At 65.8% G+C, this 57,671-nt stretch carries 48 protein-coding genes (2 of these 48 running past the window's edge); 31 read left to right on the top strand and 17 right to left on the bottom strand.

Annotated features, from left to right (window positions below; genetic code table 11):
- Window positions 1–1,240, bottom strand: the 5' portion of a protein-coding gene (locus ACFC2Y_RS03230) for a pyruvate carboxylase (protein WP_375173612.1). It extends 2,201 nt beyond the left edge of the window; 1,240 of the gene's 3,441 nt are visible here — the first part of the coding sequence; it begins with the start codon at window positions 1,238–1,240; its stop codon lies beyond the left edge, outside the window.
- A gap of 209 nt (window positions 1,241–1,449) precedes the next feature.
- On the bottom strand, window positions 1,450–2,598 hold the full coding sequence (locus tag ACFC2Y_RS03225) for an alpha-hydroxy acid oxidase (RefSeq protein WP_375173611.1): 1,149 nt from the start codon (window positions 2,596–2,598) through the stop codon (window positions 1,450–1,452).
- 257 nt (window positions 2,599–2,855) lie between these two features.
- On the opposite strand from ACFC2Y_RS03225, the gene ACFC2Y_RS03220 reads away from it, so the two are divergent.
- On the top strand, window positions 2,856–5,222 hold the full coding sequence (locus tag ACFC2Y_RS03220; protein WP_375173610.1) for an ATP-dependent helicase: 2,367 nt from the start codon (window positions 2,856–2,858) through the stop codon (window positions 5,220–5,222).
- A 440-nt stretch (window positions 5,223–5,662) separates the two neighbouring features.
- On the opposite strand, the gene ACFC2Y_RS03215 is transcribed toward ACFC2Y_RS03220, so the two are convergent.
- Entirely contained in the window at window positions 5,663–5,884 is a 222-nt protein-coding gene (locus ACFC2Y_RS03215) for a DUF1127 domain-containing protein (protein WP_375186399.1), read from the bottom strand.
- A 309-nt stretch (window positions 5,885–6,193) separates the two neighbouring features.
- Between ACFC2Y_RS03215 and ACFC2Y_RS03210 the strand changes: the two genes are divergently transcribed.
- The 10 genes from ACFC2Y_RS03210 (at window position 6,194) to murD (ending at window position 17,616) form a co-directional block, all read left to right on the top strand.
- The gene (locus ACFC2Y_RS03210) at window positions 6,194–7,267 is read left to right on the top strand and encodes an Mrp/NBP35 family ATP-binding protein (RefSeq protein ID WP_375173608.1); all 1,074 of its coding nucleotides are present in this window, start codon (window positions 6,194–6,196) and stop codon (window positions 7,265–7,267) included.
- The gene (locus ACFC2Y_RS03205; protein ID WP_375173607.1) at window positions 7,251–7,724 is read left to right on the top strand and encodes a GNAT family N-acetyltransferase; all 474 of its coding nucleotides are present in this window, start codon (window positions 7,251–7,253) and stop codon (window positions 7,722–7,724) included. Before ACFC2Y_RS03210 ends, ACFC2Y_RS03205 begins: the two co-directional genes overlap by 17 nt.
- Window positions 7,725–8,414: 690 nt before the next feature.
- Window positions 8,415–8,939 (top strand): division/cell wall cluster transcriptional repressor MraZ, encoded by a 525-nt coding sequence (locus ACFC2Y_RS03200; RefSeq protein WP_375173606.1) that lies wholly within the window; start codon window positions 8,415–8,417, stop codon window positions 8,937–8,939.
- A 3-nt stretch (window positions 8,940–8,942) separates the two neighbouring features.
- Complete coding sequence (gene rsmH / locus ACFC2Y_RS03195) at window positions 8,943–9,938, top strand: 16S rRNA (cytosine(1402)-N(4))-methyltransferase RsmH (RefSeq protein WP_375173605.1); 996 nt, start codon at window positions 8,943–8,945, stop codon at window positions 9,936–9,938.
- Window positions 9,935–10,294 (top strand): cell division protein FtsL, encoded by a 360-nt coding sequence (locus ACFC2Y_RS03190; protein WP_375173604.1) that lies wholly within the window; start codon window positions 9,935–9,937, stop codon window positions 10,292–10,294. The genes rsmH and ACFC2Y_RS03190 overlap by 4 nt, the downstream gene beginning before the upstream one ends.
- Window positions 10,291–12,087 (top strand): peptidoglycan D,D-transpeptidase FtsI family protein, encoded by a 1,797-nt coding sequence (locus ACFC2Y_RS03185; RefSeq protein ID WP_375173603.1) that lies wholly within the window; start codon window positions 10,291–10,293, stop codon window positions 12,085–12,087. Before ACFC2Y_RS03190 ends, ACFC2Y_RS03185 begins: the two co-directional genes overlap by 4 nt.
- 19 nt (window positions 12,088–12,106) lie before the next feature.
- Window positions 12,107–13,591 (top strand): UDP-N-acetylmuramoyl-L-alanyl-D-glutamate--2,6-diaminopimelate ligase, encoded by a 1,485-nt coding sequence (locus ACFC2Y_RS03180; RefSeq protein WP_375173602.1) that lies wholly within the window; start codon window positions 12,107–12,109, stop codon window positions 13,589–13,591.
- Complete coding sequence (gene murF, locus ACFC2Y_RS03175) at window positions 13,588–15,018, top strand: UDP-N-acetylmuramoyl-tripeptide--D-alanyl-D-alanine ligase (protein WP_375173601.1); 1,431 nt, start codon at window positions 13,588–13,590, stop codon at window positions 15,016–15,018. The genes ACFC2Y_RS03180 and murF overlap by 4 nt, the downstream gene beginning before the upstream one ends.
- Before the next feature lie 39 nt (window positions 15,019–15,057).
- On the top strand, window positions 15,058–16,140 hold the full coding sequence (gene mraY, locus ACFC2Y_RS03170) for a phospho-N-acetylmuramoyl-pentapeptide-transferase (RefSeq protein ID WP_375173600.1): 1,083 nt from the start codon (window positions 15,058–15,060) through the stop codon (window positions 16,138–16,140).
- 69 nt (window positions 16,141–16,209) lie between these two features.
- Entirely contained in the window at window positions 16,210–17,616 is a 1,407-nt protein-coding gene (gene murD, locus ACFC2Y_RS03165; RefSeq protein ID WP_375173599.1) for a UDP-N-acetylmuramoyl-L-alanine--D-glutamate ligase, read from the top strand.
- Window positions 17,617–18,014: 398 nt separating this feature from the next.
- Here murD and ACFC2Y_RS03160 read toward each other — a convergent pair whose 3' ends face one another.
- Window positions 18,015–19,193 (bottom strand): NAD(P)/FAD-dependent oxidoreductase, encoded by a 1,179-nt coding sequence (locus ACFC2Y_RS03160; protein ID WP_375173598.1) that lies wholly within the window; start codon window positions 19,191–19,193, stop codon window positions 18,015–18,017.
- A 146-nt stretch (window positions 19,194–19,339) separates the two neighbouring features.
- Here ACFC2Y_RS03160 and ACFC2Y_RS03155 point away from each other — a divergent pair, with 146 nt between their 5' ends.
- From ACFC2Y_RS03155 to recN, 13 genes are all read left to right on the top strand, one after another.
- Window positions 19,340–20,506, top strand: a complete 1,167-nt coding sequence (locus ACFC2Y_RS03155) for a putative peptidoglycan glycosyltransferase FtsW (protein WP_375173597.1) — start codon at window positions 19,340–19,342, stop codon at window positions 20,504–20,506.
- Window positions 20,503–21,600, top strand: a complete 1,098-nt coding sequence (gene murG / locus ACFC2Y_RS03150) for an undecaprenyldiphospho-muramoylpentapeptide beta-N-acetylglucosaminyltransferase (RefSeq protein ID WP_375173596.1) — start codon at window positions 20,503–20,505, stop codon at window positions 21,598–21,600. The genes ACFC2Y_RS03155 and murG overlap by 4 nt, the downstream gene beginning before the upstream one ends.
- Before the next feature lie 36 nt (window positions 21,601–21,636).
- Window positions 21,637–23,034 (top strand): UDP-N-acetylmuramate--L-alanine ligase, encoded by a 1,398-nt coding sequence (gene murC / locus ACFC2Y_RS03145; RefSeq protein ID WP_375173595.1) that lies wholly within the window; start codon window positions 21,637–21,639, stop codon window positions 23,032–23,034.
- 108 nt (window positions 23,035–23,142) lie between these two features.
- Window positions 23,143–24,333, top strand: coding sequence for an APC family permease (locus ACFC2Y_RS03140; RefSeq protein WP_375173594.1), 1,191 nt, complete (start codon window positions 23,143–23,145; stop codon window positions 24,331–24,333).
- Window positions 24,334–24,432: 99 nt separating this feature from the next.
- Window positions 24,433–24,723, top strand: coding sequence for a hypothetical protein (locus ACFC2Y_RS03135; protein ID WP_375173593.1), 291 nt, complete (start codon window positions 24,433–24,435; stop codon window positions 24,721–24,723).
- Window positions 24,724–24,813: 90 nt separating this feature from the next.
- A complete protein-coding gene (gene murB / locus ACFC2Y_RS03130) occupies window positions 24,814–25,755 on the top strand; it encodes a UDP-N-acetylmuramate dehydrogenase (RefSeq protein ID WP_375173592.1) in 942 nt (313 codons plus the stop codon).
- Window positions 25,756–25,873: 118 nt separating this feature from the next.
- Window positions 25,874–26,767: a D-alanine--D-alanine ligase gene (locus tag ACFC2Y_RS03125; RefSeq protein ID WP_375173752.1), complete on the top strand. Its 894-nt coding sequence runs from the start codon at window positions 25,874–25,876 to the stop codon at window positions 26,765–26,767.
- On the top strand, window positions 26,755–27,678 hold the full coding sequence (locus ACFC2Y_RS03120; protein WP_375173591.1) for a cell division protein FtsQ/DivIB: 924 nt from the start codon (window positions 26,755–26,757) through the stop codon (window positions 27,676–27,678). The genes ACFC2Y_RS03125 and ACFC2Y_RS03120 overlap by 13 nt, the downstream gene beginning before the upstream one ends.
- Entirely contained in the window at window positions 27,675–29,009 is a 1,335-nt protein-coding gene (gene ftsA / locus ACFC2Y_RS03115) for a cell division protein FtsA (RefSeq protein WP_375173590.1), read from the top strand. The genes ACFC2Y_RS03120 and ftsA overlap by 4 nt, the downstream gene beginning before the upstream one ends.
- Before the next feature lie 472 nt (window positions 29,010–29,481).
- A complete protein-coding gene (gene ftsZ / locus ACFC2Y_RS03110) occupies window positions 29,482–31,134 on the top strand; it encodes a cell division protein FtsZ (protein WP_375173751.1) in 1,653 nt (550 codons plus the stop codon).
- A gap of 247 nt (window positions 31,135–31,381) precedes the next feature.
- Window positions 31,382–32,305, top strand: coding sequence for a UDP-3-O-acyl-N-acetylglucosamine deacetylase (lpxC, locus tag ACFC2Y_RS03105; protein WP_375173589.1), 924 nt, complete (start codon window positions 31,382–31,384; stop codon window positions 32,303–32,305).
- A gap of 149 nt (window positions 32,306–32,454) precedes the next feature.
- Window positions 32,455–33,339: an outer membrane protein assembly factor BamD gene (locus ACFC2Y_RS03100; RefSeq protein ID WP_375186398.1), complete on the top strand. Its 885-nt coding sequence runs from the start codon at window positions 32,455–32,457 to the stop codon at window positions 33,337–33,339.
- Window positions 33,340–33,375: 36 nt separating this feature from the next.
- Entirely contained in the window at window positions 33,376–35,034 is a 1,659-nt protein-coding gene (recN, locus tag ACFC2Y_RS03095; protein WP_375173587.1) for a DNA repair protein RecN, read from the top strand.
- Between the two features lie 137 nt (window positions 35,035–35,171).
- Here recN and ACFC2Y_RS03090 read toward each other — a convergent pair whose 3' ends face one another.
- Both ACFC2Y_RS03090 and ACFC2Y_RS03085 read right to left on the bottom strand, forming a co-directional pair.
- Window positions 35,172–36,974, bottom strand: a complete 1,803-nt coding sequence (locus tag ACFC2Y_RS03090) for a hypothetical protein (RefSeq protein ID WP_375173586.1) — start codon at window positions 36,972–36,974, stop codon at window positions 35,172–35,174.
- Window positions 36,975–37,102: 128 nt separating this feature from the next.
- The gene (locus ACFC2Y_RS03085; protein WP_375173750.1) at window positions 37,103–38,479 is read right to left on the bottom strand and encodes an FAD-binding oxidoreductase; all 1,377 of its coding nucleotides are present in this window, start codon (window positions 38,477–38,479) and stop codon (window positions 37,103–37,105) included.
- 105 nt (window positions 38,480–38,584) lie between these two features.
- Between ACFC2Y_RS03085 and ACFC2Y_RS03080 the strand changes: the two genes are divergently transcribed.
- Complete coding sequence (locus tag ACFC2Y_RS03080; protein WP_375173585.1) at window positions 38,585–40,273, top strand: chloride channel protein; 1,689 nt, start codon at window positions 38,585–38,587, stop codon at window positions 40,271–40,273.
- A gap of 146 nt (window positions 40,274–40,419) precedes the next feature.
- Here the strand turns inward: ACFC2Y_RS03080 and ACFC2Y_RS03075 are convergent, their stop codons facing one another.
- The 7 genes from ACFC2Y_RS03075 to ACFC2Y_RS03045 all read right to left on the bottom strand — a co-directional run bounded on the left by ACFC2Y_RS03075 (window position 40,420) and on the right by ACFC2Y_RS03045 (window position 50,125).
- Window positions 40,420–43,527 carry an efflux RND transporter permease subunit gene (locus tag ACFC2Y_RS03075; RefSeq protein ID WP_375173584.1) on the bottom strand — a complete coding sequence of 1,036 codons (3,108 nt, stop codon included), beginning with the start codon at window positions 43,525–43,527 and terminating at the stop codon, window positions 40,420–40,422.
- Window positions 43,528–43,530: 3 nt separating this feature from the next.
- Window positions 43,531–44,784, bottom strand: a complete 1,254-nt coding sequence (locus ACFC2Y_RS03070; RefSeq protein WP_375173583.1) for an efflux RND transporter periplasmic adaptor subunit — start codon at window positions 44,782–44,784, stop codon at window positions 43,531–43,533.
- Between the two features lie 9 nt (window positions 44,785–44,793).
- A complete protein-coding gene (locus ACFC2Y_RS03065; RefSeq protein ID WP_375173582.1) occupies window positions 44,794–45,270 on the bottom strand; it encodes a GbsR/MarR family transcriptional regulator in 477 nt (158 codons plus the stop codon).
- 144 nt (window positions 45,271–45,414) lie between these two features.
- The gene (locus ACFC2Y_RS03060; protein ID WP_375173581.1) at window positions 45,415–45,756 is read right to left on the bottom strand and encodes a DUF427 domain-containing protein; all 342 of its coding nucleotides are present in this window, start codon (window positions 45,754–45,756) and stop codon (window positions 45,415–45,417) included.
- A gap of 72 nt (window positions 45,757–45,828) precedes the next feature.
- Window positions 45,829–47,619, bottom strand: a complete 1,791-nt coding sequence (locus ACFC2Y_RS03055) for an aminopeptidase P family protein (protein WP_375173580.1) — start codon at window positions 47,617–47,619, stop codon at window positions 45,829–45,831.
- Window positions 47,620–47,700: 81 nt separating this feature from the next.
- Complete coding sequence (cobT, locus tag ACFC2Y_RS03050; RefSeq protein ID WP_375173749.1) at window positions 47,701–49,575, bottom strand: cobaltochelatase subunit CobT; 1,875 nt, start codon at window positions 49,573–49,575, stop codon at window positions 47,701–47,703.
- Between the two features lie 160 nt (window positions 49,576–49,735).
- Window positions 49,736–50,125 (bottom strand): hypothetical protein, encoded by a 390-nt coding sequence (locus ACFC2Y_RS03045; protein ID WP_375173579.1) that lies wholly within the window; start codon window positions 50,123–50,125, stop codon window positions 49,736–49,738.
- A 213-nt stretch (window positions 50,126–50,338) separates the two neighbouring features.
- On the opposite strand from ACFC2Y_RS03045, the gene ACFC2Y_RS03040 reads away from it, so the two are divergent.
- A complete protein-coding gene (locus tag ACFC2Y_RS03040; RefSeq protein WP_375173578.1) occupies window positions 50,339–50,947 on the top strand; it encodes an NADPH-dependent FMN reductase in 609 nt (202 codons plus the stop codon).
- Window positions 50,948–51,223: 276 nt separating this feature from the next.
- Here the strand turns inward: ACFC2Y_RS03040 and cobS are convergent, their stop codons facing one another.
- The gene (gene cobS / locus ACFC2Y_RS03035) at window positions 51,224–52,207 is read right to left on the bottom strand and encodes a cobaltochelatase subunit CobS (RefSeq protein ID WP_375173577.1); all 984 of its coding nucleotides are present in this window, start codon (window positions 52,205–52,207) and stop codon (window positions 51,224–51,226) included.
- 132 nt (window positions 52,208–52,339) lie between these two features.
- Between cobS and ACFC2Y_RS03030 the strand changes: the two genes are divergently transcribed.
- The 4 genes from ACFC2Y_RS03030 to ACFC2Y_RS03015 all read left to right on the top strand — a co-directional run bounded on the left by ACFC2Y_RS03030 (window position 52,340) and on the right by ACFC2Y_RS03015 (window position 55,925).
- Window positions 52,340–52,882 carry a sigma-70 family RNA polymerase sigma factor gene (locus ACFC2Y_RS03030; protein ID WP_375173748.1) on the top strand — a complete coding sequence of 181 codons (543 nt, stop codon included), beginning with the start codon at window positions 52,340–52,342 and terminating at the stop codon, window positions 52,880–52,882.
- Window positions 52,879–53,571, top strand: a complete 693-nt coding sequence (locus ACFC2Y_RS03025; RefSeq protein WP_375173576.1) for an anti-sigma factor domain-containing protein — start codon at window positions 52,879–52,881, stop codon at window positions 53,569–53,571. The genes ACFC2Y_RS03030 and ACFC2Y_RS03025 overlap by 4 nt, the downstream gene beginning before the upstream one ends.
- 24 nt (window positions 53,572–53,595) lie before the next feature.
- Window positions 53,596–54,408, top strand: coding sequence for a hypothetical protein (locus ACFC2Y_RS03020; RefSeq protein WP_375173575.1), 813 nt, complete (start codon window positions 53,596–53,598; stop codon window positions 54,406–54,408).
- A gap of 362 nt (window positions 54,409–54,770) precedes the next feature.
- Window positions 54,771–55,925, top strand: a complete 1,155-nt coding sequence (locus ACFC2Y_RS03015) for an HPP family protein (protein ID WP_375173574.1) — start codon at window positions 54,771–54,773, stop codon at window positions 55,923–55,925.
- 18 nt (window positions 55,926–55,943) lie between these two features.
- Here ACFC2Y_RS03015 and ACFC2Y_RS03010 read toward each other — a convergent pair whose 3' ends face one another.
- Window positions 55,944–56,573 (bottom strand): DnaJ domain-containing protein, encoded by a 630-nt coding sequence (locus ACFC2Y_RS03010; protein WP_375173573.1) that lies wholly within the window; start codon window positions 56,571–56,573, stop codon window positions 55,944–55,946.
- A 74-nt stretch (window positions 56,574–56,647) separates the two neighbouring features.
- Between ACFC2Y_RS03010 and ACFC2Y_RS03005 the strand changes: the two genes are divergently transcribed.
- Window positions 56,648–56,905, top strand: a complete 258-nt coding sequence (locus ACFC2Y_RS03005; protein ID WP_375173572.1) for a BolA family protein — start codon at window positions 56,648–56,650, stop codon at window positions 56,903–56,905.
- An 18-nt stretch (window positions 56,906–56,923) separates the two neighbouring features.
- Here ACFC2Y_RS03005 and ACFC2Y_RS03000 read toward each other — a convergent pair whose 3' ends face one another.
- Together ACFC2Y_RS03000 and ACFC2Y_RS02995 are read right to left on the bottom strand one after the other, a co-directional pair.
- Window positions 56,924–57,457: a DUF4177 domain-containing protein gene (locus tag ACFC2Y_RS03000; protein WP_375173571.1), complete on the bottom strand. Its 534-nt coding sequence runs from the start codon at window positions 57,455–57,457 to the stop codon at window positions 56,924–56,926.
- A gap of 144 nt (window positions 57,458–57,601) precedes the next feature.
- Window positions 57,602–57,671, bottom strand: partial view of a thioesterase family protein gene (locus ACFC2Y_RS02995; protein WP_375173570.1) — the 3' end only. It continues 401 nt past the right edge of the window; only the last 70 of its 471 coding nucleotides appear in the window; its start codon lies off the right edge, out of view — the gene reads right to left on this strand; its stop codon occupies window positions 57,602–57,604.

Genomic DNA, 57,671 nt, shown 5'->3' with positions numbered 1-57,671 from the left:
CCATTCGGCGGATCGCCTGTTCCGGCGTCGCCGCCTTGGCCGTCACCTTCACCAGCAGCGAGTCGTAGTAGCGCGTGATCACGCCCCCCGCATAAGCCGTGCCGCCGTCGAGCCGGATGCCCATGCCAGTGGCCGACCGGTAGGCGCTGATCCGGCCGTAGTCAGGGATGAAGTTGTTCGTGGGATCTTCCGTGGTGATCCGGGTTTGCAAAGCGTGCCCGGTGAGTTTGACATCATATTGCGACGCCTTGCCGGTCGCCTCCGCCAGCGACTTGCCCTCGGCGATCATGATCTGGGCCTGCACGATGTCGATGCCGGTGACCTCTTCGGTCACGGTGTGTTCGACCTGCACGCGGGGGTTCACCTCGATGAAGTAGAAGGCGCCGGTTTCCATATCCATCAGGAACTCGACCGTGCCCGCGCATTCGTAGTTCACGTGGGCGCAGATCTTGCGGCCCAGTTCGCACAGCTCCTCGCGCTGCGCTTCGCTCAGGTAGGGCGCGGGGGCGCGTTCGACGACCTTCTGGTTGCGGCGCTGCACCGAACAGTCGCGCTCATAAAGGTGGTAGATATTGCCCTGCGTGTCGCCCAGGATCTGCACCTCGACATGCCGCGCGCGGGTGATCATCTTTTCCAGATAGCCCTCGCCATTACCAAAGGCGGCCTCGGCCTCGCGCCGCCCCTCCAACACCTTTTCCTTCAGCTCTTTCGAGTTCTCGACCGGCCGCATCCCGCGCCCGCCACCACCCCAGGAGGCCTTGAGCATCAGGGGGTAGCCGATTTCCTCCGCCTCCTTGATGATGGCGTCGAAATCATCGCCCAGCACTTCGGTGGCAGGGATGACCGGCACACCGGCCTCGACCGCGACCTTGCGCGCACTGGCCTTGTCGCCAAGAGCGCGCATTGTCGCCGCCTTCGGCCCGATGAAGGTGATCCCGGCCGCGTCGCAGGCATCCACGAAATCGGGATTTTCCGACAGCAGGCCATAACCCGGATGGATCGCATCCGCGCCGGACATCTTGGCCACGCGGATGATCTCCTCGATGCTCAGATAGGCCGCAACCGGGCCCAGACCTTCGCCGATCTTGTAGGCCTCATCCGCCTTGAAGCGATGGAGGCCCAGCTTGTCCTCCTCCGCGTAGACGGCGACGGTTTTCTTCCCCATCTCGTTGGCGGCCCGCATGATGCGGATGGCGATTTCACCGCGGTTAGCGATCAGGATCTTCTGGAAGTCGGCCATGGGGTCTTCTCCATGAGAGGGAATTTCCGCAGAGCAAACAATATGCCGCGACGCGGCGCAAGTGCGGAATTTGCTAAGTGCAAACCTGTTCGATTGTGGATTGCAAAACCTGCAAATCGTTAGCGGTAACGCTTATTTGCCAGCATGTCTGATGACTGTGGTGTGGGCCCGCCGGGTGTCTCCGGCGGTCCTGCAGTGCAGCACGGGGATCATTGAGGCGCGATCACATCCGTCCACAGCCGCCCGCGCACCTCCTCCGGCCGGGTGATCCCCATCTGGATCATGCCGGAGTTCATGTCCTCCGTCAGGATATGGCTGACATGCGCCGCGCCGCGCGCCCCGAAGGCGGCCACACCCCAGAGCCAGGGCCGCCCCAGCATGACGAAATCCGCGCCAAGCGCGATGGCCCGCAGAACGTCCAGCCCCGAGGAGACCGTGCCGTCGAAGATCAGCGGATAGTCCGGCCCCACAGCCTGCCGCACCAGAGGCAACGCCTCGGCGGAGCCGGGGCAGCCGTCGAACTGCCGCCCGCCGTGGTTCGACACCCAGACCGCATCGACGCCCATATCCCGCAGCATCACCGCATCCGAGGGCACCAGCACGCCCTTGGCTACGATCGGCCCGTCCCAAAGATCGCGCAGACGTTTCAGCAGATCCGCATCCGGCGCCGCATGGGGCGCCAGCCCGACATGGCGCGCGGGCTCATGCGGAGAGGCATATTTGGCCAGCCCCCGCACCGAAGGCACGCCCGCCCTGGCCACCGCCAGCGCCCAGTGCGGGCGCATCATGGAGTGCAGGAAGAGCCGCGGCGTGATCCGGGGCGGCGTCTGCAACCCGCCGCGCCGCTGGCGTTCGCGCCGCGACGGGCCCGGCACGTCGACCGTGAGGACAAGCGTATGAAACCCCGCATCTTTCGCGCGCTTCAGCAAATCCTCGCAATGCTCCGGCACGCGCGGGGGATAGAGCTGAAACCACCCGCGATCCCCGATATGCGGCGCCAGATCCTCGACCGAGGCCGCCGCGACCGTCGACAACCCGAAGGGCAGGCCCAGCTCGACGCAATGCTGCGCCAGCGTCACCTCCGCCCCCGGCCAGAAGAGCCCGGTCATGCCGACCGGCGACACGCCCCAGGGCCGGGCATAGTCGCGCCCGAGGAAAGTGGTGGAAAGGTCCGGCACCGTGCGCCCCTTGAGAACCGCGGGCGCCAGGGCCACCGCATCCAATGCCGCCCGCGAACGGCGGATTGCGGCATCCTCGCCCGTGCCGCTGTCGAGGTATTCCCAGGCGAAATGCGGCAGGCGCCGTTTCGCGCGGGCACGCAGGTCGGGGAGGGTGGGGTGCGAAAGATCCAGATCCATGACGGGCGAGAGTGTCCGGTCACCGGGGGTTTGACAAGTCCCAATAGGGCGGAAAGCCGCCCCACGCCCCGGCCTTACGCAACCCCATGCCCCGGCCTTGCGCCGGGGCCTCACCAGTGGCCGAGCGCGCCGAAACCGTAGCTCTCTGAGGTGCGAGGCCCCGGCGCGGGGCCGGGGCACGGTAGTGCTGATTTTGATGTGAACAAGTCGTGAACACACTCTTCCGTTTTGCGCCCTGACGCGCTATCCTTGCGCGCATGAGCAGCTATGACGAACAAGACGCCTTCGAGGGTGCCTCGCTTTCCGCCCGTGCCATGGCCGCGCGCACATCTGTCCGTGCGGCGCCCTATCTCGATGATCTGAACCCCGCGCAGCGCGAGGCGGTCGAGGCGCTGGATGGCCCTGTCCTGATGCTGGCCGGCGCCGGTACCGGCAAGACCAAGGCGCTGACCGCGCGCATTGTCCATCTGCTCAACACCGGCCGCGCCGCGCCGAACGAGATTCTTTCCGTGACCTTCACCAACAAGGCCGCGAAGGAGATGAAGACCCGCGTCGGCCGCATGCTGGGCCAAGATATCGAGGGCATGCACTGGCTGGGCACCTTCCACGCGATCTGCGTCAAGCTGCTGCGTCGGCATGCGGAGCTGGTGGACCTCAAATCCAACTTCACCATTCTCGACACCGACGACCAGATCCGCCTACTGAAACAGCTGATCAACGCCAACAACATTGACGAAAAGCGATGGCCCGCCCGGCAGCTCTCCGGCATCATCGACCACTGGAAGAACCGGGCCTGGACGCCGGAAAACGTCCCCTCCGCCGAATCCTCCGCCTTCAACAACCGGGGCACCGAGCTCTACGATCAATACCAGCGCCGCCTGCTGGAATTGAACGCGGTGGATTTCGGTGACCTGCTTCTGCATATCGTCACGATCTTTCAAAAGCATGAAGATGTGCTGGCCCAATACCAGCGCTGGTTCAAATACATCCTCGTCGACGAATACCAGGACACCAACGTCGCCCAGTACCTCTGGCTGCGCCTGCTGGCGGGCGGGCACAAGAACATCTGCTGCGTCGGCGACGACGACCAGTCGATTTACGGCTGGCGCGGGGCAGAAGTGGGCAATATCCTGCGGTTCGAAAAGGATTTTCCCGGCGCGAAGGTCGTCCGGCTGGAACAGAACTATCGCTCCACCGAGCATATCCTCGCCGCCGCCGGGGGCGTCATCCGCGGCAATGAGGGGCGGCTGGGCAAGGAGCTCTGGACCGAGGCGCAGGGCGGCGAAAAGGTCCGCCTGATCGGTCACTGGGACGGCGAGGAAGAGGCCCGCTGGATCGGCGAGGAAATCGAGGCCATGCAAAGCGGCACCCGCGGTATGCGCCCGATTTCACTGGACGAAATGGCCATCCTCGTCCGCGCCAGCCACCAGATGCGCGCCTTCGAGGATCGTTTCCTGACCATCGGTTTGCCCTACCGCGTCATCGGCGGGCCGCGCTTCTACGAACGGCTCGAGATTCGCGATGCCATGGCCTATTTCCGCCTGATCGTCTCGCCCTCCGATGACCTGGCCTTTGAGCGCATCGTCAATACCCCCAAACGTGGCCTGGGCGACAAGGCGCAGCAGAAGATTCAGGTGACCGCGCGCCAGAACGGCGTCCCACTGGTCGAGGGCGCGCGCATCCTGCTGGCCGAAGGCGGGATCACCGGCAAGGGTGCGGGGCAGTTGCGCGCGCTGGTCGACAACCTCGAACGATGGGGCCGGATGACGGGCCATGCGGACCTCAGCCATATCGAACTGGCCGAGATGGTGCTGGACGAAAGCGGCTACACCGCGATGTGGCAGAATGACAAGACGCCCGAGGCCCCCGGTCGTCTGGAGAACCTCAAGGAACTGGTCAAAGCGCTTGAGAACTTTGACAATCTACAGGGCTTCCTCGAACACGTCAGCCTGATCATGGACAATGAAACCGACGATCAGGGTGCGAAAGTGTCAATCATGACGTTGCATGCGGCCAAGGGGTTGGAGTTTCCGGCGGTCTTCCTGCCGGGGTGGGAGGACGGTCTCTTCCCCTCGCAACGCTCCATGGACGAGAGCGGCCTCAAGGGCCTCGAAGAGGAGCGCCGCCTGGCCTATGTCGGCATCACCCGGGCAGAGGAGATCTGCACGATCTCTTTCGCCGGCAACCGCCGCGTCTTTGGCCAGTGGCAGAGCCAGCTCCCCTCCCGCTTCATCGACGAACTGCCCTCGGAGCATGTCGAGGTGCTGACGCCCCCCGGCCTTTACGGCGGCGGATTTGGCGCAGCCGCCGGGCAGCCCCAGGTCGAATCGACGATCCACCAGCGCGCCAGCGAGGCCAATGTCTACAACTCCCCCGGCTGGAAACGCATGCAGGCCCGGGCCAACCAGCGCCCGGTCAGCCAGCCGCGCGAGACGCGGTCGCAGGTGATCGACCTCGAAGCGGTCAGCCGCTACACCATCGGCGACCGCGTCTTTCACCAGAAGTTCGGCTATGGCGCCGTGACCGGGATCGAGGGCGACAAGCTGGACATTGATTTCGAAAAGGCCGGGCCGAAAAAGGTCGTCGCGAAATTCGTCATGTCCAGTGACGACATCCCCTTCTGATCCCCTTCATCTTTCCAAAAATACTCCGGGGGAATTGAGCCCCTCAGGGCTCAAGGGGGCAGCGCCCCCAAGCCATCCGTGCCGCCAATGGCATCGGATGCCTCCGGCGGGAGTATTTGCGGAAAGATGAAGCCCCCTGAAAAGAGAAAACCGCGACGCCAGGGAGGAGGAGAGGCGCCGCGGTTCCATTTCACGATGACCCAGGGAGGAGGAGAGGGCCACCGATGCTGTTGTGCAGTGTCCGGCGACCCCAGGGAGGAGGAGAGGGGCCGCCGGTCTTGCTATCACCGGTCCAGGGAGGAGGAGAGGACCGGTGCATCTCGTGCGGAGCGTCTTACCCGGCTCCGGGGATAGGGCGCGACGACATCAGGGAGGAGGAGAGATGTCGCCGCTGTTTTCGACCGGCCCAGGGAGGAGGAGAGGGCCGTCCGAACTCTGAATTACATGCTCCGGTAGGCTTCTTCGTGCGCCAGGGAGCGGATCATGGAGCGGTGCAGACCCAGGTCGCGCAGCTCACGGTCGTTCAGGGCGGAGAGCTCTTCGACGCATTTGCGGTAGGCCGCATATTGCGTGTAGCGCTCCGTCAGACCGGCCACGAGGCGCGAGAAGAAGCCACCATGGGAGGGAGCTGCGACGCTGCGGGTTTCGGTCATCATTGCCATCGGTTCGTACCTTTCGTCAGTGTCGCGTCGGAAGCGTTTGCCCCGTCAGCGACTTGTTGCATTCAATCTACCCCTTTTCTGCGATTGCACAATGGATGATGCTGCAACGCAGCTATGCAAAAGATGCATAGTCAACAACGTTTTTCAAATTGCTGATATAAATGGATAAAAAATGGTCACGCATAGAAACTATGCAGCGCCGAAGCGTTTGGATTCGAGGTGACGCAACGTCCTGAATGGCGTTTTCGGCGGGTGGAACTCGGCTTCCATGCGCGTTAGACAGGCCTTTGACAGCTCAGGAGGCGCTAAATGGCCGTATCGAAAGACGACGTTCTTGCTGCACTGCAGCGAATTGAGCTTCCCGATGGCGGGACTTTGGTGAGTCGCGACATGATCCGCGCGCTGACGGTCGAGGGCGGTCAGGTGCGGTTCGTGATCGAGGCTCCGTCCCCCGAAATCGCCCGCCAGATGTCGGGACTGACCCGCGCCGCCGAGGAAGTGGTGCGCGCCGTGCCGGGTGTGTCGGACGTCAGCCTCGTGCTGACGGCACATGAGGGCGCGCCGAAACCGACCCAGGCCCCGCAGCTCAAGGTCGGGGGGCATCCCAAGCCCCAGGCCGGGCCGACGCGGCCTGCCGGTGTGGACCGCATTATCGCGGTCGCCTCCGGCAAGGGCGGGGTGGGCAAATCTACAGTCTCCTCCAACCTCGCCGTGGCTTTGGCGCGGCAGGGGCGCCGGGTCGGGCTGCTGGATGCCGATATATACGGTCCGTCGCAGCCACGGATGATGGGGGCCAAGGGTCGACCCGCCTCGCCCGATGGTGAAACGATCGAGCCGTTGCATGCCCATGGCGTCACGCTGATGTCCATCGGGTTCATGATAGAAGAAGACAAAGCCGTGGTCTGGCGTGGACCCATGTTGATGGGGGCGCTGCAGCAGATGCTGGGGCAGGTGGCCTGGGGCGAGCTGGATGTGCTGATCGTCGATCTGCCGCCCGGCACCGGGGATGTACAGCTGACCCTATGCCAGCGCAGCGACGTGTCGGGGGCGCTGGTTGTCTCCACCCCGCAGGACGTGGCGCTGCTGGATGCGCGCAAGGCGATCGACATGTTCAAGACGCTCAAGACGCCGGTCCTGGGGCTGATCGAGAACATGTCTACTTATATATGTCCCAATTGCGGGCATGAGGCGCATATCTTCGGCCATGGCGGTGTCGCGGCGGAGGCCGAGAAGATGGGCGTGCCGCTTCTGGGTCAGTTGCCGATCGATCTCGACACCCGCCTGGCGGGGGATGCGGGCACGCCGATTGCCGCGGGCGATGGCCCGATGGCGGAGGCCTACGCGCAGCTGGCGCAGGGGCTGATCCGTGGCGGGATCGCCTGATCCCGTCGCCTACCGTGACGTGCGCCCGGCGGATTGCCCGGCGCTGTCGGAGCTCTGCCTGCAGTCCAAAGCGGTCTGGGGCTATGACGCCGCCTTTCTGGAGGCCTGCCGCGCGGAACTGACCCTCCACCCGGGCGATCTGACCGCCATGCCCACTCATATGGCGGAGGCGGCAGGAGGTCCCCTGGGTGTCGCGCAGATCAGCGTCGAGGGACTGGAGGCGGAGTTGGAGAAGCTCTTTATCCATCCCGGGGCCATGCGGCGCGGCATTGGGCGTCGTCTTCTCGCTTGGGCTATTGGGGCGGCGCGAGCGGCGGGCGCGCAGAGGCTGACCATCGTCGCCGATCCCGGGGCGGAGGCCTTCTATCTGTCATGTGGGGCTGAGAGAGTGGGGCAGAGCCCTTCGGAAAGCATTCCCGGACGTTGGCTGCCATTGCTGCATCTCCCTTTGACCTGAACCTGCCCTAGGGACCCGGCTGGGATGCCATGGGTCGGTTGGGATTTCATGGGCGGGCCGTGGGGCAGTGCGACCCATGTCGTCCCATGGGGGCAGAGTCAGCGGGGAGATCTGTCGGAGTCGCAGGGATCTCGCCCCGAATCCTGCCGCGATTCGTGAATAATTCGGTCTGTTTGTTAAGAAATGACCGTCCCTCCCGGTGCAATTGTGGGCGATTTTCGCCTCTGTATAACTTTTCTTTGGATATTGTGGGATGAACCGGGCGGCACGCAGTCTGAGCTATATATAGTGTAGGTTTTCGTCACGACACATATATAGGCCAAAAATTGCCGATGAATTACCCCACTATCCTTCGCAAGTCCTTGTGGATAAGCCTGTCATTAACCATTTTTAAGCAATTTTTCCGTTGCGTCCCATGATCACCCATGGCATCCATAGTTCATCAGATGAGACGGGAACGGGGCACCAAGACCCCAAACAAAAAACCCAAGGCAGTGATCATACAGGCACCCGCTTTCATCGAACCAAGAGATCCGGCGCGCGGGCGAGCAGACATCCCCCCCAGGTGGCGCGCGCAGTCGGACATACCCGGAAACGGGACGAGGGCGGCGGATAGGGCAGTGGCAGCAGCTCCTATCCGCCGTTTCCGTTTCAGGGGCCAGAAACTGAACGGGGCACAGGACGAGGGACGTGGGCTACACGCAGCGGTTCCAGGGCAGCGAGGACATGAAGGTGGACGCAAAGTTCCGCCTGTCGATCCCGTCTGACTTCCGCCGTGTCCTCGAAAGCCAGGATCCCGAATGGCAGCCCGGCGACCAGCCGAAACTGGTGCTCCTGACCTCCCGCCGCCTTGACGGCTTTGTCGAGGGCTACTCCATCCAGTCCATCGCCGAAGTGCAGGATGCTCTGGCCCGTCAGCCGAAGGCTGACCGCCGGTCCAAGGCGCTGCGCGAACACTTCATCGGCTCCGCCGTGCAGGTCTCCGTTGACGAGACAGGCCGTATCGTCGTGCCCGCCAAGGTGCGCGAGAAGCTGGGGCTGGGTAAGGACGAATACGTGACATTTGTCGGGGATCTTAAGACCTTCCAGCTATGGAAGCGCGACGATTACAAGGCGATGATGGCCGAGTACGAAGACGATCTGGGCGACGATTTCGACCCCGATGCAGAGCTGGACACGCTGATGTTCGCCGCATCACAAGACGGGGTGGAGTAAGCAATGGCGGCCAGCGCCCAGACCCCGGACGCGCCCCATATCCCGGTCCTGTTGCGTCCGCTCCTCGACCTTGTTTCCCCGATCTCCGGTGTCTGGCTGGACGGCACCTTTGGTGCCGGTGGCTATGCCCGTGGTCTGCTGGAGGCCGGGGCCGACCGCGTCATCGGCGTGGATCAGGACCCCCTGGCGCTGGAGATGGCCGAGAGCTGGAAGGGCCAATACGACGGGCGGCTCGACATCCGTCTCGGCAACTTCGCCAATCTGGACGAGATCGCGGGCGAGCCGCTGGATGGCGTGGTGCTGGACCTCGGGGTGAGCTCCATGCAGCTGGACATGGCGGAGCGCGGATTTTCCTTCATGAAGGACGGGCCGCTGGACATGCGCATGTCGCAGGAGGGGCCAAGCGCCGCCGATCTGGTGAACGGCATGGACGAGGGCGACCTGGCCGATGTGATCTACCTCTACGGGGAGGAACGCGCCAGCCGCCGTATCGCCCGCACCATCGTGCGCGAACGGGCGGCGGAGCCGATCACCTCCACACTGCGCCTGGCCACGATCGTGGAGGGCTGCCTGCCGCGGGCCAAGCCGGGCCAGTCCCATCCGGCGACTCGCACCTTTCAGGCGCTGCGGATCGCGGTGAACGATGAATATGGCGCCCTGGCCGAGGGGCTGATGGCCGCCGAACGCGCGCTGAAAGAGGGCGGACGCCTGGCCGTGGTGACCTTCCACTCGGTCGAGGATCGCATGGTCAAACGCTTTCTCCAGCTGCGCTCGGGCGGCGGTGGCCGTGCCAACCGCTATGCCCCCGAGGCGCCGGAGGAGGCTCCGGGTTTTGCCGTTCTGACCAAGAAGGCGGTCGGCCCCGATGAGGCGGAGCTGGAAGCCAACCCGCGGGCGCGGTCTGCCCGCCTGCGCGTGGCCCGCCGCACCGGCGCACCGGCGCAACCCGTTGATCGCAAAGCTCTGGGAATGCCCGTATTTCAGGGGAAACTGCAATGAAGCCACTGCTCTATGTCATGTCCTTCGCCATCCTGATCGGCCTGGGATTCTGGGCCTATGACGAGAATTATCAGACCAAGGAAATCGTCAACCAGGCAGAGCGGATGCAACAGGACATCGCCCACGCGCGGGCCCGGCTTGGCGTACTGCGCGCGGAATGGGCCTATCTTAACCGGCCTGACCGGTTGCGCGAACTGGCGGAGCTGAACTTTGATAGTCTGGCGCTGCTGCCGATCACCCCGGATCAGTTCGGTCGGATGGATCAGATCGAATATCCCGCCGTGACCAAGACCCCGCTGGAGCTGAACAACCCGATCGACGTGTCGACCATGTCCATGCCGGAGGCCCAGGAATGAGCGACGCCGCCCCCCTCCGCATTCCGCTGCGCCCGCTGGCGCGAATCCTCCATGCCCGCGAAAAGGGCGAGAACCCCGATGCCATCGAACGCGAGAACCTGCGTCTGCGGCATGAGGAAATGCGCGACCGCGCCCGCGTGCGGGCCGAGGGGCGCATTCTGGTACTGGGGGCGGTCTTCACCCTGGCCTTCCTGACCATCGGCGTGAAGATGTGGATGGTGGCCGAATCCGAACCGGCAGAGCCGCGCACCTCCTTTGCCGGTGCCGGGATCGTCGCGCAGCGTGGCGATATCGTGGACCGGCAGGGCAGGGTGCTGGCAACCAACCTGGACACCTACGCCCTGTATGCCCATCCGCATCAGATGGTGGAGCCCGAACGCGCTGCCGAAGAGCTGGTCGAGATCTTCCCCGACCTGGATCAGGAGCGTCTGCTGAAGGACTTCACCGGGTCGCGCCGGTTCGTCTGGATACGCCGCAAGATCAGCCCGGAACAACGCCAGGCCGTGCACGACATGGGCGAACCCGGTCTGCTGTTCGGGCCGCGCGAGATGCGGCTTTATCCCAACGGGGCCATCGCCGCGCATGTTCTGGGCGGCGCCGGCTACGGCGAGGAAGGGGTCGCCGCGGCCGAGATCAAGGGAACGGCGGGGGTTGAACGTGCCTTCGACGATTACCTCACCGACCCAGCCAATGGCGGGAAGCCGCTGGAGCTGTCGCTGGACCTGACCGTGCAGGCGGCGGCGGAAGAGGTGCTTTACGGCGGCATGCGGCTGATGAACGCCAAGGGCGCGACCTCCATCCTGATGGATGCGCATACAGGCGAGATCATATCGCTCGTCTCGTTGCCCGATTTCGATCCGAACGACCGGCCCAACCCGCCGACCGAAGGCCACCCCGACGACAGCCCGCTGTTCAATCGCGCGGTGCAGGGCGTCTATGAGCTTGGCTCCACCCTCAAGATTTTCGCCGCCGCCCAGGCGCTGGACCTGGGTATCGTCGGCACCGACACCATGGTCGACATCCGCGGCCCGATCAGATGGGGGCGCCATACGATCAAGGATTTCCACTGGTACGGCAAGGAGTTGTCGGTCGCGGACATCATCATCAAATCCTCCAATATCGGCACCGCCCGACTGGCCGAGGGGATCGGGATCAACCTGCAGAAACAGTTCCTGGCCAATCTGGGATTGTTCGAGGCCACCCCGGTGGAACTGTCCGAAGCCCCCAGTGGCGCGCCGCTGATCCAGAAGAACTGGTCGGAGCTGACGACGATGACCGTCTCCTTCGGGCACGGCATGTCGATCAGCCCGCTGCACCTGGCCGCTGCCTATGCCACCATCGCCAATGACGGCAAGCGCGTGCGCCCGACGCTGCTGCGCCAGACCGGCCCGCAGGACGGCCCGCAGGTCATCTCCGCCGCCGCCGCCCGTCAGTCGCAGCGCCTGCTGCGTCAGGTCGTGACCGAGGGCACGGCCTCCTTCGCCGACATTGATTTCTACTCCATCGCGGGCAAGACCGGCACCGCCGACAAGCCCAAGCCGACGGGGGGATACTACAACGACAAGACGATCTCGACCTTTGCCTCGATGTTCCCGGCGCATGATCCGCAATATGTGCTGATCGTAACACTGGACGAGGCCGTCGAGACCTCCGGCGACGAACCGCGCCGCACCGCGGGCTGGACCGCCGTGCCCGTCGCGGCAGAGCTGGTCACCCGCATCGGTCCCCTGCTTGGCCTCCGGCCCGAGATTGCACCTGTTCCCCTCGCTGATATAACGCTGACATCCAACTAAGCCGGAAAGGCGACAGGCGATGACAGCCCCGACCCAGACACTCGGTCAGCTCGGTCTCTCCGCCCAGGGAGGGCGGGATGCAACGATCACGGGAATCGCGGTGGACAGCCGCGAGGTGAAAGAGGGGTATCTCTTCGCCGCCATGCCCGGGACCCGGATGCATGGGGGTGAATTCATCACCTACGCCCTGCGCATGGGGGCCGCCGCCGTGCTGACCGATGCCGAAGGCGCTCGCATCGCCGCGGAGGACCTGGCGCAGAGCGACGCCGCCCTGATCATTGCCGAGGACCCGCGCCAGGCGCTGGCCTATACCGCCGCCCTCTGGTTCCAGAAGCAGCCGCGCGTGATGACCGCCGTCACCGGCACCAACGGCAAGACCTCTGTCGCGACCTTCCTGCGTCAGCTGTGGATGCTGGTCGGGCGCGAGGCGGTCAATCTGGGCACGACCGGGGTCGAGGGGTCCTATTCCGCGCCGCTGATGCACACCACGCCGGAGCCGATCACCCTGCACCGGATGCTGGCGGAACTGGCCGACGCGGGCGTGACCCATGCGGCGATGGAGGCGTCGTCCCACGGGCTGCGCCAACGGCGGCTGGACGGCGTTGTGCTCAAGGTCGGGGGGTTCACGAACCTGACGCAGGATCACCTCGATTACCACAAGGACTTCGACGATTATTTCCATGCCAAGGCGGGGCTCTTCACCCGGGTCCTTCCGCCCGATGCCGCCGCGGTCATCAATATCGACAGCGAGCGGGGCGAAGCCATGGCGGATGTCGCCGCCGACCGCGGGCTGGACGTGCTGACCGTCGGCTCCTCGGAGGAGGCGGAGCTGCGCATCCTGGGCCGCCGCTACGACGCCGACAGCCAGACCATCCGCTTCAGCTTTGACGGCGAAACCCATCAGGCGACCATGAACCTCATCGGCGGTTTCCAGGCGGAAAACGTGCTGGTGGCGGCGGGCATGGCGATCCTGTCGGGCGACGACCCGGACGAGATCTTCGCCGCACTGCCCGCCCTGGCCACCGTGCACGGCCGGATGGAACTGGCCGCGCGCCGCGCCAACGGCTCCGCCATCTTTGTCGATTACGCCCATACCCCTGATGCGGTGGCCACGGCGCTGCAGGCGCTGCGCCCGCATGTGCTGGGACGGCTGATCGTCATCATCGGCGCAGGCGGCGACCGCGACCGCACCAAACGCCCCCTGATGGGCGAGGCGGCGGCAAAATACGCCGATGTCGTCTTTGTCACCGACGACAACCCGCGCAGCGAAGATCCCGCCGCCATCCGTCAGGCGGTTCTGCTGGGCTGTCCCGAGGCGACGGAGGTCGCCGACCGGGCCGAAGCGATCCTGCGGGCGGTCGATGCCCTGGGGCCGGGGGATGCGCTGCTGATTGCCGGAAAGGGACATGAGACGGGGCAGATTGTCGGGGAAACCACCTATCCCTTTGACGATTGCGAACAGGCGAGCGTCGCGGTCTCGGCGCTCGACGGGCGCCTGCCATGACACTCTGGACGGCGCAGGAGGCCGCGCAGGCCACGGGCGGCACCACCCCCTGCGCCTGGCAGGCCAACGGCGTCTCCATCGACACGCGGACCCTGCAACCCGGCGATCTGTTCGTTGCGCTCTCGGCGGCGCGGGACGGCCATGATTTTGTCGCGCAGGCGCTGGACAACGGGGCCGCTGCCGCGCTCGTGTCCCGCGTGCCCGAAGGGGTCGCCCAGGATGCGCCCCTGTTGATCGTGCCCGACGTGCTGCGCGGGCTGGAGGCATTGGGTCGTGCCGCCCGCGCCCGCATGCAGGGCAAGGTCGTGGGGGTCACCGGATCTGTCGGCAAGACCTCCACCAAGGAGATGCTGCGCACGGTCATCGGCGGCCAACGCCGAGTCCATGCCGCAGAGGCATCGTACAACAACCACTGGGGCGTGCCGCTGACCCTGGCCCGGATGCCGCAGGACACCGAGGTCGCGGTGATCGAGATCGGCATGAACCACCCCGGAGAGATCGCGCCGCTGGCCGATCTGGCCCGCCCCCATGTCGCGATGATCACCACCGTCGGCACCGCGCATCTGGAGGCCTTCGACAATATCGAAGGCATCGCCCGGGAAAAGGCCAGTATTTTCAGCGGCCTGATGCCTGGTGGCCAGGCGGTGGTCAACGGCGACCTCGAAACGACCCCGATCCTGATCGAGGCGGCAGAGGCCGCAGGTGCGCAGCTCCTGACCTTTGGCGAAAAGCCCGCGAACCACCACCGGCTGATGAGTGTCGAGATCGTCGATGACACCACAGTGGCCGAGGCGCGCATCTGGCGCACCCCGGCGATCTACAAGGTCCTCGCTGCCGGGCGTCACTATGCGCTGAACGCCCTCGGGGTCCTGGCCGTTATCCATGCCCTGAAGCTGGACCGCGCGCTGGCCTGTGCCGACCTGGCGCAATGGGCGCCGCCCGCGGGCCGGGGCATGCGCGAGCGGCTGATCCTCGATCCCGTGGACGACCGCCTGTCGTTCGAACTGATCGACGACGCCTTCAATGCCAACCCCGTCTCCATGGCTGCCTCGCTGGAGGTCATCGCCGCCGCCCGCCCGCAGGACAACCTGGGCCGCAAGGCCCGTGGCCGCCGCATCGTCATTCTGGGCGAGATGCTGGAACTGGGCCCGGACGAAATCGCCATGCATGCGGGCCTCGCCGACCTTCCGGCCATGGCGCGACTGGACGTGGTGCATTGTGTCGGGCGACGGATGAAGGCGCTCTACGACGCCTTGCCGCCGGAGAAACGGGGGCGCTATGAAAAGGCGGCAGAAGACCTGGCCGCACAGGCGCCCCGTCTGATTGACGCGGGGGACGTCGTGTTGGTCAAGGGATCAAAGGGATCGAAGGTCAGCCTCGTTGTTGACGCGCTCAGGAAACTGGGGCATCCCGCGCCGGACAGTTGAGGCCGGGATTATCGAGGCAGGCGCCCAGGAGGACGCAAGATGTTGTATTGGCTAACCGCGCTCTCGGACGGGGGCGACATCTTCAACCTCTTTCGCTACATCACCTTCCGCGCCGGAGGGGCCTTCATGACGGCCCTGATCTTCGGCTTCATTTTCGGACAGCCCCTGATCAACGTGCTGCGCCGCCGCCAGGGCAAGGGGCAGCCGATCCGCAATGACGGACCGGAGGGGCATTTCGTCAAGGCCGGCACGCCGACCATGGGTGGACTGCTAATCGTCGGCGCGCTGCTGACCTCCACCCTGCTCTGGGCGCGGCTCGACAATGGCTATGTCTGGATTGTCCTTTTCGTCACCCTCGCCTTCGGGCTGATCGGTTTTGCGGATGACTATTCCAAGATTTCCAAACAGAACACCAAGGGCGTGCCGGGCAGGGTGCGTCTGCTTCTGGGCTTCCTGATCGCGCTCGTCGCCTCCTACTGGGCATCGCTGCTGCATCCCGAAGAGCTGCAGTTCCGCCTGGCCCTGCCTGTCTTCAAGGATGTGCTGATCGACATGGGCCTGCTGTTCCTGCCCTTTGCGATGTTCGTCATCGTCGGCGCCGCCAATGCGGTGAACCTGACCGACGGGCTGGACGGTCTGGCCATCATGCCCTCGATGATCGCGGCCGGCACGCTTGGCGTGATTGCCTATACGGTCGGGCGGGTCGACTTCACCGAGTATCTTGATGTGCATTACGTCCCCGGCACGGGGGAAATCCTGATCTTTGTCGCCGGGCTGATCGGCGGCGGGTTAGGCTTCCTGTGGTACAACGCGCCGCCTGCGGCCGTCTTCATGGGCGACACCGGGTCGCTGGCCCTGGGCGGCGCCATCGGGGCCATCGGCGTGGTCACCAAGCACGAGATCGTGCTGGGCATCGTCGGCGGTATCTTCGTGGTCGAGGCCCTGTCGGTGATCATCCAGGTGGCCTATTTCAAACGCACGGGGAAGCGGGTCTTCCTCATGGCGCCGATCCACCATCACTATGAAAAGAAGGGCTGGGCCGAGCCGACCATCGTCATCCGATTCTGGATCATTTCGCTGATCCTGGCGCTGATCGGCCTCGCCACGCTGAAACTGCGGTAAGACGCGGGGATTTTGCATCCCCGCACCCCTGCAGGATATTTGCGGCAAAAAGAAACTGGGGAGTTTCGCATGATACCGGTGCGCGGCGTTGAGGGGCAGAAGATTGCGGTGCTGGGGCTGGGCCGCTCCGGCCTGATCGCGGCGCGCGCCCTGCGGGAGGGCGGGGCGGAGCCGATCTGCTGGGACGACAACCCCGCCGCGCGCGAGGCGGCGGAGAGCGAGGGCTTTGTCTGCGCCGACCTGACCCGCCGCGATACGCTGGAGCAGGTCGTATCGCTGATCGTCAGCCCCGGCATCCCCCACCTCTACCCGGAGCCCAACCCCGTGGTCGCCCTGGCGCTGGATCTGGGCGTGCCGGTGGACAATGACATCGGGCTTTTCTTCCGCTCGCTCGGCGGGTCGGACTGGGATGAGTTCGACAGCCAGCCCAAGGTGGTGGCGGTGACCGGATCGAACGGGAAATCCACCACCTCGGCCCTGATCCATCATATCTGCACCAGCGCCGGGCGGCCTGCGCAGCTGGCCGGGAATATCGGGCGTGGCGTGCTGGACATCGACCCGCCCGAAGAGGGCGGCGTCGTGGTGCTGGAGCTGTCCAGCTACCAGACCGACCTGGCCCGCGCCCTGACGCCGGACATTGCCGTCTTCACCAACCTCACGCCCGACCACCTGGACCGCCACGGCGGGCTGGGCGGCTATTTCGCGGCCAAGCGGCGGCTTTTCGCCGAGGGTGGGCCGGACCGCGCGGTGGTCGGTGTGGACGAGGCGGAGGGGCAATATCTGGCCAACCAGCTGTCCCAGGGGCCGGTGGATGACCGGGTGATCCGGGTCTCCTCGGGGCGCAAGCTCTCCGGTCCCGGTTGGCTGGTCTATGCGCGCAAGGGGTTCCTGACGGAATGGCGCAAGGGCAAGCAGGTGGCCTCCATCGACCTGCGCGAGATCACCGGCCTGCCCGGGGCGCACAACCATCAGAACGCCTGTGCGGCCTATGCGGCCTGTCGGGCGCTTGGCCTTGCGCCGCGGGTGATCGAAGCGGCCTTTCACAGCTTTGCGGGCCTGCCACACCGCAGCCAGACCGTGCTGGAGGCCGGGGGCGTCCGCTATGTCAACGACAGCAAGGCGACGAATGTCGATGCCGCCGCCAAGGCGCTGGCCGCGTTTGACCGTATCCGCTGGATCTGCGGCGGGCTGGAGAAGGAGGGCGGGCTGGACGCGCTGCTGCCCGCGACCGGGTCGGTTCTCAAGGCCTATGTGATCGGGCGCGAGGCGGCGCAGTTCGCCATGCAGCTGCGCGGGGTGGAGGCGGAAGTCTGCACCGATATGGCCAACGCGGTCGCCCGCGCCGTGGCCGAGGCGGAGCCGGGGGATACGGTGCTTCTGGCGCCCGCGGCGGCCTCTTTTGATCAGTACGACAATTTCGAAAAACGGGGCGAAGATTTTGCCGCCTGTGTGAGGGCCGAAACGGGCGGGGAATAGTGGATTTCGGTGGTGATGGTTCTTGATCAATGCGGATGTTATTGCCGCGACATGATCGCAAAATTTAAATTATCTTTAATCTTTTCGGATATTGCAGGGACCAGCCACGAACGGGCGAATGATGAGCTAAAGACTTTGTCAGGGGCAGGAGTGTTGGTGTGATGTCGGGGTGCTGATTTACGTCAAAGTAGGCCTGCAACTGACTGTCAAATTTAAGTAAAAACGCGATCTCTACTTTGCATGCGGAGTTGGGCTTTTTTCGGCATAAGGTTGAAGTGACGGACGTTGGGGCCGCAAAGCCGCGCCCTAGGCCGAATTGTCCCATCGCCGACGACCGAACGAACATGAGCTTCGCAGCGCAACCTGAGGCGTTGCATCGGAAAACTTGATGAGCGCACTCACCCCCGCAAGGCCTGCGCTGCCGCCATGGCCGAGGCCCAGGCCCACTGAAAGTTGTAGCCGCCCAGCCATCCCGTCACATCCACGCATTCGCCGATGAAATAGAGGCCGGGTTGGTTCTTGGCCTCCATCGTCTGGCTGGACAGCGCCTCGGTCGACACGCCGCCAAGGGTCACTTCGGCGGTGCGATAGCCCTCGGTTCCGGAGGGCGTGACCTGCCAGTGATGCAGCCGGTCGGCCACGTGGCGCAGCACCCGGTCCGGCATGTCCGCCAGGTTGCCCGTCAGGCCCAGCTCCTCGCTCACAGCCTCCGCCAGCCGCGCCGGGATCAGGGTGGAGAGCACGCGGGACAGCCCGCGCCGTCCGGCCTCGGCGCGGGCGGCGCGCAGGGCTTCGAAGGCATCCATGCCGGGCAGCAGGTCGATCGTGACCGGCTCCCCCTCGCGCCAGTAAGAGCTGACCTGAAGCATCGCCGGGCCGGAGAGGCCGCGATGCGTGAACAGCAACGCCTCCTCGAACGTCGGTCCCCGCAGGGCCTGAGCCCGCACGGGCAGCGAGACGCCGGACAGCGCGGCAAACCGGCCCTCTGGAAAGGTGAAAGGCACCAGACCGGCCCGGACTTCCGTCACCGACAGGCCGAATTGTTTCGCGATATCATAGGCCAGCCCGGTCGCGCCCATCTTGGGGATCGACTTGCCGCCGGTCGCCACCACGACGGCCCGCGCCGTCACCTCCGACCGTGCCCCGCCGCTTTCCAGCACCACGCGAAAGCCGCCGTCAACCGCCGCCACTGAAATCACCGAGGTCGACAGCCACAGCTCCGCCCCCGCCTTGGCGAGCATATCCGTCAGCATCCGCACGATCTGCATCGCGCTCTCGTCGCAGAAGAGCTGGCCTAGCGTCTTTTCATGCCAGGCGATCCCGTGCTCCGACACCAGCGAGACGAAATCCCAGGCCCCGTAGCGCGCCAGGGCTGATTTACAGAAATGCGGGTTTTCAGAGAGGAAATTCGACGGCGCGCAATCCGTGTTGGTGAAATTGCACCGCCCGCCGCCGGAAATCCGGATCTTCTCGCCCGGCTTGCGGGCGTGATCGACGACCAGAACCCGCCCGCCGCAATGCGCGCCGCACATCAGGCCGGCCGCCCCGGCGCCAAGAATGATCGTGTCGAGTTCCATCCCCCGCCCATGCCGCAAACCGGCGTGCGGCGCAATCAGGGCAGGGCGGGAGGATGCATTCAGGCTGGTCAGAGGCGTCAATTTTGGCTAAACTGCGGCATCAGACCCCGAAAAACGGGGCGGACAGAGGCAGAAGGCAGTGTCCAATGACAGAAATGGTGTATGGCGCGCTCCCCGTTCCGGACGGTGAGCCGATCCTTCCCAAATGGTGGCGGACGATCGACAGATGGTCGCTCACCACGATCATTATCCTGTTTGCAATCGGCCTTCTCCTGGGCCTCGCGGCCTCCCCGCCGCTGGCCGAGCGCAACGGCTACGCCCCCTTCCACTACGTGACGCGACAGGCGGTCTTCGGCTCGCTGGCCATGATCGCGATGATCGTCACCTCGATCATGACGCCGCAATCGGTGCGGCGCCTGGCCGTCATGGGCTTCATCGTCGCCTTTGCGGCGCTGGCGCTGTTGCCGGTTTTCGGCACCGATTTCGGCAAGGGGGCGACGCGGTGGTATTCGCTCGGCTTTGCATCCTTCCAGCCGTCAGAGTTCCTCAAGCCGCTCTTCGTCGTGGTCACCGCCTGGCTGCTGGCGGCGGCGCAGGATCTGAACGGGCCGCCGGGGCGGCTCTGGTCCTTCCTGCTGATGATCATCATCGTCGGCTTCCTCGCCGCGCAGCCCGACTTCGGACAGGCGAGCCTGGTGCTCTTTGGCTGGGGTGTGATGTATTTCGTGGCCGGCGCGCCGCTCAAATTGCTGATGGCCATGGCCGGTGGCGTCGTCGCCTTCGGGGTGATGGCCTACAACAGTTCCGAACATTTCGCCCGCAGGATCGACGGCTTTCTGACCTCAGAAATCGACCCGACGACGCAGATCGGCTATGCCACCAATGCGATCCGCGAGGGTGGGCTCTTTGGTGTCGGTGTGGGGCAGGGCGAGGTGAAGATGTCGCTGCCGGATGCTCATACCGATTTCATCATCGCCGTCGCGGCCGAGGAATATGGCCTCGTCCTGGTGGCGGTCATCATCCTGCTCTACCTCAGCCTCGTGCTGCGCTCGCTCCTGCGTCTGACGCGCGAGCGTGATCCCTTCATCCGGCTTGCGGGTGTCGGGCTGGCGGCGACCTTTGGCGTGCAGGCGATGATCAACCTCGGCGTGGCCGTGCGGCTGCTGCCCTCCAAGGGGATGACGCTGCCGTTCATCTCCTACGGGGGCTCGTCGGTCATCGCGTCGGGCATCGCGGTCGGCATGCTGCTGGCGCTGACCCGGACACGCCCGCAGGGCGAGATCACCGAGCTTCTGTCCGGGAGGAACAGATGAACCTCTCCGCGCCGCTTCTCGTCATCGCGGCGGGTGGCACGGGCGGGCATATGTTCCCCGCCCAGGCACTTGCCGAAACCATGCTGGCCCGCGGCTGGCGGGTGAAACTCTCGACCGATGCGCGCGGCAGCCGCTACACCGGCGGCTTCCCCCCGGGGGTCGAGATCGAAGTGCTCTCCTCCGCCACCTTCGCCCGTGGCGGGCTGGCGGCCAAGGCCCTGGTGCCGCTGCGCATTCTGGGCGGCGTCTTCGGCGCGGTCTGGAAGATGCTGCGCGACCGCCCCTCGGTCGTCGTGGGCTTTGGCGGCTATCCGGCGATCCCGGCCATGGCCGCCGCCACCCTCCTGCGCCGCCCGCGCATGATCCACGAACAGAACGGGGTACTGGGCCGGGTCAATCAGCTGTTTGCCAAGCGCGTCGATGCGGTGGCCTGCGGCACCTGGCCGACCACGCTGCCCGAGGGGGTCGAAGGCGTCCATACCGGCAATCCGGTCCGCTCCGCCGTGCACGACCGGGCGGGCGCGGGCTATATCCCGCCGGGCGACTACCCGATGTCGATCCTGGTGATCGGCGGCTCGCAGGGCGCGCGCATCCTGTCGGATGTGGTGCCCCCCGCCATCGCTGCCCTCCCGACCGAGCGTCTGCGCCACATCCGCGTCAGCCATCAGGCCCGCGAGGAGGATCAGGCGCGCGTCGCGGCCTATTATGCCGACAACGGCATCGACGCGGATGTCGAACCTTTTTTCCACGACGTGCCCAACCGGCTGAGCGAGGCGCAGCTGGTCATCAGCCGCGCCGGCGCTTCCACCGTGGCGGACCTGACGGTGATTGGCCGCCCCTCCATCCTGGTGCCGCTGGCCGCCGCGATCCGCGACGAACAGACGGCCAACGCCCGCGGGCTGGTGCAGGCGGAGGCCGCGATCCTCATGCCGGAAAGCCAGTTCCAGGTGCAGACTCTTGCCGATCAGATCGACAGCATCTTGTCGAACCCCCAGGCGGCGGAGCATATGGCCCAGGCCGCCCTGTCGGTCGGCCGCCCGGATGCGGCCCAGAGCCTGGCAGAGATGGTTGAAGCCCTCGCCGCCAAGGGCTAAGTCCGCCTTCCGGTGGCGCAGCAAAAGGACAGTGACGTGAACGCAGCAACCAAACTCCCCGGTGACGTGGGCCCGATCCATTTTGTCGGCATCGGGGGCATCGGCATGTCGGGGATCGCCGAGGTGCTGCTGAACCACGGCTATACCGTGCAGGGGTCCGATCTGAAGACCTCCAAGATCACCGACCGCCTCGCCGGGCTGGGGGCGAAGATCTTCGAAGGTCAGCGGGCCGAGAACCTCTCCGATGCGCAGGTCGTCGTCATTTCCACCGCGATCAAGCCGGGCAATCCGGAACTGGACGAGGCCCGGCGTCGTGGTCTGCCTGTCGTGCGACGGGCGGAGATGCTTGCCGAACTGATGCGCCTGAAATCCAACGTCGCCATCGCCGGCACCCATGGCAAGACCACGACGACCACCATGGTGGCCACCCTGCTGGATGCAGGCGGCGTCGACCCCACGGTGATCAACGGCGGCATCATCCACGCCTATGGCTCCAACGCTCGCGTCGGACTGGGCGAATGGATGGTGGTCGAGGCGGACGAGAGCGACGGCACCTTCAACCGCCTGCCCGCCACCATCGCCATCGTCACCAATATCGACCCCGAGCATATGGACCACTGGGGCGATTTCGACCGGCTGCGTCAGGGCTTCCTCGATTTCGTGTCGAACATCCCCTTCTACGGGCTGGCCGTTTGCTGCACCGACCATCCGGAGGTTCAGAACCTCGTCGGCAAGATCACCGACCGCCGCGTGACCACCTATGGGTTCAACGCCCAGGCCGATATTCGCGCTGTCAATCTGACCTACAAGGCAGGCGTGGCGCATTTCGACATCCTGCTGCAGGTCGAGGGCGACCGGATCGACGGCTGCACCCTGCCGATGCCCGGCGATCACAACGTTTCCAACGCGCTGTCGGCCGTGGCCGTGGCCCGGCACCTCGGGATGAAAAAGGACCAGATCCGTGAGGCCCTGGCAAATTTCGCCGGTGTGAACCGCCGATTTACCAAGGTCGGCGAGGTCAACGGCGTGACCGTGATCGACGACTACGGCCACCACCCGGTGGAGATCGCCGCCGTGCTCAAGGCCGCCCGCCAGGCCTGCGAGGGCCGCGTGATCGCCGTGCACCAGCCGCACCGCTATTCCCGCCTGCATTCGCTCTTTGACGACTTCTGCGCCTGCTTCAACGAGGCCGATGTCGTCGCCATCGCCGAGGTCTACGCCGCCGGCGAAGAACCGATCGAGGGCGCCAGCCGCGACGACCTCGTCGCTGGGCTGATCCGCCACGGGCACCGCCATGCGCGTGCAATCTCGACCGAGGACGACCTCGTGGCGCTGGTCGCCGAACAGGCACAGGAGGGGGATATGGTGGTCTGCCTCGGCGCCGGGACGATCTCGGCCTGGGCGAACAACCTGCCGAAACGGTTGGCGAAGTAGGCAGTTCATGGCGCCCTCCGGGCTATCCCCGCCAAAAAAACCTGACCTCAATCAATTCGCCCCGGCCGAATCCCCGCTAGACCGTCTCCGACCCAATCGGAGCGCCCCATGTCCTCAGACACCCTCAAACGCCGCATCGGCCCCGGCCTGCTGACCGCCTATGGCGTCGGCGTCATGGTGGGTGCAGGCATCTATGTTCTGGTCGGGGCCGTTGCGGCGGAGGCCGGGCTTTACGCCCCGATGGCCTTCCTGCTGGCCGGGCTGGTCGCGGCGCCAACCGCGCTGTCTTATGCCGAATTCTCCACCCGGTTCCCCGAAGCGGCGGGGGAGGCGGTCTATGTCGCCCGGGGCTTTGCACGAAACTGGCTGGCGGTGCTTGTCGGGCTGGCCATTGTCGTCACCGGCACGATTTCCGCCGCCGCCGTGCTGCGCGGCGGGGTGGGTTACCTGCGACTGATCGTCGATGTGCCGCCGGGCTGGGCCACGCTGATTATCGGCGGGGCATTGATCACCGTGGCCGCCATTGGCGTGCTGGAGAGCCTGGCGCTGGCCGGGATCTTCACGGTGATCGAGGTCGCGGGCCTGGCGCTGGTGATCTGGGCGGGCGCGGAGGCCGCGCCGCAAGCCGCCAGCCTGCCGCCCCTCGACCCTGCCATACTGACAGGCGTTGCGGCGGCAGCAGGTCTAGCTTTCTTCGCTTTTATCGGGTTCGAGGATATCGTCAACATGGCTGAAGAGGTGCGTGAGCCCTCCCGCACCATGCCCCGCGCGATCCTCTATTCGCTGGCGATCACCGCGCTGCTCTATGCCGCGGTCGCCTGGGCCGCGGTTCGCGCCGTGCCACTGGACGTGCTGGCGGGCAGCGAACGCCCCCTGGCGCTGGTCTGGCAGGCCGCGCAGGGCGGGGAGGGGCGGTTTCTCTCGGCCATCGCGGTCATCGCGGCGCTGAATGGTGTGCTGGCACAGATCGTCATGGCCTCCCGCGTGCTTTTCGGTCTGGGGGCGCGGATGCAGGCGCTGGCGATCTTTCACCGCGCGCATCCCCGCTTTGGCACGCCATTACTCGCCACCGTTTTGGTCGGGGCGCTGGTTGTCGTGACGGCGAATTTCCTGCCGGTTGCCATCCTGGCCCGCGCGACCTCCTCGGTTCTGCTGGCGGTGTTCATGACCGTCAACCTCGCCCTCATCCTGATGAAGCGGCGTGATCCGATGGCCCCGTTCCAGGTACCCATGGCCGTCCCAGTCCTGGGCTTGGTCCTCTCGACGCTCGCCTGGGGCGTGACGGTGTTGCAATTCTGACTCGCTTTACAGGCGAGTTTCCGCCGACCAGGGTTTGGGTTTGCCGGATAGATATAGATGGCCGACCATCCATCCCATCAATGGATGGGGGCCACTCACATGTTCTTCCTTCAAACCTACTACTTCTTCATCGTCACGTTTCTGGCGTTCCTGACCGGTCTGTCGATCTGTTTCGCATTCACCGGCCACCGCATCTGGCCCAAGGGCCTGATCCTGCCGATCGTCGGTCTCGGGCTGACGCTGCAGACGGTCTATGCGCCGATCCCCGGCTCCGACCTCCTGCTGATCGGGGGCATCGGCGTGATGCTGCTGATCGGCAGCCTGCTGGGTCTGGGGGCCCGGGTGGTCCTGCGAGGGCATCGCCGCCGCCGGGCCGAACGGCTGGTCTGACCGACCCGGACCACGCCAGCCGACGCCCCGCCGCTTGCCGCTGCGGGGCGCGGTTGCTATCTCCTCGGGACCAGCCGGACAGGAGAGACCATGCCCGCCCCCGACGAGATCGAGATCCGAGGCCGCCTGACCCCGAACCGCGCCCTGTCCGAGCTGACCTGGCTGCGCGTCGGCGGACCGGCGGAATGGTTCTTTCAGCCCGCCGATGCCGAAGACCTCGCCACATTCCTTGCTGCGCTGGATCCCGAGATCCCGGTCTTTCCCATGGGCGTCGGCTCCAACCTCATCGTCCGGGACGGCGGGTTGCGCGGCGTGGTGATCCGCCTCGGGCGCGGCTTTAACGGGATCGAAGCGCAGGGGCAGCGCGTCACCGCCGGGGCCGCCGCGCTGGATGCCCATGTCGCGAAACGGGCGGCCGAAGCCGGGATCGACCTGACCTTTCTGCGCACCATCCCCGGCTCCATCGGCGGGGCCTTGCGCATGAATGCCGGCTGCTACGGCAGTTATACCGCCGATCATGTCCTCTCTGTCCGCGCCGTCACCCGCGACGGCAGGCAGGTCGAACTCGCTGCGCAGGACATCACATTCGCCTATCGCCAGACCGATCTGCCAGCCGACATGGTCGTCACCGAGGTGACATTCGAAGGCCCCCCGGGCGATCCGCAGGCCCTGACCGACCGCATGGAAACGCAGCTGCGAAAACGCGACGAAACCCAGCCCACCAAGGACCGGACCGCCGGGTCGACCTTCCGGAACCCGGCCGGCTTCTCCTCCACTGGGCGGGCGGATGACGTGCATGACCTGAAGGCCTGGAAGGTGATCGACGATGCGGGCATGCGGGGCGCGCGCCGCGGCGGCGCGCAGATGAGTGAAAAGCACTCCAATTTCCTCATCAACACCGGGGATGCAACGGCCGCCGATCTGGAAGGATTGGGCGAAGATGTGAGAAAAAAGGTCTTACAATCTTCGGGATTAACGCTAGAATGGGAGATCATGCGCATCGGTGAATTCGCCCCGCAAGAGGGTGGCTGACGCGCAGGGCAGAATACAGGACCAATCCGGTTCAAAAGCACGAACAAGGGCAAGAAGCCCGGAACTGAGGCGCTAAGTGGGTGTGTCGAGCAGCACGACCCTCAAAGTGGCGGTACTGATGGGTGGCCCCTCGGCCGAACGCGAGGTGTCGCTGTCCACGGGGCGCGAATGCGCAGCCGCTCTGCGGGGTGAGGGATATGAGGTGATCGAGGTCGACGCGGGCCCCGACCTTGCCGCGCGTCTGTCCGAAATCTCCCCCGATGTGGTCTTCAACGCCCTCCATGGTCCCTATGGCGAGGATGGCTGTGTCCAGGGGATGCTGGAATGGCTCAAAATCCCCTACACGCATTCCGGCGTGCTGGCCTCCGCCCTGGCCATGGACAAGGAAAAGACCAAGGAAATCTACCGCGCCGAAGGCCTGCCGGTGGTCGACAGCAAGCTGGTCGCCCGGGAGGAGGCTGCAGCGCGCCATGTGATGGCGCCGCCCTATGTGGTCAAACCCTATAACGAAGGGTCCTCTGTCGGGGTCTATATCGTCAACGAGGGCGCCAACACGCCGCCGCTGCTGTCCGCCGACATGCCCGATGTCGTCATGGTCGAGGCCTTCGTGCCCGGCCGAGAACTCACCACCTCCGTCATGGGGCTGGGGCAGGGCGACCCCGGCGCGCTTTGCGTCACCGATATCCTGACCGACGGCTGGTACGACTACGAAGCGAAATATGCTGCAGGCGGATCGCGCCATGTCTGCCCCGCCGACATCCCCGAAGAGATCACCCAGGCCTGTCTCGACTACGCCACTCGCGCGCACCGCGTGCTGGGCTGCCGGGGGGTGAGCCGCACGGATTTCCGTTGGGACGAGGCCAGGGGCCTCGACGGGTTGATCCTGCTGGAAACCAACACCCAGCCCGGGATGACCCCGACCTCCCTGACGCCCGAACAGGCGCAGGCCTGCGGGATGAGTTTCGGCCAATTGTGCCGCTGGCTGGTGGAGGATGCCTCATGCAACCGCTGATTGCCCTCAGGTCCCCCACGGCCAATACCGCCCCGCGCCGCGAAGCCGCCAAGGTCAAGCCCGACCCGGCCCCCTCCCGTGCCGCCTACCGGATGCAGCGGCTGATGCTGACCCCGGCCTATCGGCTGACCCTGCGGGTGATTTTGCCGTTCATCCTCGGCGTTGCGGCGGTCTCGATCTACATGGCCGATCCGGAGCGCCGGGATGCGGTCGTGCTGGGCCTGGCGGACCTGCGCAACCAGATCGAAACGCGGCCGGAATTCATGGTCAAACTCATGGCCATCGACGGCGCCTCCGGCGAGACGGAGGCGGACATCCGCGAAATCGCGCAGATCGACTTTCCCGTCAGCACCTTCGACCTCGATCTCGATACGCTGCGCGAGGCGATCGTCGGCCTTCCGGCCGTAGCCGATGCTACGGTCAGCGTCCGCCAGCTTGGCGTGCTGGAGATCGACGTGATCGAACGCGAACCCGCGCTGCTGTGGCGGACGCGGGAGGGCATTCAGGTGCTTGACGAGACGGGCATCGTGATCGGCGAACTCGACAGTCGCATCCTGCGCCCGGACCTTCCGCTGATCGCGGGATACGGCGCCAATGAAAAGGTCGAAGAGGCCCACGGCCTGCTTCGCGTGATTTCCCCCCTGCATGACCGGCTGCGCGGTCTTGTCCGCATCGGCGAACGCAGGTGGGATGTCGTCCTCGCCCCGAACACGCGCATCATGCTGCCCGACGATCAGCCGGTGCTGGCGCTGGAGCGGGCCATCGCGCTGCACGAGGCGCAGGACATTCTCAACCGGGACATCGCGGCGCTGGACCTGCGCCTCGCCGCGCGTCCCACAATTCGAATGAATGCCGGGGCGCTGGAGCGCTGGCGGCAGATCAAGGACATGCGTGTGGAGACGGGCAGATGACGATGCTCTATGAAACTCAGCGGGCGATGCGCAACATGCGCAAGGCGGCGATGCAGCGGGGCGTGGTGGCCGTCCTCGATGTCGGCAGCTCCAAGATCGCCTGCCTTGTCCTCAGGATCGACCAGTCCGGCTCCGGGCTGCGCGAAGACAGCGTTGGCTCCCTTGCCGGGCAGGTCGGCTTCCGCGTCATCGGCGCCGCCACGACCCGGTCCCGCGGCGTGAACTTCGGCGAAATCGACAGCATGCCCGAGGCCGAACGCGCCATCCGCACCGCCGTGCAGGCGGCGCAAAAGATGGCCAATATCCGCGTCGATCACGTCATTGCCTGTTTCTCCGGCGCCGATCCCAAATCCTACGGGCTCAGCGGCGAGATCGAGGTCGAAGGGCAGGCGGTCTCCGAACAGGATATCTCCCGCGTGCTGGCCTCCTGCGATGTGCCCGATTACGGCAGCCACCGCGAAGTGCTGCATGCCCAGCCCGTGAACTTTGCCCTCGATCACCGCTCCGGCCTGTCGGACCCGCGCGGGCAGATCGGCCATGCGCTCTCCACCGATGTGCATATGCTGACGGTCGATGCCATCGCGGTGCAGAACCTGGCCTATTGCCTCAAGCGGTGTGACCTCGAACTGGCGGGCATCGCCTCCTCCGCCTATGTGACCGGGGTCTCCTGCCTTGTGGAGGATGAACAGGAGCTGGGCGCGGCCTGCATCGACATGGGCGGCGGCACCACCGGCCTGTCGATCTTCATGAAGAAACACATGATCTACGCCGATACCGTGCGGATGGGCGGGGACCACGTGACCTCCGACATCTCCATGGCGCTGCAGATCCCGACCAGCCATGCCGAACGGATCAAGACCTTCTACGGCGGCGTTGTCGCCACAGGCCGCGACGATCTGGAGCGGATCGAACTGAAGGGCGAGACCGGCGACTGGAACCACGACCGGCGCGAGGTCTCCGTCGCGGAACTGATCGGGATCATGCGGCCCCGGGTCGAGGAAATCCTCGAAGAGGTCCGCCATCGACTGGACGCCGCGGGGTTCGACCACCTACCAAGCCAGCAGATCGTGCTGACCGGCGGCGCCAGCCAAATCCCCGGCCTCGATGGCCTCGCCGCCCGCATCCTCGGCCAGCGCGTCCGCTTGGGCCGCCCGCTGCGCGTCCACGGGTTGCCCCAGGCCGCGACAGGCCCCGGCTTCTCCTCCTCCGTCGGCATGTGCCTCTTTGCGGCGCGGCCCCAGGACGAGAGCTGGGATTTCGACCTCCCCGTCGAACGCTACCCCTCCAGAAGCCTCCGCCGCGCGGTGCAGTGGTTCAAGGAAAACTGGTAAAGGCTCTGCGCGCCATGTGCCGGGCCTGACCCGGCACCCCCGCTCCGGTCCTTCTCTCGTTCGAAGAGGCCCCGGGTCATGCCCGGGGCGCGCAGCTCTGCCAATCCCCGGATTCCCCGTGCTTTTCCGGCCTGAATATGGGAACATTCCCCATCAAACGCGGCCGAAAGAGTCGCGAGTCGGAGCGAGCAGGCCCCGCAGATCGAAAAGAGAGAATCGCACCGCTGCTAAGGCGCGAGATTCGTTGCATGTTCGGACTGTTCTTGGGCGGCTCCGCTCTATTCTTGCGAGTTCTTGCGCATCAAGATATGGGTGTAACGGCAATATTACGCTGACTTTATCGCTCTCGGCCCCATATTTCGCAGGAACCTTTCAGATTCACCCGTGACCTCAAGGCAAACTCGCGCTACAGTTGGCAACGATAGACATGAATAAACGCTGTCGTAAGATGGGCACACAGGCGGACGAAACCATGGCATTGAACCTCTCGGTCCCGGGACAGGACGAACAAGAACTGAAACCCCGTATCACCGTCTTCGGTGTCGGTGGCGCCGGCGGCAATGCCGTCAACAACATGATCGACAAGGCCCTCGACGGCGTCGATTTCGTTGTCGCCAATACCGACGCCCAGGCGTTGCAGCAAACCCGGGCGGAACATCGCATCCAACTGGGTGTTAAGGTGACCGAGGGACTCGGGGCAGGGGCCAAGGCCTCCATCGGGGCCGCGGCCGCCGAAGAGAGCATCGAACAGATCGTCGATCAGCTGGCGGGCGCGCATATGTGCTTCATCACCGCCGGTATGGGCGGCGGCACCGGCACCGGCGCGGCGCCGATCATTGCTCAGGCAGCACGTGAACTTGGCGTGCTAACCGTCGGCGTGGTCACGAAACCCTTCCAGTTCGAAGGCGCCAAGCGGATGCGTCAGGCCGAGGATGGCGTCGAAGCCCTCCAGAAGATGGTCGACACGCTGATCATCATCCCGAACCAGAACCTCTTCCGCCTCGCCAACGAAAAGACCACCTTCACAGAAGCCTTCTCCATGGCCGACGACGTGCTCTACCAGGGCGTCAAGGGCGTGACCGACCTGATGGTCCGTCCGGGCCTCATCAACCTCGACTTCGCCGACGTCCGCGCGGTGATGGACGAGATGGGCAAGGCCATGATGGGCACCGGCGAGGCCGAGGGCGAAGATCGCGCCATCCAGGCCGCCGAAAAGGCCATCGCCAACCCGCTGCTGGACGAAATCTCGCTCCGCGGTGCGAAGGGCGTGCTGATCAACATCACCGGCTCCGACGACCTGACCCTGTTCGAACTGGACGAGGCGGCCAACCGCATCCGCGAGGAAGTGGACCCCGAGGCGAACATCATCGTCGGCTCGACCCTCGATCCGAATATGTCCGGCAAGATGCGCGTCTCCGTCGTGGCCACCGGCATCGACGTCAGCGAGGCCGTGGAAATCCCGACCCCGCGTCGCCGGGTCGCCGAAGTCACCCCGACCCAGGTCGAGGAGGTCGCCGAGGTGATCGAAGAGCCCGCAACCCCGGCGCCGATCGAAACCTCCTACCAGCCCGCCACGTCCCGGCCGCGTCCAGCCCCGATGTTCGTGGCCCCGACCCCCGCGGTGGAAGAAGAGGTCGAGGAAGAGGAAAGCTCGCTCTTCGCAGGCTTCGATGCCGCCGCAGCGGATGAACGCGCCGAGGCAAGTCATGTCGAAACCGACGACGGTCTGCCCGCCCCCGCTTACCGGCCCGAGGACGCAAGCCCTGCGCCGCAGCCCGAGGCCCCGGCGCCGGAAAGCTTCGTCGCCCCGCAGGCCCCACGTCCCGGTCAGCCTTCGGCGGAAACCCTCGCCCGGCTGCAGGCTGCGATCCATCGCGCCCCCTCCCGCCAGGCCGAGCAGCCGCAGGAAGAGAAATCGCGCTTCGGGATCAACTCGCTGATCAACCGGATGACCGGCGAACGGCAGCACGGCCAGGCGCATCAACCCGCGCAACCGGCCCCGCAGGCCACGCGGCAGCAGCCTTCGCTACGCCCGCAGGAGGCCCCGCGGGCAGCCGAACCGGCCAAGGATCCCGACCAGGAACGCATCGAAATCCCCGCATTCCTGCGCCGCCAGGCCAACTGATCCTACGTCACGCGTGACCGTGAAAGACCGCCTTCGGGCGGTCTTTTTCGTTTGAAATCAGCGCCATCTCAACGCCGATCCCCTGCGCGGCCGGAAAATTGCCGCGCTGCGGCATCCATGTTTCAAACCGTTGCAAAGCGTGAATTGAGATGTCGGGGCGCGGACCTTAATTAAGGGTCATCAGGACGGGCCAGAAGACCGCATCGTGCGGCGCGGGCCAGGGAAACGTCCGGGACAAGGTGCTGAAGTGCAAAAAACGATCAACTCGCCAGTTCGCTTTGAGGGCGTCGGTCTCCATTCCGGGGAACCGGCCACGCTGGTGGTGCGCCCGGCAGCGGCCAATCATGGCATCTGGTTTCGCCGCGCCGACATCCGCATCGGCGATGCGATGATCCCGGCCAAATGGGACGCCGTGGATCGCACCCCGCTCTGCACCCGGATCGAGAACGCTGCCGGTGTCTCTGTCTCCACCATCGAACATCTGATGGCCGCGCTTGCGGGCTGTGGCATCCACAACGCCCTGATCGAGATTGACGGCCCCGAGGTTCCGATCCTCGACGGCTCCGCCGCGCCTTTCGTGCGGGCGCTGCTGAAATGCGGGCTCCAGGTGCAGGCCGCCCCGATCCGCGCGATCGAGATCCTGCGCCCGGTCGAGGTTCAGAACGGCGACGCCATCGCCCGGCTGGAGCCGAACGGCGTGATGGAAATCGCCTTCGAGATCGACTTCACCGACGCCGCCATCGGCCGTCAGGTCAAGCATCTGACGATGGAAAACGGCACCTTCGTCCGCGAGCTTTGCGATTGCCGGACCTTCTGCCGCCAGGCGGATGTCGACGCGATGCAGGCCCAGGGGCTGGCGCTTGGCGGCGTGGCCGGGGAAAACGCCGTGGTCTTTGACGGCGACGCCGTCGTCAGCCCGGGCGGGTTGCGCCGCACCGACGAGCCGGTGCGCCACAAGATGCTGGACGCGCTTGGCGATCTGATCCTGGCAGGCGGCCCGGTTCTGGGCCTCTACACCGGCACGCGCGCTGGTCACAACCTGACCAACACCCTGCTGCGCAAGGTCTTTTCCGACCCGGCGAATTTCCGGATGGTCGAGTGCACCGCCGCACAGGCCGCCCGTCTGCCCGGCGCGGGCGCGCATCTGTCGGAAATGCCCGCAGTCGCCTGATTTCCACGGAAAACCTGCCTCTTGCGCTCCTCCTCCAATGGGGCGAAAGTCGATTTGCCCCCCGGAGTTTCTGTGCTAGACCCGGGTAAACCGTGCGGCCCCCGATGGTCGCAGGTGACATGCGGAGTGGGCAGGTCCAAAAAGACGACATGGGGCGGCTAGTGGTGAACTCTCGAATGGCGGCAAATGGCAAGCGCGCTCTGGCGACGGTACTGCTCTGTGGGGCACTGGCCGGGTGCGGCGGCTTTGGCGGGCAGTCCACCGATGGTCTCGGCATGGGCGGTCAACCGATCGAGGCCTTCACGGCCGAACAGATCTTCGGCCGGGCCGAATATGAACTGAACCGTCGCAAATTCGAACGCGCCGCCGAATATTTCGGCGAGGTCGAACGCCTCTACCCCTATTCCGACTGGGCGAAACGTGCGCTGATCATGCAGGCCTTTTCCTATCACAAGGACAAGGACTACGAGAACAGCCGCTCCTCCGCGCAGCGCTACATTGATTTCTACCCTGCGGACGAGGATGCAGCCTATGCGCAGTACATCCTCGCGCTCAGCTATTATGACCAGATCGACGAGGTCGGCCGCGATCAGGGCCTGACCTTCCAGGCGTTGCAATCCCTGCGCACCGTAATCGAACGCTATCCCGACAGCGAATACGCCCGGTCCGCGATCCTCAAATTCGACCTTGCCTTCGACCATCTCGCCGCGAAGGAGATGGAAATCGGCCGCTACTACCTCAAGCGGCACCACTACACGGCGGCGATCAACCGCTTCCGTGTGGTTGTCGAGGATTTCCAGACCACGAGCCACACCCCCGAGGCGCTGCACCGACTTGTCGAAAGCTATCTGTCGCTTGGCCTGACGGACGAGGCGCAGACCGCCGGGGCGATCCTGGGGCACAACTTCCAATCCACCCGGTGGTACGAGGACAGCTATCGTCTGCTGACCCGCCAGGGGCTGGAACCGAAGGTGCGCGGCAAGAACTGGTTGTCCGCGATCTATCGCCAGATGATCCAGGGCAAGTGGCTGTGATCCGCGCCCCCCGGGGTTTCACGACAGGATAAGACGATGCTGCGCGGGCTGGACATCCGGGACATGCTCATCATCGACCGGCTGGAATTGGAGTTTCAGCCCGGGCTCAACGTTCTGACCGGCGAAACCGGGGCGGGCAAGTCCATCCTTCTGGATTCGTTAGGATTTGTCCTGGGCTGGCGCGGCCGCGCCGATCTGGTCCGCACCGGGGCGGAGCAGGGCGAGGTCACCGCCGTCTTCGACCTGCCCCAGGGGCACGCCGCCCATGCGGTCCTGGCCGATGCGGGCCTGCCCGGCGGGACGGAACTGATCCTTCGGCGCGTGAACACTGCCGAAGGGCGCAAGACCGCCTGGATCAACGACCGCCGCGCCTCGGGCGAGGTCCTGCGCGCCCTGTCGGATACGCTGATCGAACTACACGGCCAGCACGACGACCGGGGCCTGTTGAACCCGCGCGGCCATCTCGCCCTGCTGGACGCCTATCTGGACCGCCCCGACCTGGCGGAGGCAACCCGCGCCGCCTGGCGCGCCCGGCGGGAGGCGACCCGCGCGCTGGACGCCGCCCGCGCTGCCGTGGCCGAGGTCAAGGCGGAGGAAGACTTCCTGCGCCATGCGGTGGCCGAAATGGACAAGCTCGATCCGCAGCCGGGCGAGGAGGCGGAGCTTGATAGTCGCCGCCGCATGATGCAGGCCGCCGGAAAGGTGCGCGAGGACGTCGGCCGCGCCATGCAGGCCTTGGGTCAGGACGGGGCCGAGGGCGTGATGACCGACGCGCTGCGCTGGCTGGAAGGGGCGGCGCCGCAACTCGAGGATCGTCTGGACGCCCCGCTCGCCGCCCTCTCGCGCGCGCTGACCGAACTGGGCGAGGCTGCGGATGGCGTCGAACGCTGCCTCGATGCGCTTGACGTGGACCCGCTGGAACTGGAACGGACCGAGGAACGGCTCTTCGCTATCCGCGCCATGTCGCGCAAGCACGAGGTCATCGCGGACGAACTGGCCACCTTTGCCGATACCCTGCGCGCCCGCCTGTCCACGCTGGACAAGGGCGCCGATGACATCTTCGCGCTGGAAAAGGCCGCCACCGTCGCCGACAGCGCCTATCAGGCCGCCGCCACTGCACTGCGCGAGGCCCGGCAGGAGGCCGCCACCCGCCTCGACATGGCCGTCGAAACCGAACTCGCCCCGCTGAAGATGGAGCGGGCCCGCTTTCACACCGCCCTGACCGAGGCTGATCCGGGACCGGACGGCGTGGACGCAGCCACTTTTACCGTGGCGACCAACCCGGGCGCACCCGCCGGGCCGCTCAACAAGATCGCCTCGGGCGGGGAACTCTCCCGCTTCCTGCTGGCGCTCAAGGTCTGTCTGTCGGGCGAGACTACCGGCGTCACGATGATCTTTGACGAGATCGACCGCGGTGTCGGCGGGGCCACCGCCGATGCTGTCGGGCGCAGGCTGGCCGATCTGGCGGGCCGCTCGGGCGGACAGGGGCAGGTCCTGGTCGTCACGCACAGCCCGCAGGTCGCCGCCCTGGGCGATTATCACTGGCGCGTTGCGAAATCGGTTGAGGGCGAGGAGACCCGTTCCACCGTCACCCCGCTGGCCCCGGAAGACCGCGTGGACGAGATCGCCAGGATGCTCTCCGGCGACCGCATCACGCCCGAAGCCCGGGCTGCGGCGCTGGCCCTTCTGGGATGAAAAACCCCGGAAAACGCCAGGCGTCTTCCGGGGGGGGACCAAAGCACCATTTACCGCCCCGACCGTAGAATCGTCGCCAATGCGCGTCATACCCAATTTGCGGTATGGGGAGTGAAATTTGTCCATTTGGGAAAATTTCAGCTGACTTCTTTCAGCATCTGCTCAAGTTCTTGCAGAACCCGGTCCCAATGTTCGAAGAACAGAAAGGATCCGGCGGCCTCGACCCGGACCAGCCGGACCCAGGGAAAGTCCCGGGCGTAATCCTCGACCGTCGCCGGGGGGATGCCCTGATCTTCGGTGCCCACGATGTTCACGATGGGGATCTGGTCGCGCAGCTTTTCAAAGGCCTGCCGCCAGTCGCTGCAATGCACGATGGCGACCTCCTGCGCATAGGTCCGCGCCGCGTCGAACCCGTCTCGCAGCACCACATCCGACCCGCAGTCCACCGCTTCGAACATGCGCGAATTGCGGGTCATGGCCACATCTGCAGGCGATCCGCCGTAGACCATTCGCACGAATTCGGCCTTGCCGATCTGCCGTGCCATGGCAAAGACGGCGCGCACCACGAAGGGCAGCAGGGGCGGCGCAAATCGCGCCGTGCTCAGGACGAAGCGATGCCAGCGCCCCATGCGCTCGAACTGCTCCGGCCGCGACATCGGCAGGAAGGCCGAACACCCCAGAATGCCCAGAACCCGGCCCGGTGCCTGGGCGAAAAGATGCGCTGCATAGATCATGTCCTCGTCCGCGACGAGCAGTGGCGCCGCGCCGATCCGCAGATGATCCATCAGCGCGGCAACATCCGCTGCAAAACAGGTGACCCGGTCCTGATGATCCGCCAGCGGTGTCGATCCCCCGAACCCGGCCCGGATCGGGGCGATCACGCGGATCCCGGTCTGACTGGCGGCGAATTCTGCGCTGGCGGGCCATCGGCACAGCCCGAAGGTAGAGCTGAAGTAGACGACCGGGCGACCGTTTGGATCACCATATTCCAGATAGTCGACCCGCCGCCCGTCGGGGCGGGTGATATGATGGAAGGGCAGGGATGGCAACTCCAGCCCGCCACGGCAATAGCGCAGGGCGGACGCAGGGTCCGGCGCGCTCACATCCGCCTCTGCCGGGGCGATATCCATCACCGACAGCGCGATCCGCAGCAGGTCAGACTGCCCCCGGGCCTCCGTCTTGGTCAGAATCGACTTCACCTGCGATCGCACCGTGTCGACAGACCGCCCCCGCGCCGCCGCCACGTCCTTCAGTGAATGGAACCGGGTCAGCCCCTTCATGATCTCGGCCTCGGCGGGCGTCAGATCGAAGGCGTCCCGCAACAGCGCCGTCGCACCCGGGGGCCAGTGCACCTCGGTTGTGGCCACCAGAACGAAGGGGGCGGCATCCTCCGGCTCGACCAGCAAGGTCAGCAGCAGAACGAGGCTGTCGTCGACAAGGCGCCGGGCGCGGACGATCCGGGTCGTCTCCGGCGGCCGGTCGCGATCGGGGTAAAGCATCGACGTGGCGGCCTTGGACAGGACGCTCAGATCCTCATCGCGCAGTTGCAATTCGGTCAGCGACTGTCCCTCGCGCACGTTAAGGTTTTCCGCCGCGGCGCGATTCACCGCCGTGATCGTCAGCGTCCCGTTCACCGCAAAGGCGGCCGCGCGGCGATACCGCGTCAGAACGTCCTGCTCGGCCTTGCGCCGCGCTCCGTGCCGCCCCAGGCCCAGGATACGGTCCAGCCGGTGCAGATGCCGCAACAACCCGCTGCCTTCCAGCTGGCTGTGCCTGCTTTTAGGTGTCCCCTGTGACAAGGGCGTAAGAAGGGCGTTCCAGGGGTCGATCAGGTCGGGAAGCCGATGCGGATCCAGCGCGACATCATAGGACTGATCCAGAACCGTATCGCGCAGCTGCATCCACTCGCGCCGTGGTTCTGTTCCGTCCTGTCCTGCCATTGGTGGTGTCACGCCCGCCGATCCCGCCCGTAAGAGAATAGAGTACCTGTCGAACCAGACAATCGGCGGGATCGGGCCACAGACACTCAGGAACAGGACGCCAAAGCCGGTCTAATCCTTAATAGACTCTACTTGGCGTCAGGCGCAAGTTTTCCCGGGTTGAAAACGCCTTTCGGATCAAGCGCCTGCTTGATCTGCCCCATGACCTGCCAGGCCTCGCCATGTTCGCGCGGCATGAACCCCTTCTTGCCGATGCCGATTCCATGCTCGCCCGTCGCCGTGCCGCCCATCTTCAGCGCCAGGGTGACCATCCGGTCCGCCGCCGCCTTGACCCGGTCCAGCTCCGCCGGATCGTCGGGATCGAACAGCAGGATCGCATGGAAATTCCCGTCCCCGACATGGCCCAGGATCGGCCCGGCAATGCCATGCGCCTCCAGATCGGCCTGGGTCGCTTCCACCGTCTCCGCCAGACGCGAAATCGGCACGCAAATATCCGTCACCACCGCCCGCGCCCCCTTGCGCCCCGCCAGGATTGCCCAATGCGCATGATGCCGCACGGTCCACAGCGCCTTGCGATCCTCGGCGGTGACCGCCCATTGAAACCCGCGCCCCTTGTGGTCGGCCAGGATCTCGCCAAAACTTTCCGCCTGTTCCGCGACGCCCGCTTCGGATCCGTGGAACTCCACCAGCAGATGCGGCTTCAGTGGCATGTCCATCCCCGAATAGGCATTCACCGCCGCCACGCTGGCCGCATCGACAAACTCGATCCGCGCCATGGGAATACCGATCTGGATCGTGTCGGTCACCGCGCGCACCGCATCTCCGATCGTGTCGAAGGCGCAAACCGCCGCACTCACCGCTTCAGGCTGGCCATGCAGGCGCACCACCATTTCGGTGATCAGGCCCAGGGTCCCCTCCGCCCCGACAAAAAGCCCGGTCAGATCATACCCGGCCGCCGATTTCCGCGCCCGGGTCCCGGTGCGGATCACCCGCCCATCGGCCAGCACCACCTCCAGCCCCAGAACATTGTCGCGCATCGTGCCATAACGCACCGCCGTCGTGCCACTGGCCCGGGTCGAGGCCATGCCGCCAAGCGTCGCGTTCGCCCCCGGATCAACCGGAAAGAACAGCCCCGTCGCGCGCAGATCCTCGTTCAGCGCCTCGCGTGTCACGCCGGGCTGGATGCGCGCATCCATATCCGCCTGGCTGACCTCCAGCACCTTGTTCATACGTGCGAAATCCACGACCAGCCCGCCCGAGAACGCCTGCGCCTGCCCCTCCAGCGATGTGCCCGCGCCATAGCCGATCACCGGCACATCATGCGCCGCGCAGATCCGGACCAGGGCCGAGACCTCCTCGGTGCTCTCGGGGTAGGCGACGGCCTCCGGCAGGGTCAGGGGAAAATAGCTCTCCGAGGCGCCATGGGCCACGAGTTCCGGCTTGGACCGCGTCACCCGATCGCCTAAGACGTTATCCAATTCGGGCCAGGCGTTTTCCAGCGTCATGATCTTCCCTCGCATGAGATTGCGCTTCCGTCATAGGACAGCGGATCGGGGGAGGGAAGGGCGGGACATCCGGCCCCGGGGAATGACAGGGGGCCGGGTGACGGCATGACGTCCAAAGCAAAACCGCCATGGGCCGCGATCATCGACCGGATACTGTCGAACCTGCTGGAGGGCTGGCATGTTATCCGCACGCGCGGACCAAACCAGGTGCAGTTCTGGCTGATCGCCCTGGCGGTCGGCATCGCCAGCGGCGCGGCGGCGCTCGGCTTCCGCAAGGGGATCGAGGCGCTTCAGGCCTATCTCTACCGGACCGAGGACATCACCCGCCTCTCCACCTTCGCCGGCGATCTGCCCTGGTACTGGGTCCTCGCCATCCCGATCCTGGGCGGGCTGACCGTCGGCGTGATCCTGCATCTCTTCACCCCCGATGGCCGGGTCCGCTCCGTCGCCGATGTGATCGAGGGGGCCGCGCTCAACAACGGCCGGGTGGAGGAACGGGCCGGGCTCGCCTCCGCCGCGGCCTCGCTCATCACGCTCAGCACCGGCGGCTCGTCGGGGCGGGAGGGACCGGTGGTCCACCTGGCCTCCGTGATCTCCTCCCGCGTGCTGCACTGGATGAAGGCCGACGGCGTGACCGGCCGCGACCTTCTGGGCTGCGCCGTGGCCGCTGCCGTCTCCGCCTCCTTCAACGCGCCGATTGCCGGGGCGCTCTTCGCGCTGGAGGTCGTGCTGCGCCACTTCGCCATCCACGCCTTTGCGCCGATCGTGATCGCCTCGGTCGCGGGCACGGTGATCAACCGGCTTGAATTCGGCGGGGTGACGGAATTCACCCTCCCGGCCGCGTCGATGCTGCAATTCTACGAAGAGCTCCCGGCCTTCCTGATCCTCGGCGCGATCTGCGGGCTCGTCGCCGGCACCCTGATGCGCTCGATCTTTGCCGCCGAAGACGTGGCCAGCTATGTCCAGCGCCGCTATCACGTGCCGCGCTGGCTGCGCCCGGGCCTGGCCGGCGCGCTGCTTGGCATCCTGGCGATCTGGTTTCCGCATATCATCGGGGTCGGATACGAGACGACCTCGCTCGCGCTGACCGGGCAGATCCTCTTCTGGCCCGCTGTCTACCTGACGGTGATCAAGACCCTGGCCGTCTCCATCACCATCGGCGGCCGGATGGGCGGCGGGGTCTTTTCCCCCTCGCTGATGATCGGCGCCCTGACCGGGCTCGCCTTCGGCCATATCGCTACGGCCATATTCCCCGATGTCTCCGGCTCCGCCACGCTCTACGCCCTCGCCGGCATGGGCGGGGTCGCGGCGGCGGTGCTGGGCGCGCCGATCTCGACCACGCTCATTGTCTTCGAACTCACAGGCGACTGGGCCACGGGCCTGGCGGTGATGGTCACTGTCTCGATCTCCACCGCCATCGGCACCCGGCTGGTGGACCGCTCCTTCTTCCTGACTCAGATCGAACGGCGCGGCGTGCACCTCGCCGCCGGTCCACAGGCATACCTCCTCGGCCTCCTCAAGGCGCAACAGGTCATGCGCCCGCGCGGCGACAAACGCGCCCCGCCGGATGAGGAGTGCTGGGAAAGGATCGAGGCGGGCGACTACATCGACGCCCAGTCCACGCTGGAGGCCGCGCTGCCGGCCTTCGACCGCTCCGGCGCCGTCTACCTGCCTGTGGTGCAGCTTACCCGGGCCGACCAGCCGCCCGACCTGCTGGGCGCGCTCTACCACGTCGACGCGCTGCGCGCCTACAACCGCGCCCTCGCCGCCACCGCCGCCGAAGAGCACAGCTGAGGGGGCGCTGCCCCCTCTTGAGCCCGGGGGCTCAATTCACCCCTGGGATATTTCCGGCAAAAAGAAAGCCGGGCGCCTCTCCTGATTTCTTTTTGCGTCAAATATCCCCGCCGGAGGCATCCGACACCCGCCCGGCGGATACGGCCTCAGGCATGGGCGTCATCGGGCGCCCTGGGCAGCAGCGGCCGGATCGCGCGCAGAAATCCGTCGACATAGGTCAGCATGACCGGCACCACCACCAGCGTCAGCAACGACGACGAGATCAGCCCGCCGATCACCGCATGGGCCATCGGGGCGTTCTGGCCCGACCCGCCATGCAGGTTCAGCGCCATCGGCGTCATGCCAAAGATCATCGCCAGCGTGGTCATCACGATCGGCCGGAACCGGGTCGTACCGGCCTCCACCAGGGCGTCGAAAAGGTTCAGCCCCCCGCGCCGGTGCTGGTTGGCATTGTCGACCAGCAGGATCGCGTTCTTCACCACCAGACCCATGAGCATGATGAACCCGATGACAGAGAACATGTTCAGCGTCGAACCCCCGACCAGCAGCCCCAGCATCACCCCGATCAGCGCCAGCGGCAGCGAGGACATGATCGCCAGCGGCTGCACGAAGCTGGCGAACTGCGAGGCCAGCACGAGGTAGATGAACACCACGGCAAGCGAGAGGGCCGCCACCGCGCTGGCGGCGGATTCGGCGATCTGTTCGCTGTCCCCGCCAAAGCCGATGCGGTAGCCCGGCGGCAGGTCCAGCGCGGCAATCGCCTCCTGAATCGCGGGCTGGGCGGTACGAATGTCCAGCCCCTCTAGGCCGGAGGTCACCTGAACCGATCTTTCCCGGTCCTCGCGCGTGATCTCGCCCGGGCCGCGCGACGGCTCGACCACGGCGATCTGGTCCAGACGCACGACACCGGTGCCATCGGCATTGGTGGCCACGGGAAGCGAGCCGAGTCGGCTGGCATCGTTGCGCACCTCTTCGGGCAGGCGCAGCAGGACGTCATAGCTGTCGCCGTCCGGCGCGGTCCAGTCCGACACGGTCTGCCCGGCGATCATCGGCGACAGCGCATTGCCGACCTGGGCCAGCGACACCCCGAGGTCCGAGGCCGCGTCGCGGTCGACCCGGATGCCGATGGTCGGCTGCGGATCGTCCAGGCTGGTGCGCACATCGGCGAAGCCGGGATGGGCGGACAGGCTGTCGGCCAACTGGCGCGACAGGCGACCAAGCACATCCAGATCCTCGCCGAAGATCTTGATCGCCACCGGCGTCGCGACCCCGCCCCCGAAGGACCCGGCATCGCCGACGCGGAACTTGGCGCCCGGCACGGCCTGCAGCGCCTCGCGCAGCTGCGGGGCCAGCTCCGTCGGGGTGACCTCGCGCTCCGTCGGCTTGCTGAGCCGCACGATGACGGAGGCGCTGTTTTCCCCGGAATTGGTGCCGGAGTTGACCGTCGCGTAGGTGCCGATGACCTCCGGGAACTGGCGGGTTATCGCATCCACCTGCACGATCTTTTCCGCCGTCCGGTCCAGCGAGGTGCCGACCGGCAGCTCCAGATCGACCTGAAGTTCGGAGTTGTCCGCAGGCGGCACGAATTCCGCCCCGACAATCGGGAAGAGCGCCAGCCCGCCGAAGAAGAAACCGAGCGCGGCCAGCAGGGTCGTCTTGCGCCATCTCAGCACGACGCGCAGCAGCCCGCGATACCGGCGTCCGAGCCAGTCGAAGAAGCGTTCGAACTGGTGGATCAGCCGCCCGACGGGCCCGCGTTTGACGTTTTTGTCCGCCGCCGGATCATACCAGACCGAGGACATCATCGGATCGAGCGTGAAGGACACGAAGAGCGAGATCAGCACCGCGACCGACACGGTCACCCCGAACTGCAGGAAGAACCGGCCGAGGATCCCCTCCATGAAGGCTACCGGCAAAAAGACCGCCACGATGGACAGGGTGGTGGCAAAGACCGCCAGCCCGATCTCGTTGGTCCCCTCCAGCGCCGCCTGATAGTGCGACTTGCCCATATGCAGGTGGCGCATGATGTTCTCGCGCACCACGATGGCATCGTCGATCAGGATGCCCACTGCGAGCGACAGCGCCATCATCGTCATCATGTTGAGCGTGAAGCCCAGGAAGTAGATCGCCGCCATCGTCCCGATAATCGAGATCGGCAGTGTCAGCCCGGTGATGACGGTCGAGCGCCAGGAATTCAGGAACAGGAACACGATGGCCGTGGCCAGCAGCGCCCCCTCGATCAGCATCGACTGGACCGACTCGAAGCTCTCCTCCACCGGGACGGCATTGTCGCGGATGATCTCCAGCGTGATACCGGCATAAAGCGGGTCGTCCGACAGCGCCTCGATCGTTTCGCGCACGGCCTCCGCCACGGCGACGGTATTGGCGCCCTGCGTCTTCACCACATCCACCGCCAGCGCGCGGTGGCCGTCCAGCATGGCCAGGCTCTCCGGTTCGGCCAGATCGGTGCTGACCTGGGCCACATCGCCCAGACGCACCGGATATCCGCCGCGCCGCGACACGATGATGTCCTCGAAATCCGCCAGCGCCTTGATCCGCCCCTCGACCTGCACCGATTGCTTGCTGGTGCCTTCGGTGACGGACCCGGCGGGCAGGTCGGTATTGTCCGCCGCCAGGGCACCCACGATTTCCGACGCCCCGATCCCCAGGGCCGCCTGACGGTCCGGGTCGATCAGCACATGCACCTCGCGCGGCAGACCGCCGACGACAGAGGCGCGCCCGACGCCGGGGATATTGGCTAGCCGGGTGGCCAGCTGATCCTCGGCCAGGGCCGTCAGAAGGCCGGTGTCATAGAGATCGGAGGTGATCCCGACCGAAATGATCGGCAGCTCCGACGGATCGAACCGCAGGATCTGCGGGTCGTCGGCGTTGTCGGGCAACTGCCCCTGGATCTGCGCGATCCGGTCGCGCACATCCTGGGCCGCAACGGCGCTGTCGACCTCCAGATCGAACTGGATGATCGTCATGGCCGACCCGGTGCGCGCGGTCGAGCTGATGGAATCGATGCCCGACAGGGTCGACACCCCGTCCTCGATTGGCTTGACGATGTCACCTTCCACCGCCTCGGGCGTCGCCCCGGGGTAGGAGGTCACCACGGCGACCACCGGAAAATCGACCTCCGGCAGCTGCTCCACCGGCAGGCGCTGGTAAGAGAACAGGCCGATGACGAAGATCGCCACCATGATCATCGTGGCGAAGACGGGCTGGTTGACGGATATCCGGGTCAGGAACATGACTCAGTCTCCGACCACGGTGATCTGCATGCCGGGCTGAAGACGCGGCAGCGGGGCGGAGACGATGACATCCCCCTCCGCCAGCCCCTCGGCAATCTGCACGACGCGCCCGCGGTCCCATTCGGCCGCCACCGTCACCGCCTGGCGTTCGACCCTGTCGCCCGCCCGTTTCAGCACGAACGTCCCGTCCGTGTCCTCCCGCAGCGCCGCGACCGGAACGCCGATCGCCCCCTCGACCTGGTCCAGAACCAGCAAGCCGGAGGCAAACATGCCCCCGCGCAGCACGCCGTCGGGATTGTCGATCGTGGCAAAGATCGGCAGCATCCGGGTGCCGGAGACCGCAACCGGGGCGACCCGTTCGACCGTCCCGGCAAAGCTGCGGTCGCCAAAGCCGTCGACGGCGATCTCGACCCTCTGTCCGGTGGTGATCTGCGGCGCATAGGCGACGGGAACCGCCCCCTCCAGCTCCAGCGAGGCGATATCGACCAGCGTCATCAGTGCAGTTCCCGGGCCGACATAGGCCCCGGGATCGACCATGCGCTCGGAAATGACACCGGGGAAGGGGGCCTTGATCGTCGCCTTCTCCATCGCCTGTTCCGCCGTGGCGACCTGTTTTTCCAGTGCCGCCAGATTGGCGCGCAGCTGGCGCACGTTCGCTTGCGTGCTGTCGAGGTTGGAGGAGGTCGCAACCCCCCGGTCCACCAGGCTCTGCGTCCGGGTGAACTGCTCCTGCGCGAATTCCAGCTGGGCGCGGGTGGCCTCGGCCGTGGCGCGGCTTTGCTCCAGCTGGTTGCGCAGGGTCTCCAGATCAATCTGGACCAGGGTCTCCCCCTCGACCGCGGCCTGGCCTTCCTTCTTGGCGACCCGCTGCACCCGGCCCGACACTTCGGCCGGAATGCCCAGCTGGCGCACCGGCGCAAGCGATCCGGTGATCCGCACGGTGTCGCGCAGGGTGGCGGGGGCAATCTCTGTCAACTCGCTCGGCAACAGCTGCATGGTGACAACACGCGGCTCTTCCTCGGCCGCAGGGGGAAGCGCTTCGGCCGGGGTCTCTGCCTCGGTCGCCACCTGGGCGGGGATCACCCCGCGATCCTGTGCGACCCAGGCCGCCGCGCCAAGGCCGACGATCCCCAGTACGACCCAGGGCCAGCGCCGCCTGGGCGCACGGCGGCCTTCGCTCTCGGCGGTCTTCGCCTTGCGTTCGCGCCCGGTCAGGGCCCAGTCTGGTTTCGGGGCTTCAGGTGTCTTGTCGGTCATATCAATCCCTCAACGGCTTCCGTTGCGATCGGGCTGGTCCTCGGCATCCAACGTGGCGGCCCAGTGTGTTAGAAATTCGGCGGAGCGGCGATAGAACTCCGAAAACTCCCGCACCTTGGCGCGCTTTCCGGCGGTCTCCTCCGCGAAGTCATCGGCAATCTCGTCGATCTGCGCCGCATTGCGACGGAACCGCAGGGCCAGACTGTCCAGCAGGCTGCGATGCGGCTGCGTTTCCACGCGCCAGTGATCCTGCCGCGATCCACGCTGTCCGACGCGCGTGGCCATGCCCCGGGTTTCCAGCAGCCGCACATTGGTCGACACCGAAGCCTTGGAGACCTCCAGCGCCTCGGCAATCTCGGTCAGGCTGCAAGGCCCGTCCGCCAGCACCAGATGGCCCAGGATGCGGCCGGCAATCGGCGGCATGCCCTCGCCATGGGCAATCAGGCCAAGCGTTTCGACAAAACGGTCTTCGGGTGTAGCGGGCATGGAATCCTCTCGTTCACTGCGTTCAATACAAACTGAACGATGAATAGGCAACCCCTCTCTCACGCGTCCGCTGCGGACGTCGCGGCACAAAAGAAAACCGCGCCAGCAGGGGCGCGGCAGAACCTCAGCGAAGGAGAGTCCGGGTCAAACGCGTTCGACGGTCACGAAATCGGTGGCGTAGAAGGCCAGGTGATCCTTGATCCGCGCCACGTTCTCCGACGGCTCCTCATAGGACCAGGCCGCGTTCTCCAGCGTCGTGCTTTTCGTCACGATCGAGAAATAGCTCGCATCGCCCTTCTTGGGGCAATGGCTGCTGTGATCCGTCCGGTCGAGGAAGGCCATGGCGATATCGCCGCGCGGGAAGTAGATCACGGCGGGATAGTCGCCCTCGATCAGTTCCAGCGCGTCCCGGCTTTCGCCCAGCACCGCGCCGCCCGCACGAACGGTCCAGGTCCCCTCGGCCTTGCGAATGGTAATGTCTGTCATATGTCCCTCCCGGCAGGCCATTTCGCCTTTGCCCTCACTGTGCAACAGCGAGATGACAATTCCGCGTTCTGGTCAGAGTTTTTCCGTCGCCGCGGCAAACCATTGAGCGCACTCCTCGGGGAGGAGAGGGCCAACCTTGTCGCGGCAGATGTCGTGATAGCCATCTATCCACGCCCGTTCCTCCGGCGTCAACATTTCCGTCGCGATCAGTCGACGGTCGATTGGCACCCAGGTCAGCGTTTCAAAGTCCAGCATGTCGCGATTATCGCCCCCGCCGACCGGATCGGCAGGCTGCACCACGATCAGGTTTTCGATCCGGATGCCGAAGGCCCCCTCGCGATAATAGCCCGGCTCGTTCGACAGGATCATCCCCGGCTGCAGCGCCACGTCACCGCCTCGCGCCAGACGCTGCGGCCCCTCGTGCACGCAAAGGTAAGCGCCGACGCCATGCCCGGTGCCATGGTCGTAATCCATCCCCGCCAACCACAGTGGATACCGCGCCAGCGCATCCAGATGCGACCCGGCCACGCCGCGCGGGAACCGAACGCGCGATATCGCGATCATCCCCTTGAGGACAAGGGTAAAGGCGCGTTTCTCCTCCGCCCCGGCCTCGCCCACGACGAGGGTCCGGGTGATATCGGTGGTGCCGTCGGGATACTGCCCGCCACTGTCCAGGACGATTAGCTCGCCCTCGGCCAGTTGCCGGTTGGTCTGCGTCGTCACCCGGTAATGCGGCAGCGCACCGTTCGGCCCGGCCCCGGCGATCGTGTCGAAGGAGATCTCGCGCAGCATGTTGGTCTCGCGCCGGTACCCCTCAAGCGCCCGCACCAGGTCGATCTCGCTCAGCGCCGTCTGATCCGACCGGTCGAACCAGGCCAGGAACCGGCACATCGCCACTGCATCCCGCAGATGCGCGTCGCGCATGCCCTGAAGCTCCCCGGCATTCTTGCAGGCCTTGGGGATGCGGCAGGGATCGCTGCCATGCCGCGCCTCGATCCCGGCCTCCGCCAGCATGTCCGCCACCGCCTGCGGCGTCGACTGCGGGTCGATCCGCAGCGGCCCGCCCGTCTCGCGCAGCACCTCCGCCAGATCGCCCTCGGGCCGCACCGCAACCTCCGGGCCGAGGTGATCCGTCACATCCGCGCATTTCGCCGGGTCGGTCAACAACACCGCCGTCCCGTCCGCGCGGAGCAGCGCGAAGGCATGGACGATCGGGTTGCGCGGAATATCTGCGCCCCGGATGTTGAAGAGCCAGGATACGCTGTCGGGCAGGGTGACCAGCGCCGCCGCCTCGCCGGTCGCGGCGATCTCCTTCGCCAGCCGGGCCCGCTTCGCATCATGCGGCTCGCCCGCGAATTCCAGCGGATGCGCGGTGATCGCGGCGGCGGGCGGGGCGGGCTGGTCGGCCCAGATCCGGTCGATCAGGTTCTCTACCCGGCGGAAGGTGATCTTCGGCAGATCGCGCTCCAGCCGCCCGATCTCCTCCATCGTATGCAGCCAGGGGTCAAAGCCCAGTACCGCGCCATCAGGGAACCGCTGCGCCAGCCAGCCGACATGGGTCTGCGCGGGCCAGTCCATAGGGGTGAACACGTCCGCCACCTGCGCACGCACCTGCACCTTGTAACGCCCGTCGACAAAGACCAGCGCCTCCCTGCCCGTGATCAGCGCAAAGCCGGCCGAGCCGGTGAACCCCGTCAGCCAGGCCAGCCGATCGTCATGCGGCGCGACATATTCCCCCTGGAACCGGTCCGCCCGGGGGACCAGAAAGGCGTCGATCCCCTCCGCCGCCATCTCCTCGCGCAGCAGGGTAAGGCGCGGCGGCCCCTGATCAGGAGAGCTGGGGCTGTCGAAGGTCTGGAACATCACATATCACTCGGCTTTTGCGGGACCCGCCGGAGGGCGCTGCCCTCCGGACCTCCCGGGATATTTCTGGCAAAAAGAAGATCAGGAGGCTTTCTTGATCCCCGCAAACCGCGCCCGCGCCCGCGGGTCGGCGTCAAACAGCGCGGCCAGCTGTTCGGTCATTGCGCCCGCCAGCTGATCCACATCGGTGATCGTCACGGCACGGTCGTAATAGCGGGTCACGTCATGGCCGATGCCGATGGCCAGCAGTTCGACCATCTTCTTCTTTTCCACCATGGCGATCACGTCGCGCAGGTGTTTTTCGAGGTAGTTCGCCGGGTTCACCGACAGCGTGCTGTCATCCACCGGCGCCCCGTCCGAGATCACCATCAGGATCTTGCGCGCCTCGCGGCGGCCCACCATCCGCCGATGCGCCCATTCCAGCGCCTCGCCGTCGATGTTTTCCTTCAGGAGCCCCTCTTTCATCATCAGCCCGAGGTTTTCCCGCGCGCGCCGCCAGGGCGCATCGGCACTCTTGTAGATGATATGGCGAAGGTCGTTCAGGCGGCCTGGCTGCTGCGGGCGGCCATCGTTGAGCCAGCCCTCGCGGCTCTGCCCGCCCTTCCAGGCGCGGGTGGTGAAGCCCAGGATTTCCACCTTGACCGAGCAGCGTTCCAGCGTCCGTGCCAGAACATCCGCACAGATCGCCGCGATGGAGATCGGACGCCCCCGCATCGAGCCGGAGTTGTCGAGCAACAGGGTCACCACCGTATCGCGGAACTCCATGTCCTTCTCGACCTTGAAACTGAGCGGCGTCGTCGGGTTGGCCACCACGCGGGCAAGACGCCCCGCATCCAGCACGCCCTCTTCCTTGTCGAACTCCCAACTGCGGTTCTGCTGCGCCTGCAGCCGCCGTTGCAGCTTGTTGGCCAGCCGCCCGACCGCGCCTTTCAGCGGTTCGAGCTGCTGATCCAGATAGGCGCGCAGCCGTTCCAGCTCCACCGCGTCGGCCAGATCCTCGGCCGCGATTTCCTCGTCATGCTCGGTCGAGAAGACGGTGTAATTCGGGTCCGCTTCGGAGGCGGGCGGCGGGGGCGGCGGCTCCAGCGGGGCCTCGCCCTCGGGCATCTCCGCCTCTTCGCCCATCTCCTCCTCGGCCATGTCGTCCATCGACACGCTGGCCTCCGACGGGTCCTGCTGTTCGTCCTGGCTCTGCTCCGGGCTGGCCTCGGCCTGCTCGTCCTCGTCCTGATCGCCGGTGCTGTCGGGCTGTTCCTCTTCGTCCTGACCGTCCTCGCTGGCCTCGTCCTGATCGTCGTCCGACCCGTCGGGGTCATCGCCCAGCTGATCGCCATAGCCCAGGTCTTCGATCATCTTGCGGGCGAACCGCGCGAATTCTGCCTGGTCCGAGAGCTTTTCGTCGAGGTTCTGCAAGGTCCCCCCGGCCTGGGATTCGATGAATCCGCGCCACAGCTCCATCACGTTCTCCGCGCCCTGAGGCATCGGGCGGCCGGTGGCGAGGTGGCGGATCAGATAGCCCGCTGCAACCGGCAGCGGCGCATCGGCCATCTTGGTGATGCCGTCATAGCCCGCGCGCCGCGCCTCCGCCCCGATCTTGGCGTCGATATTGCCCGCCGTACCCGGCATGTCCCGCGCGCCCATGGCTTCGCACCGCGCGGTTTCCATCGCCTCGTAGAGATCGCGTGCCATCTGGCCCGGAGGGGCGAATTTCGCGTGCGTCCCCGCGTCGTGATAGCGGTGGTGCATCGCCAGCGCATCCGCCGTGCCGCGGGCCAGCAGCACCTCGTCCTTGGTCATCCGGCGGCTGATCTGCGGCAGGCGCATGTTGTCGCCCGACGTCCCCGAGGGATCGACGGAATAACTGACGTTCAGCTCCGGATCGTCGGCCATGACCTTGGTCGCCTCGGCCAGGGCCTTCTTGAACGGATCGGCGGGATTGTCGCTGGTTTTGCTCATGGCAGAGGTAAAGCACTCCGCGCCGTCCTCGGCAAGCGCTTCGCGGCGTGAGAAGGGCAGGCCGAGGCCGCTCATGCGGGTATGTTGGCGGGGGATGACATGGTGACATTGCGTCCGAACCCGGCGGCGCGGTCAAGGGGGGCACCCCGGTGACTGGCGATCAGGAGATCTGTGGGATCAGGTAGAGGCACCGGTGCCGCGCGGCCCGGGCCAGCGTGGCGGCCTGGCGCGCCTCCGCCTCATCCGTGCTGAAAAGCGCACGCTGCAGCAAGGCCGCCTGGGCGAACTTGGCCTCGATCCGGCGGGCGAGGACCTCCCGCCCGCGCTCCGGCGGACGGATGGCATCCACCAGGTCGATCATCGCCGCGCGCTGGCGCGTGACCTCGTCCGGGTTCTCCGCCACCAGCCATTTATGCTCCATCTCCGCCGAAAGACGCCCGGCGCAGGCGGCAAAGACCATGAGCGGATTGGAGATTTCGTCCGACGCGGCGGTGCCGGTTGCCGGGGCAACCAGTCCGAATACCAGGGCGAGGGTACATAACCGGCTCATAAGACAAGCGTAGCGCACATTTCTTAATCGAAAAGACAGAAAGATGCGAATTTCCGGCGATGTTGTGAAGAAATCGCTTGGCGGCGGAGTGCTGCGTGCCGCGGCCCGCGCGACTCGCAATCTGTGCACAGACTCTGTGCGGTGAGCGGCCTACCGTGCGCCGATAGAAGGGGCAATATCCAGGGCATCGAAACGCAACACAGGAATTCAATGATGTCCCGCACCCCCCGTATCGCCCTCATCGTCTCCTCCACCCGCGACAGCCGCTGGGCTGACGTCCCCGCGCAATGGATGCTGAAACAGGCCCAGGCCCGCACCGACATGGAGGTCGAACTGGTCGACCTCAAGGATTACGATCTGCCCCTCTTCAACGAGGCCGCGTCGAACATGTGGATGCCCAGCACGGATGAAAAAGCCGTCGCCTGGCAGGAAAAGCTCGACCAGTTCGACGGCTTCATCTTCACCGTGGCGGAATACAACCACTCCATCTCCGGCGCGCTGAAGAACGCGCTGGATCAGGCCTACACGCAGTGGGTCCGCAAGCCGATGACGGCGATTGCCTACGGCGGCACCGGCGCGGCCCGCGCGCTCGAACACCTGCGCAACATCGCGGTGGAGCTTCAGATGGTCCCGGTCCGCGGCGCGGTCCACATCGGCGGCGCCGATTTCTTCAAGGTCCACCCCATGGGCGGCGGTGCTGCCATCGAAGAGATCGAGGAAAACCTCGCCCCCGCCGCCACCGGCGCGCTCGACGATCTGGTCTGGTGGGCCAACGCCACCATGGCCGCGCGCGATGCGGACGAAGAGCGGGCGGCGGCGTAACTGCGTTGCTCCGACGCGGGTCATCTCCGGGCTCGACCCGGGGATCTCCCGACGACCTTCGTTCCTCCCGCCCCCGGCGCGCGCTTTCCCCGGGCCTGACCCGGGGACCCCGAGATCCCGGTCGCGTCCCCGCGCCACGTCATCCTCGGGCTCGAACCGAGGATCTCGTACCGCTCTCGCGCCCTCTGGCCAAAGTTCCCCGGCTCAAGCCCGGGGATGACGCCAATATACGGACGAGAAAAAGAAAGGGCCGCGCGATGCGGCCCTTCTTCCGGTTCAGCTCGCCGCCGAGGCCGCGCTCTCCGGCAGTTCCTCGTCAAAGCAGCGCTGGTAGAACTCCGCCACCGTCTGCCGCTCCAGCTCGTCGCATTTGTTGAGGAAGGTCAGCCGGAAGGCATAACCGATATTGCGGAAGATCTCCGCGTTCTGGGCCCAGGTGATCACCGTCCGCGGCGACATCACGGTCGACAGATCGCCGTTCATGAAGGCCGTCCGCGTCAGATCCGCCAGCCGCACCATCTGGCTGACCGTCTTGCGGCCCTTCTCGTTATTATAGTGTGGCGCCTTCGACAGCACGATCGCGGTTTCCGCGTCATGGCTGAGGTAGTTCAGCGTCGCCACCAGGGACCAGCGGTCCATCTGCGCCTGGTTGATCTGCTGCGTGCCGTGATACAGGCCCGTCGTATCCCCCAGACCCACGGTGTTCGACGTCGCGAACAGGCGGAAATACTTGTTCGGCGTGATGACTTCGTTCTGGTCCAGCAGCGTCAGCTTGCCGTCATGCTCCAGCACCCGCTGAATCACGAACATCACGTCCGCGCGCCCCGCATCATATTCGTCAAAGACGATCGCCGTCGGATTGCGCAGCGCCCAGGGCAGGATCCCCTCGTGGAACTCCGTTACCTGCTTGCCGTCGCGCAGCTTGATCGCATCCTTCCCGATCAGGTCGATCCGGGAGATATGGCTGTCGAGGTTCACCCGCACACAGGGCCAGTTCAGCCGCGCGGCAACCTGTTCGATATGAGTCGATTTGCCCGTGCCGTGATAGCCCTGAACCATCACACGGCGGTTATGCGAGAACCCGGCAAGGATCGCCAGCGTCGTATCCGGGTCGAACTTGTAGGTCTGGTCGATGGCGGGAACGCGGTCCGAGCGGTCCTCGAACCCCTTGACCACCATGTCAGTGTCCAGGCCGAAAACGTCACGAACCGAAAGCTCTTCGGTCGGTTTTGCGTTGATATCGGTCATGCCCTCGGCCATGGTCGCCCTGTCCTTTCCTTTCGCGGGGCTTGCTTGCAGCCCACGCCGCAACATATCGAAGCGAAAGGTGAGGGAAAGGGCAAAATGGTCGTCCCGCGGCCATTTCCGGGCGCGACCCGGGAAAGGAGCATGATGACCACACGGCAGGAGATCGAAATCCTGATCGACAAGGTCGCCGCCGGCGACCGCGAGGCCTTTGGCCTGCTCTACAGTCATACCTCCGCGAAACTCTTTGGCACCGTGCTGCGTATCTTGAGAACAGAAGCAGAAACGGAAGAGGCGGTTCAGGAAATCTACGTCAAGGTCTGGCGCAACGCGGGGCGCTACAGGGCAGGCGGCACCAGCCCGATGACCTGGCTGATCACCATTGCCCGCAACCACGCCATCGACAGGCTGCGCGCCCGCCGCGCCGCAGGCGGAGGCCTGGACGAGGCCGAGGCCGTGGCGGATGAAACCCCGGGGCCGGAGGCGCTGGCCATGGCGTCGTCGGACCGGACACGGATCGTCGATTGTTTCGGACGGCTCCCCCTGGACCGGGCCGAGGCGGTGAGACGCGCCTATCTTGAGGGCGACACATATGCCGATCTGGCATCGCGGTTCGAAGTGCCGCTGAACACGATGAGAACCTGGCTGCGCCGCAGCCTTTTGACACTAAGGGAATGTCTGTCGGAATGAGCGACGCGGATACCATAGGAGACGATGACGACCGCATCCTTGCGGCGGAATACGTCCTCGGCCTGCTCACCGACGATGACCGCCGGCGGGTGGACGACCGGCTGGGCGGCGATCCGGCCCTGCGCGCCGAAGTGGCGCTGTGGGAGGAAAGCTTCGTCGCCCTGACCGACCCCATTCCGGAGGTCACACCCCCCGAACGCCTGTGGCGCGCGATCACCTCGGCGCTGGATACGCCCGTGGTCACCGCCCCGAAACGGCGCGGCTTCGGCATCCTTGGCTATGCTCTGGGCGGTGTTCTGGCCGCGGGCCTGGCCTGGGTGGTGATCAGCTCCGGCATCATGACCCCCGCCGCGCCCGAGTATCAGGCCCGCATCGCGGCCGAGGACAACGCCGTCGTCTTTGCCGCCGCCTTCGACGAGGACACCGGGCAACTGGCGCTGGAATATCAGGCCGGGGCACACGCGCCCGACCGCTCCTTCGAATTCTGGCTGATCGCCGACGGCGAGGCGCCGGTCTCGGTCATCGTCTGGCCCGACGGCTCGCAGGCAGAGGTCGTGACCCTTCCCGCCGACCTCGCCGCCAAGATCCCGGGCGCAGTCCTGGCCATCTCCGACGAACCGGCCGGCGGCTCGCCCACGGGGCAACCCACGGGTGATGTGCTCGCAGTCGGCCCGGTGCAGGAGATCTAGTCGGGCCCACCCTGCAGGACGTCCATGGCGCACGATATTGCTGGAGCGGGTCGCATCTGCTGGCTGACCCCCCGAAACGGCGCGATAAAAGGGCCGACGACCCTCGACCCGTTGCAGCTTGTGATGCCGAGATGCGCGGCGCTCGTGTCGGCGCGCCGGCAAGCCGCTGGTTCCCGCGCGAAACCGTCTGGAATTGGTGGTGATGGACTTTGGCTCTGCGGGACGGAGCGGGCGAACAGGTCTCAGATATCAACCGTAGCAATCGGGCCATTGCGGTGGTTCGTGGTGAATAAAGCGAAGGACGGCTTTGAGCCCAAAGTGGTCCTTGTAAGGGAGTATCAAATGCCAGATGGTGACAACATCAGTGTCGGAAATTGGCGCTCGAGACAGGGCATGCCGTTGCATTGGGACGAAGCTTTGGGTGCCGTAGAGAACTCATCGGACAGAGATACACTTGAACGTCACCTGACGGCGATGGCTGAGATTGCGAGCGCCGAGCATCGCCGCGAGATAGAACCTGAGCTAATCGAGCATTGGGCTGGTGACCTGCGGAACCACCAGTTTTTCAATTCGGTCGCCCTCATGATTGCTGAAAAATATGCTGCAGGGCTTCTGAGTTACCGAACCTGCGACTGCATCATGAATGATTTGTGGCGGGCGTGGCTTTCAGGATTCGAGTCGGGCACGATGGTGCCCGATCCATTCTATGAGATATACGAAGCGTTCGATGCGGGCGAATATCACAGGTCTCCTGAAAAAACTGATGATCCGGTGAAGGACCATACTGATCCTCGAATAACTGAAATTTTATCCCGGTCCTCGTATTCGATGACATAATAGAACTGCCACGTGTCTTTGGACGTCCGCTTTGTCCGCAGACCTGACCTTAGCAGCACGCGCAGAGAACGCCCGCTCCCCGCCCAAATTGTAGATTGATGTACTGTCCACCAATGAGCAACATGCCCCCCTAGCTCACATTCCCCCCCAACCCAAAACCGCCCCTCACGCCCCTCACTCGCGGCAACGGCCCCTTAACCGCACCAACCCCATGTCATCGCAACGATCAGATCACCTGAAGGTCCGGCTGTCCTTGATCTGGTCCCCGGCCCATACGACCAGCCCCCACCACGGCGCTGTTTACGCTTGAACCCGCCGCGATGTGCTGAAATTCAAGGCACATCGAAAACGGGGGGCGCATCGTGCAGAAACTGTTTCGGGGTCTCGGACCTGCCGTCGCCCATACCCCCCTGACGGAGGCGCTGCGCGCCGGGCTGGGGGCCGTCCTCGGCCTGGGCGTCGCGGGCCTCTTCCTGCTGTCACCGGCAATTGACCTGAAACACGGCCTGTTCCTGGTCGCGCCCTTCGGGGCCACCTCCGTCCTTCTTTTTGCCGTGCCGAACAGCCCGCTGGCGCAGCCCTGGTCCGCTGTTGTCGGCAATACCGTCGCGGCGCTGGTCGGCGTGGCGGTCTGTCTGACCGTGCCCGACCCGGCGCTGCGCATCGCCCTTGCCGTCGGTCTGGCCATCACCGCGACGATCCTGTGCCGCGCCGTCCATCCCCCCGCCGGCGCGGTGGCCATGACCGCCGCGATGAGCCCGGAGGTGATCGAGGACCTGGGCTTCCTCTTCGCTCTCACGCCGATCGCGATCGGCACCGTGATCCTCGTCGCCCTGGCCGCGCTCTACGCCCGGTTGACGGGGCGGCACTATCCCTTCCGCCAGTTCGACGATCCCAACCGCCACGGCACCCAGGACCAATCGCCCGTCACCCGCCTGGGGCTGAGCGAGGAGGAGCTGACCGCAATCCTCGACCGCTACCGCCACTCCTTCAACCTCGGGGTGGAGGATCTGGCCCGGCTCGTCGGCGCGGCGGAACTGCAGGCGGCCACGCACCGCACCGGCCCGGTAACGGCCCAGGACATCATGTCCCGCAATCTGGTGACCGTCACCCCCGACACCCCGCTGGCCGAGGTCGCGCGACTGTTCCGCGACCACCGCTTCACCTCACTGCCCGTCGTGGGCGAGGGGGACCGGTTCCTCGGCGTGATCTTCCAGATGCATCTGATCATCCGCGCGCAGGAGGATGCGGACCGCCTGAACCGCGGCCTCCGCGCCGCGCTGAAACGGCTGATCGACCCGTCCCGCGACCGGCCCGTTCAGGCAATGGATGTGATGAGCGTCGCCGGCCCCCGCGCCACCACCGGAACACCGATTGCAACGCTTCTGCCCCTGCTGGCGGATGGAGAGGTTGACGCGGTGCCGGTCCTGGAACGGGGCAGGCTGGTCGGCATTGTCACCCAGACCGATCTGATCGCCACCCTGGCACGTCACAGCCTGGCCCCGGCGACCGAGTAACGACCCGGGCCGACCGGCCTACTTGAAGTTCCGGCTGTCCTTGATCTGATCCCAGGCCCAGACGACCAGCTGCAACTGTTCTTCCTGCGACCGATCCCCGCCGTTCATATCCGGGTGCAGCACCTTGATCAGCGCCTTGTAGCTCTTGCGCACCTCGGCCTTGGTCCAGCTGTCCTTGGCCTCCAGGATCTCGATCGCCCGCCGCTCCGTCGCGGGCAGCCGCCGGGTCGTCGCCCCATTGCCGCCGCGCCCCGGATTGCGCGTCGCATTCTGGCCTAGCACCTGATGCGGATCGTCGATGCCCAGACGCGCCCAGGCCCGCGCCTCCGGATCGCCCAGGGGCTTGGTCTTGCGGTCCCAGACCTTGTCGTCGCTCATCTGGGCGTTCATCTCGGCCTCGGTCTTGCCGTCGAAGAAGCTCCACTTCTGGTTATACTCGCGCACGTGCTCCTTGCAGAACCAGTAGTAGTCATCCAGCACATCCGGCGCCTTGGGCGCACGGTATTTGCCCGCCTCTTCACACCCGGGATGTTCGCACACCTTCTGCGAGGTTTCAGACGCGCCCGTCATGCCACGTCGGCCGCGCGGGGACTTCTTCTTTGCAGATGAGACCGACATGTCGAATCCGAAGGGGTCCGTCTTGGCCATGGGATGTCCTTTCCGAGTCAGGCGATGGAGTTTAGACTGTCTGTCCCGAGATTGAAGAGGCGAGGTCAGAAAAAATGTTGGTATCGGCAGAGATACGCGAACGGCTGGAAGAGCGGTTTTCGCCTCAAGAGATTGAGGTCGTTGACGAAAGCGAAAAACATATCGGTCACGCGGGCTATCAGGAAGGCGGGCAGAGTCACTTTCATGTGCGTATGCGCGCCCGGTCCCTGGCCGGTCTGTCCCGTCTGGCCCGCCACAGGGCCGTCCATGACGCTCTCGGGGCCGACCTGATCGGGCGCATCCACGCCCTGGCCCTCGACCTGTCGGACTAGCGCCGGACGCCGCCCGGCCTATTCGGCAGCGGCGGAGCGGGACTTGGCGTCGGCGCCCGCGCGATCCGCGGCATCTTGATCCTCGTCATCCGTCCCGGTCGCCGGGTCGGTCCGCTCATCCGTCTGCGCGGCCTCGGGCGGGCTGTCCTTGCCGCCCGCGACGCTGGCCGCACGGCGCTGCAGCAGGCGGGACAGGCCGGGGGCCTCATCCGGCCCGGGTGCATCTTCCGCCTCGTCTTGCGACGACGCCTCCGCGGCGGGCAGCATCAGGGGGGCGTCGGTTTCGACCGCCCGGGGGTCAAAGGCGCTCAGATCCGCGGCGGAGGCCCGGCGAAAGATCAGGACACTGCGAAACACGGTCTGGGTCTTGGTCAGCCCCGATTTCTCCTCCGACGGCAGCGTCTCCGCCCGCTGATACTCCCAGCCCTCGGCGGCCATCTCGTTCATCAGCTGCTCCAGCGACAGGGCGAACCGGCCCTCGGGCCCACGCACGCCGCGTCCCTTCTTTCCGCGCACCGGCGCGGGGACCACCTTGTATTCATACCTGTTCATGCCAACAATCCCTGTGCGGCCGCCCCTGCCTGCGACGGCCCTTTCGGACCAAGTATCCATATTTCCGCCCGGAATTCGAAAGCTAATCCCGCCCAACGGGCAAAACCCCCGCGGCTGTGGCCTTCGTGCAAACCGGGGCGCGAGTTATTTCCGGATGCGCATCGGCGCACCGACCCAATCGGGCACCGGCAGCTTCGCATGCTCCGCCAGAACG

The organism is Pseudooceanicola sp. (assembly GCF_041987405.1).
Classification (GTDB): domain Bacteria; phylum Pseudomonadota; class Alphaproteobacteria; order Rhodobacterales; family Rhodobacteraceae; genus Pseudooceanicola.
This window is presented reverse-complemented; position numbering and strand designations above follow the sequence as displayed.

Excerpts from the sequence above, each read along its gene's own strand:
- murG (WP_375173596.1), top strand. The coding sequence starts at position 20,503 with ATGAACCTCTCCGCGCCGCTTCTCGTCATCGCGGCGGGTGGCACGGGC.
- ACFC2Y_RS03020 (WP_375173575.1), top strand. The coding sequence starts at position 53,596 with ATGGCGCACGATATTGCTGGAGCGGGTCGCATCTGCTGGCTGACCCCC.
- murB (WP_375173592.1), top strand. The coding sequence starts at position 24,814 with ATGCCCGCCCCCGACGAGATCGAGATCCGAGGCCGCCTGACCCCGAAC.
- ACFC2Y_RS03075 (WP_375173584.1), bottom strand. The coding sequence starts at position 43,527 with ATGTTCCTGACCCGGATATCCGTCAACCAGCCCGTCTTCGCCACGATG.
- ACFC2Y_RS03120 (WP_375173591.1), top strand. The coding sequence starts at position 26,755 with ATGCAACCGCTGATTGCCCTCAGGTCCCCCACGGCCAATACCGCCCCG.
- ACFC2Y_RS03025 (WP_375173576.1), top strand. The coding sequence starts at position 52,879 with ATGAGCGACGCGGATACCATAGGAGACGATGACGACCGCATCCTTGCG.
- cobS (WP_375173577.1), bottom strand. The coding sequence starts at position 52,207 with ATGGCCGAGGGCATGACCGATATCAACGCAAAACCGACCGAAGAGCTT.
- ftsA (WP_375173590.1), top strand. The coding sequence starts at position 27,675 with ATGACGATGCTCTATGAAACTCAGCGGGCGATGCGCAACATGCGCAAG.
- ACFC2Y_RS03090 (WP_375173586.1), bottom strand. The coding sequence starts at position 36,974 with ATGGCAGGACAGGACGGAACAGAACCACGGCGCGAGTGGATGCAGCTG.
- ACFC2Y_RS03185 (WP_375173603.1), top strand. The coding sequence starts at position 10,291 with ATGAGCGACGCCGCCCCCCTCCGCATTCCGCTGCGCCCGCTGGCGCGA.
- recN (WP_375173587.1), top strand. The coding sequence starts at position 33,376 with ATGCTGCGCGGGCTGGACATCCGGGACATGCTCATCATCGACCGGCTG.
- murF (WP_375173601.1), top strand. The coding sequence starts at position 13,588 with ATGACACTCTGGACGGCGCAGGAGGCCGCGCAGGCCACGGGCGGCACC.
- ACFC2Y_RS03160 (WP_375173598.1), bottom strand. The coding sequence starts at position 19,193 with ATGGAACTCGACACGATCATTCTTGGCGCCGGGGCGGCCGGCCTGATG.
- ftsZ (WP_375173751.1), top strand. The coding sequence starts at position 29,482 with ATGGCATTGAACCTCTCGGTCCCGGGACAGGACGAACAAGAACTGAAA.
- ACFC2Y_RS03070 (WP_375173583.1), bottom strand. The coding sequence starts at position 44,784 with ATGACCGACAAGACACCTGAAGCCCCGAAACCAGACTGGGCCCTGACC.
- ACFC2Y_RS03140 (WP_375173594.1), top strand. The coding sequence starts at position 23,143 with ATGTCCTCAGACACCCTCAAACGCCGCATCGGCCCCGGCCTGCTGACC.
- ACFC2Y_RS03080 (WP_375173585.1), top strand. The coding sequence starts at position 38,585 with ATGACGTCCAAAGCAAAACCGCCATGGGCCGCGATCATCGACCGGATA.
- ACFC2Y_RS03085 (WP_375173750.1), bottom strand. The coding sequence starts at position 38,479 with ATGACGCTGGAAAACGCCTGGCCCGAATTGGATAACGTCTTAGGCGAT.
- ACFC2Y_RS03100 (WP_375186398.1), top strand. The coding sequence starts at position 32,455 with ATGGGGCGGCTAGTGGTGAACTCTCGAATGGCGGCAAATGGCAAGCGC.
- ACFC2Y_RS03215 (WP_375186399.1), bottom strand. The coding sequence starts at position 5,884 with ATGGCAATGATGACCGAAACCCGCAGCGTCGCAGCTCCCTCCCATGGT.
- ACFC2Y_RS03225 (WP_375173611.1), bottom strand. The coding sequence starts at position 2,598 with ATGGATCTGGATCTTTCGCACCCCACCCTCCCCGACCTGCGTGCCCGC.
- ACFC2Y_RS03040 (WP_375173578.1), top strand. The coding sequence starts at position 50,339 with ATGTCCCGCACCCCCCGTATCGCCCTCATCGTCTCCTCCACCCGCGAC.
- ACFC2Y_RS03010 (WP_375173573.1), bottom strand. The coding sequence starts at position 56,573 with ATGGCCAAGACGGACCCCTTCGGATTCGACATGTCGGTCTCATCTGCA.
- ACFC2Y_RS03210 (WP_375173608.1), top strand. The coding sequence starts at position 6,194 with ATGGCCGTATCGAAAGACGACGTTCTTGCTGCACTGCAGCGAATTGAG.
- ACFC2Y_RS03060 (WP_375173581.1), bottom strand. The coding sequence starts at position 45,756 with ATGACAGACATTACCATTCGCAAGGCCGAGGGGACCTGGACCGTTCGT.
- ACFC2Y_RS03135 (WP_375173593.1), top strand. The coding sequence starts at position 24,433 with ATGTTCTTCCTTCAAACCTACTACTTCTTCATCGTCACGTTTCTGGCG.
- ACFC2Y_RS03220 (WP_375173610.1), top strand. The coding sequence starts at position 2,856 with ATGAGCAGCTATGACGAACAAGACGCCTTCGAGGGTGCCTCGCTTTCC.
- cobT (WP_375173749.1), bottom strand. The coding sequence starts at position 49,575 with ATGAGCAAAACCAGCGACAATCCCGCCGATCCGTTCAAGAAGGCCCTG.
- ACFC2Y_RS03005 (WP_375173572.1), top strand. The coding sequence starts at position 56,648 with ATGTTGGTATCGGCAGAGATACGCGAACGGCTGGAAGAGCGGTTTTCG.
- ACFC2Y_RS03180 (WP_375173602.1), top strand. The coding sequence starts at position 12,107 with ATGACAGCCCCGACCCAGACACTCGGTCAGCTCGGTCTCTCCGCCCAG.
- mraY (WP_375173600.1), top strand. The coding sequence starts at position 15,058 with ATGTTGTATTGGCTAACCGCGCTCTCGGACGGGGGCGACATCTTCAAC.
- ACFC2Y_RS03045 (WP_375173579.1), bottom strand. The coding sequence starts at position 50,125 with ATGAGCCGGTTATGTACCCTCGCCCTGGTATTCGGACTGGTTGCCCCG.
- ACFC2Y_RS03125 (WP_375173752.1), top strand. The coding sequence starts at position 25,874 with ATGGGTGGCCCCTCGGCCGAACGCGAGGTGTCGCTGTCCACGGGGCGC.
- ACFC2Y_RS03155 (WP_375173597.1), top strand. The coding sequence starts at position 19,340 with ATGACAGAAATGGTGTATGGCGCGCTCCCCGTTCCGGACGGTGAGCCG.
- ACFC2Y_RS03065 (WP_375173582.1), bottom strand. The coding sequence starts at position 45,270 with ATGCCCGCTACACCCGAAGACCGTTTTGTCGAAACGCTTGGCCTGATT.
- murD (WP_375173599.1), top strand. The coding sequence starts at position 16,210 with ATGATACCGGTGCGCGGCGTTGAGGGGCAGAAGATTGCGGTGCTGGGG.
- ACFC2Y_RS03030 (WP_375173748.1), top strand. The coding sequence starts at position 52,340 with ATGACCACACGGCAGGAGATCGAAATCCTGATCGACAAGGTCGCCGCC.
- rsmH (WP_375173605.1), top strand. The coding sequence starts at position 8,943 with ATGGCGGCCAGCGCCCAGACCCCGGACGCGCCCCATATCCCGGTCCTG.
- ACFC2Y_RS03055 (WP_375173580.1), bottom strand. The coding sequence starts at position 47,619 with ATGTTCCAGACCTTCGACAGCCCCAGCTCTCCTGATCAGGGGCCGCCG.
- ACFC2Y_RS03190 (WP_375173604.1), top strand. The coding sequence starts at position 9,935 with ATGAAGCCACTGCTCTATGTCATGTCCTTCGCCATCCTGATCGGCCTG.
- ACFC2Y_RS03000 (WP_375173571.1), bottom strand. The coding sequence starts at position 57,457 with ATGAACAGGTATGAATACAAGGTGGTCCCCGCGCCGGTGCGCGGAAAG.